This window comes from Actinomycetospora endophytica (assembly GCF_021026375.1).
Lineage (GTDB): Bacteria > Actinomycetota > Actinomycetes > Mycobacteriales > Pseudonocardiaceae > Actinomycetospora > Actinomycetospora endophytica.
In genome coordinates this window covers 171,504-226,448 of sequence record NZ_JAJNDB010000006.1, presented here as the reverse complement: position 1 = coordinate 226,448, position 54,945 = coordinate 171,504, and the positions used below count along the sequence as shown (strand labels likewise).

Genomic DNA, 54,945 nt, shown 5'->3' with positions numbered 1-54,945 from the left:
CGCGTCGTCGGGCTTCGAGGAGCTCGTCGAGAAGGTCACAGCGGAGGTCACCGACGGCGCCGCCGCGATCGAGGGGACGCTCGTCGAGCCCAAGCACGCCTCGGTCGCGCTGCACTACCGCGCGGTGGATCCGGCCCGCCACGGCGAGGTGTCCGACCTCGTCGACGGGATCCTCGCGGCCCACCCGGGCGAGCTGCGGGTCACGCCCGGCAAGTTCGTGCACGAGATCCAACCGAAGATCGACTGGAACAAGGGCCGCGCCGTCGAGCACCTCCTCGGGGTCCTCGACCTGCGCGGGCCCGACGTCCTGCCGGTCTACCTCGGCGACGACGTCACCGACGAGGACGCCTTCGTCGCGCCGAGCATCGCCGACGGCGGCCTCGGGGTGCTCGTCATCGACCCCGCCGACGCCGCCGCCCGCGAGACCGCGGCGTCGGCCGTGCTCGCCGACGTCGACGCGGTCGGCCGGTTCCTCGACGGACTGGCCCGCTAGGACGCCACCCCCACGACCATGCCCACGCCCCGAGCCGGGAGGAGACCGCGGTGAGCAGTGCCGCGACCGACCACGACGTTGCCGTCGGCGCCGAAGACGGCTGGACGCTGACCTGGGAGGGCGTCGACCCGGAGGAGGAGGGCCTGCGCGAGGCGCTGTCCTCCACCGGGAACGGCTACTTCTGCACCCGCGGCGCCGCCGAGTGGGAGGACACCGACCCGCCGGCGCACTACGCGGGCACCTACGCCCACGGCGCCTACAACCGCGAGACGACGATCCTCGGCGGCCGGCCGGTGCTCAACGAGGACCTGGTCAACCTGCCGAACTGGCTCGTCCTGATGCTGCGCATCGAGGGCGAGGAGGCGATCACGCTCGACAACGTCGAGGTGCTCGAGTACCGCCACACCTTCGACATCCGGACCGCGACGCTCTCCCGGGTCTTCCGCTTCCGCGACCGCGCCGGCCGTGAGACCACGCTGCGCAGCAGGCGGTTCGTCTCGATGGCGCACAGCCACCAGGCGGCGATCGAGTGGGTGATCACGCCGGAGAACTGGTCGGGCGACGTCGGGATCGTCTCGGCGATCGACGGCCGCGTCGACAACAACATGGTCGCCCGCTACCGCGACCTCGAGGGCCGCCACCTCGACCCGGTCACCCCGCGCACGTTCGGCCCCGAGGTGATCGCGCTCAAGGTGCGCACCCGGCAGTCGAACCTCTACATCTCCGAGGCCGCCCGCACCCGGCTCGCGCGCAGCCGGGGCCGGTCCTGGCAGGCCGTCGAGCCCCGCCGCACGTTGCACCAGATGAACGACTACATCCAGCAGGTCCTCGAGCTCGAGGCCCACGAGGGTGAGTCGATCAAGGTCGAGAAGCTGGTCTCGTTCTTCACCAGCCACGACAACGCGATCACCGAGACGCTCACGGCGGCCGGGCGCCACGTGGAGCGCTACCCGGACTTCGCCGAGGCGTACGCCGAGCACGAGTCGGCCTGGACCGAGCTCTGGGACGTCTGCGCGATCGACCTGCCGTCGGAACCGCGCGTGCAGCTGCTGCTGCGCTTCCACACCGCGCACATCCTGCAGGTCTGCTCGCGCCACACCGCCCGCCACGACGCCGGCGTGCCGGCCCGGGGTCTCAACGGCGAGGCCTACCGCGGCCACGTGTTCTGGGACGAGCTTTACGTCTATCCGTTCCTGGACTTCCGGCTGCCGGAGGTCACGCGGGGCCTGCTGATGTACCGCTACCGCCGCCTCGCCGAGGCCCGGGCCGCGGCCGCCGAGGCGGGCTACTCCGGCGCGATGTTCCCGTGGCAGTCCGGGTCCGACGGCACCGAGGAGACGCAGGTCGTCCACCTCAACCCGCTCTCGGGCCAGTGGGACCCCGACCACTCGCACAACCAGCGCCACGTCAACGCGGCGATCTTCTACAACGTGTGGCAGTACTACCAGGCCACCGACGACCTGGAGTTCCTGCGCGACTACGGCGCCGAGCTGATGCTCGAGATCGCCCGTTTCTGGGCCTCGATCGCGCACCGGAACCCGCAGACCGGGCGCTACGAGATCCACGGCGTCATGGGGCCGGACGAGTTCCACGAGCGCTACCCCGGGGCCACCGACGGCGGGCTGCGCAACAACGCCTACACCAACGTGATGGTGGCGTGGATCTGCGCGACCGCGCCGCGCGTGCTCGCCATGCTGCCCACCAGCCGCCGTCGGGCGCTGCGCAGCCGCCTCGGGCTCACCGACGCCGAGATCGAACGGTGGGGCGAGATGGCGCGGCTGATGTACGTGCCCACCCATGCGGCGCCCGACGGGAACCGGGTGATCAGCCAGTTCGAGGGCTACGAGAACCTCGAGGAGCTGGACTGGGACGCCTACCGGGCCAAGCACACCAACATCCAGCGCATGGACCGCATCCTCAAGGCCGAGGGCGACGACCCGGACCACTACAAGGTCGCCAAGCAGGCCGACGCGGTGATGCTGTTCTTCCTGTTCTCCGACGACGAGCTGCGCGAGATCCTCGGCGGCCTCGGCTACTCGGACGTCGCGGGCGACCCCGACCTCGCCCGCCGCACCATCGACTACTACGACCACCGCACCTCGCACGGGTCGACGCTGTCCCTGGTCGCGCACGCCGCGGTGCTGGCCGGGATCGACCCGGGCAGCAGCTGGGAGCGGTTCCTGGTGGCGCTCGAGTCCGACGTCGGCGACGTCCAGGGCGGCACCACCAAGGAGGGCATCCACATGGGTGTCATGTCGGGCACGCTCGACCTCCTGCAGCGGGCCTACGTCGGGTGCAGCGTGCGCGACGGGGTGCTGCACTTCGCGCCGCGCCTGACCACCCGCCTCGACGGCCTGCGCTACTCCATGGTCTTCCAGGGCACGACGCTGCAGGTCTCGGTGGCCGACGGTCTGCTCCTGGTCGAGGTCGCCACCGAGGGGTTCTCGCACCCGGTGAAGGTCGGCATGGGTGGCGAGGTGCGCGAGCTGGGCGCCGGCGACCGGGCCTCGGTGCCCCTGGTCTCCGACCCCGCCGAGATACCGGCCGCGGCGTCCGCCGAGGACGGTCAGGTCCTGATCGGGCAGAACGGGAGGAGCGAGCAGTGAGCGAAGGCTTCAGGGGCGCGATCTTCGACGTCGACGGGGTGCTCGTCGACTCCCCGCACGAGCAGGCGTGGCGGCAGTCGCTGCAGGAACTGATGGAGGGCCCCTGGGCCGACATCCGCCCGCAGACGACGTGGAGCCCGGAGGGCTTCACCTCCGAGCTCTACCACCAGCGGATGTCCGGCAAGCCGCGCAAGGCGGGCGCGACGGCGGCGCTGGAGTACTTCGGCGTGCCCGACATCGACAAGCGCGTCGTCGAGTACGGCGAGTACAAGCAGGACATGATCATCAAGCTGATCACGGAGGGGAAGTTCTCCGCGTACGACGACGCGGTGCGCTTCGTCATCGCGGTCAAGAACGCCGGCATCCCGATCGCCGCGGCCTCGTCGTCGAAGAACGCGAAGCTCTTCCTCGAGCGCGTCGACCTGGGGAACTACGGCGGCTCGGGGAACCTGCACGCGGCGTTCGACGTCGACGTCTCCGGCCGGGACTTCGCCCAGGGCAAGCCGCACCCGGAGATCTTCCTGACGGCCGCCAAGGAGCTCGGCGTCGACCCGCACGACGCGTTCGTCGCCGAGGACGCCACCAACGGCATCCAGGCCGCCCGGGCCGGTGAGTTCGGGGCGCTCGGGGTCTCGCGCGCCGACGACGTCGACGCCCTCAAGGCCGAGGGCGCGGACCTGGTCGTCACCGACATGGGCGCCATCGACGTGGGCGCGCTGGCCTCCCACCGGCTCACGACGAAGTAGGTGCGTCATGGCTGAGGGGGAGGTTCCGGCGGACGCCCTCACCGTCGGGGTCGACGTAGGGGGCACGAAGATCGCAGCGGGCGTCGTCGACGGGACGGGCAAGCTGCTCCAGCACACGCGCCGGGAGACCCCGGCGCAGGACACCCGGGGAGTCCTCTCGGGGATCGCGGACGCCGTCCGCGAGCTGGCGGCGACGCACGACATCGCCGCCGTCGGGATCGGCGCCGCGGGCTTCGTGGACGCGGCCCGGTCCACGGTCATGTTCGCGCCGAACCTGGCGTGGCGGGACGAGAACCTACGCGCGTCGCTGACCGCGCAGCTCGACCTGCCCGTCGTCGTCGAGAACGACGCGAACGCCGCCGCGTGGGCCGAGTCGCGCTTCGGCGCCGGCCGCGACCACGACGACCTCGCCGCGATCACGATCGGCACCGGGGTCGGTGGCGGCCTCGTCGTCGGCGGGCGGCTGCTGCGCGGCGGGTTCGGGGTGGCCAGCGAGATCGGCCACATCACGATGGTCCCCTACGGCAGGCGCTGCGGGTGCGGGCTGCAGGGGTGCTGGGAGCAGTACGGGTCCGGGCGCGCGCTGGTCACCGAGGCCCGCGAGATCGCCCGCCACTCACCGGCGTTCGCGGCGGGGCTGCTCGCCGACGCGGGCGGCGATCCCGACGGGATCTCCGGCGAGATGGTCACCGCGGCCGCCCAGCGCGGCGACGTGGGGGCCCTGCACTGCTTCGACGAGATCGGGCGCTGGATCGGGCTGGGCCTCGCCCAGCTGGCCGCGGTGCTCGACCCGTCGTTGTTCGTCATCGGCGGCGGCGTCTCCACGGCGGGGGAGGTGCTGCGCTCCCGCGTCGAGGACACCTTCCGGGGTCACCTCACCGGGCGCGGGCACCGCCCCGTGGCCGAGGTCCGCCTCGCCGAGCTCGGCTGGGAGGCCGGGATGGTCGGCGCCGCCGACCTGGCACGTACACACCGCGACACTGCCGTCTCCGGGAGGGCGTCATGACCACCGATTCACCTGCCGGGTCATCCGACCCGGCGGCCTCGGGCGCTGGGGGAGCCAGACCGACGACGTCGGCCAAGGCGATCCTCATCTCGATCGTCGCCGCGGTCGGCGGGTTCCTGTTCGGGTTCGACTCCAGCGTCATCAACGGCGCCGTCGACGCCCTGAACAGCAACTTCAACCTGACCAACAGCCCGCTGCTGTCCGGCTTCGCCGTGGCCTGTGCGCTGCTCGGCTCGGCCGTCGGCGCGTGGTTCGCCGGTCCGGCGGCCGACCGCTACGGCCGCATCCGGGTCATGCTCATCGCGGCGGCGCTGTTCGCGATCAGCTCGGTCGGCGCGGGCCTCGCCTTCGCCGTCTGGGACCTGATCATCTGGCGCATCCTCGCCGGCGTCGGCATCGGCATCGCCTCGGTGATCGCGCCCGCGTACATCGCCGAGATCGCCCCGGCCCACATCCGAGGTCGGCTCGCCTCGTTGCAGCAGATGGCCATCGTGCTCGGCATCTTCATCGCCCTGCTCTCCGACGCCCTGCTGGCCGGCGTCGCGGGCGGCGCCGCGAACACCTTCTGGCTCGGCCTCGAGGCCTGGCGCTGGATGTTCATCGTCGGGATCATCCCGTCGGTCATCTACGCGGTCCTCGCGCTGCGGATCCCGGAGTCGCCGCGCTACCTGGTGGCCCGCGGCGACCTGAGCCGGGCCGGCGAGGTCCTGCAGTCGGTGGAGCCGGGCCGGACGGCCACGGCGACCAAGACGAAGGTCGACGAGATCGCGGAGACGCTGCGACGCGAGGACAAGCCGTCGTTGCGGGACCTGCGCGGTCCACAGCTCGGCCTGAAACCGATCGTGTGGGTCGGCATCCTGCTGTCGGTCTTCCAGCAGTTCGTCGGCATCAACGTCATCTTCTACTACTCGACGACGCTGTGGCAGGCGGTCGGGTTCTCGGAGTCCGACTCGTTCACCGCCTCGGTGATCAACGGTCTGATCAACGTGCTGTCGACGATCGTGGCGATCCTCATCGTCGACAAGGTCGGCAGACGCCCGATGCTCATCGGCGGCTCGATCGGCATGACGATCACGCTCGGCATCATGGCCGTGGCGTTCTCCCAGTCGATACCGGCGGTGAGCCAGAGCGGCAAGTCGACCGTCGCCCTGCCCGGAATCTGGGGCCCGGTCGCGCTGGTGGCGGCGAACCTCTTCGTGGTGTCGTTCGCGATCACGTGGGGCCCGGTCGTCTGGGTGCTGCTCGGCGAGATGTTCCCGAACTACCTGCGCGCCGCCGCGCTCGCCGTCGCGGCCGCAGCCCAGTGGATCGCGAACTTCCTCATCACCGTGACGTTCCAGGCGCTGGCGAGCGTCGGACTGACACTCGCCTACGGGCTCTACACCTTCTTCGCGCTGCTCTCGCTGATATTCGTCCTGAGAGCCGTGAAGGAAACGAAGGGCAAGGAACTGGAGGAAATGGTCGCCTAGCGGCATGTGAGTGGATTTGGTCGTCAGGACGACCAAATCCGCTCACATGCGCGAAGCGCTCTCAGCGTGGAGCCGGACGAGGCCTGCTTGAACAGGTACTCGGCCCGTTCGTAGGACAACCGGCGCCGCCCGGTGTGCGGGCAGAGATCCCGCGCACCGGGTCGGCGAGCCGGCCCCGGACGCCGCTCGGAGAGGAACAGCGGGCCCGCGGCGCGCGACCCGACCAGGGCCCGGAGCAGACCGCTCGTGGCCGGCGACCACCGGAGGGCCCCGGCCCGGTGTCCGGTGAGGTCGAGGTCGTCCACGTCGAGGCCGAGCGCCTCGGTCACCCTCGCCCCGGACTCCGCGAGCACGGCCCAGAGCGCCCGCTCGCGCAGCGGCCCGTCGGGGACGACGGGTGCGACGACGGCCGGGCGCGCCGGTGCGTCCCGCGTGGCCACCCCGGTGGCGATCCCCGGCCGGTCCAGCCAGGCCGCGAAGGACCGGACGGTCGCCCGGTGCCGGTTCCAGGTGGCGGCCGAGGCGTCGCTCCACGTCGTCGTCAGGACCCCGGCCACGACGTCGGCGTCGAGGGTCGCGAGCGGGCGCGCGTCGCCGAGGGCGCGCACCAGCCGGCGCAGGGTCTGGCCGTAGGAGCGGCGTGAGGCGCCCGAGAGGTCGTCGCGGGCGAGGAACCGTTCCACCGCCGGACCGAGAGTGGGCCCGGTGGCCGCGACCGCGGCGAGGGCGTCGGCGCGGCGCAGGAGCAACGCCCGTTCGGCGGCGTTGGCGGTCAGGGCGGCCGCCCGACGCCACTCCACCCGCGCCTCGGCGTCGCGCCCGAGCCGGCCGAGCAGATCGGCCCGCACCGCCGGGAGCAGGTGGTAGTCGCGCAGCGTGCCCTCGGTGACCAGCTCGTCGACGGCCGCCAGGCCCGCGGTGGGCCCCTGCGCCGCACCGATCGCGACCGCGCGGTTCAGCCGCACCACCGGGGTCGGGAGGACGGTCACGAGCAGGTCGTAGAGCGCCGCGACCTGCGCCCGGTCGGTGTCCTCGGGCCGGGCGGCCTGCGCGTGCTGCACGGCGATCGCGGCCTGCAGCACGTAGGGGCCGGGCCGCCCCGGGGTCCTACGCGTGCGCAGCAGTGACGCCACACCGCGGCGGATCGCGTCGCGGTCCCAGAGCGTGCGGTCCTGCTCGTCGAGGGGCACCGGCGCGCCGGCCGGGTCGGTGCGCGCGGCCGAGCGGGAGGCCTGCAGCTCCATCAGCGCGAGCAGACCGTGGGCCTCCGGGTCGTCCGGTGCGTGCGCGGTGAGCAGGCGACCCAGCCGCAGCGCCTCGCCGACGAGCCGCGGGCGCAGCAGATCCGCGCCCGCGGTGGCCGTGTACCCCTCGTTGAAGACGAGGTAGACGACCTCGAGGACGGCCCCGAGCCGACCGCCGAGGTCACCGCCCGGGGACACCCCGACCTCGGCGAGCGTCCGCTTGGCGCGCGCGATCCGCGCGACGACCTGCTGCTCGTGCAGCAGGAAGGCCCGCGCGATCTCGGCGGTCCCGAGGCCGCCGACGAGGCGCAGCGTCATCGCCGTGCGCTCGTCCCGCGCCAGCGCGGGATGGCAGGTGAGGAGCATGAGGCGCACGACGTCGTCGTCGTCCGCGGGCCCGTCGGCCGGCGCGGGCTCCGGTGGTGGCTCGTCGTCGTAGGACTCCAGCCGGCCGGTGCGGCGCAGGTGGTCGACGGCGCGGCGGCGCGCGACCGTGGTCAGCCACGCGCCGGGCTCGTCGGGAATCCCCGACCCCGGCCACTGCTCGAGCGCCGCGACGAGGGCGTCCTGGGCGAGTTCCTCGGCCAGACCGGCGTCGCCGACCATCCGGACCAGGGTCGCGACGACGGTCGCGGACTCCCGGCGCCAGTGGTCGGCGACGGCGGCCCGGACGTCACTCATCGGGCCCGAACACCTGGTGGATCGTCGACTGCCCGTCACCCACGATCGCCCGGAAGCGCCGCGCGATCTCCAGCGCCTCGTCCCACGAGTCGCAGTCCATGATCGCGAAACCGAGGATCGCCTCCTTGGTCTCGGTGAACGGGCCGTCGGTCACGGTGATCTCGTCGCCCAGCGACTCCATCCGCCGGGGGTCCGGGCCGAGCCCGCCGGTGACGACGAGCCTCCCGGACGCCGCCATCTCCTCGATGAACGCGCCCATCTCCGCGAACAGGGCCTCGTCGGGCTGCCGGCTGTTCTCCCCGGTCGTCATGAGGAATCGCATCGTCGTCTCCTTCGGGTCGTGATCGGTCGTGCCTGGTCACCACGACGTCGACTCGGGCGATGTGACAGGGAATCTAGTCGTTCCCTGTCACATCGGCCCGCACGACGCCCCGACGACCGCTCGACCCACGGAGGACGCCATGACCGCCACGCTCACCACCCCCGCCGCCGGCACCGACGCCGACCGGGCCGTCACCACCGACCGCCTGCTCCTCGCCGGAGCGGTGTCCGCGCCGCTGTGGTCGGTGGTGGCGCTGACCCAGGCCGCCACCCGCTCGGACTTCGACTTCTCGTACGAGCCCCTGAGCCTGCTCGCGACCGGTTCGCTCGGCTGGATCCAGATCGCGAACTTCCTGATCGGCGGCCTGCTGGTCGTCCTCGGCGCCGTCGGTCTGCGCCGGTCCTTCCCCCGCTCCCGGGCCCTGGCGGGCGCCTGGGGCCTCTCCGGGGTGCTGCTGGCCGCCGCGGGGGTGTTCTCCATGGACCCGGTCGGGACGCCCGGCCTGAGCTGGCACGCCGTCGGCCACATGATCACCGGAACGCTCTCGTTCCTCGCGTTGACCGTGACCTGCCTGCTCCTCGCCGGCCGGATGCGTCGCGAGGGCCACGCCGTCGCCGCCGGCGTCTCGGTGCTCGCCGCGGTCGGCGTCGTCGCCGGGAACGCCTGGGCCGTGACCGGCGGGGCGCACGGCTCGATCACCCTCGGCGTCGGGGTCATGGCCGCGATGCTCCGGGTGAGCGGGGTGTGCCTCGCCCGCCGGTGACCCGCCACCGACACACCCCCGCCCCGGCCCGTGCCGCGCGGGGGCCGTCGTCGTGCGTGGGACGCTGGTGGCCATGGCCGGAACGTCCCTGAGGGTCGGGATCGTGTGCCCGTACTCGCTCGACGTCGCGGGCGGCGTGCAGGCCCACGTCCTGGACCTGGCGCGGGCGCTCGTCCGGCTCGGTCACCACGTCGACGTCCTCGCCCCGGCGAGCCCGTCCACCCCGGTCCCGGACTTCGTCACCCGGGCCGGCCGCGCCGTCGGCATCCCCTACAACGGTTCGGTGGCCCGGCTGACGTTCGGCCCGGTCTCGATGCACCGCGTGCGGCGCTGGCTCGCCGCGGGCGCGTTCGACGTGCTGCACCTGCACGAGCCGACCGCGCCGAGCCTGTCGATGCTCGCGCTCGCCGTCGCCGACGGACCCGTCGTCGCGACGTTCCACACCTCGACGCCGCGGTCGCGGACGATGGCCCTGTTCGCGTCCTGGCTGCGGCCGATGCTGGAGCGGGTCACCGCACGGATCGCGGTCTCGCCGCTGGCCCGGCAGGTCTACGTCGAGCACCTCGGCGGTGACGCGGTCGAGATCCCCAACGGCGTTGATGTGGCTGCCGTCGCGTCGTTTGCGGCCGACCCCCTGGCCCGGCCGCCCGGGAGCACCACCGTGGGCTTCCTCGGGCGCTTCGACGAGCCGCGCAAGGGCATGGCCACCCTGCTCGCGGCACTCGCGCCCCTGGCGGCGTCGCGCCCCGGGCTGCGGCTGCTCGTCGTCGGGCGGGGCGACGTCGCCGACCTGCGACGCCACCTCCCCGCCACGCTGGCCGACCGCGTCGACATCCTCGGCGCCGTCGACGACGCCACCAAGGCGCGGGCCCTCGGCGCGATGGACCTGCTCGCGACGCCGAACACGGGCGGCGAGAGCTTCGGCATCGTCGTCGCCGAGGCGATGGCCGCGGGCACCCCGGTCGTCGCCAGCGACATCGAGGCGTTCCGCCGGGTGCTCACCGACCCCGACTCCGGCGCCGTCGCCGGGCAGCTGCTGCCGCCGGACGACCCGGCCGTGTGGGAGGAGGGGATCGCCGCCCTGCTCGCCGACCCCGCACGCCGAGCGGAGCTCGCGCGCGCCGGGCGGTCCCGGGTGGCCGCGTTCGACTGGACCACGGTGGCCTCGGCGGTGCTGCGCGTCTACGAGGTGGCCGTCGCGGCGGATCCGCGGCAGGTCGTCCCCCGGGAGGACGACACGGGGGCGCTCGACGGGCGGCTCGGCTCGCCGCGGCGCCGTGTCGGCGCGGACACCTCCTCGCGTACGGCGGAGGGGATTCCCGGGCGCCTACCGTCGTCGTCGTGAACCTGTTCGGCCCGGGCGGCTGGCTCGCGGTCCTGATCGTCGCCGTCGTCGTGGTGGTGCTCCTCGTGACCGCCGCCGTGATGATCGGCCGGGCCCGCCGGCTCGACCGGCTCCACGTGCGGGTCGACGCGGCCTACCACGGGCTGATCGACGCGCTGGACCGTCGCGCGGCCGTGGTCCGGGCGGTCGCGGCCACCGCGCCGCCGTCGTCGCTCACCCCGACCGACCGGCGCGCGCTGCGGACCGCCGCCCGGGCGGTCGAGGGCGCGCGCGGTGCCGAGGCGCGTGAGGCCGCCGAGAACGACCTCGTGGTGCGCCGCACCGCGCTCGACGACGCGCTGCTGCCGCCGGACCTCTCGGCCGAGCTCGCCGACGCGGACGCCCGCGTGGTGGTCGCCCGGCGGGTGCACAACGACGCGATCCGGGACACGCGCGCGCTGCGGGGGCGGCGGATGGTGCGGGTGCTCCACCTGGCGGGCACCGCGCCCTGGCCGCGCTACTTCGAGATCGCCGAGGCGGGGGAGCGGCCCGGCGACGGCGACGGCGCGGTGGATCTCCCGGTGGCGCGGGACGCGGCGCGCGTCGTGGTGCTCGACCCGGACGGACGGGTGCTGCTCTTCGAGGGCGTGGACCCCGCGCGACCGGGGGAGGCGTTCTGGTTCACGCCGGGTGGCGGGGTGGAGCCGGACGAGGACCCGGCCGACGCGGCCGGGCGGGAGCTGGGGCAGGAGACGGGGATCGTGGCCGGGAAGCCGGGGATCGGCGACCTCGACGGCCCGCTCTGGGTGCGCGACGTCATCTTCGACCACGACGGCGTCACCTACGCGGCTCGCGAGGTGTTCTTCGTGCTCCGCGTGGATCCGGTGCCGACGGTCGACGTCTCCGGGTTCACCGAGCAGGAGCGGCGCACCGTGCGCCGGCACCGCTGGTGGACCCGCACCGAGCTGGCGGCCACGATCGACGTCGTCTACCCGCGCCAGCTCGCCGATCTGCTGGGCGACCCCGGCTCCCTGGCGCCGCCCGATCCGCCGGTGCCGATCCAGTAGGTCGGCCCCGCCCGCCCCTCGGTCAGCAATGGCACATTCCTGACATCTGACGAGCGGACGGCGCCATCCACGCACCCGCGGGTGGCCTGATGCCGGCTCCGTGACGTGGGCCGCGTCGCGGGCGCCTGACGCTGTCGGGGGTCGCGTCTAGCATCGGGGAGTCCGACACCGTCGTTGATGCCGTTCGTTGATGGAGGCCCTGCCGTGACCCGCCCCGACCCGACCACCTCGTCCGATTCGCGGGGGGTCAAGCGCGGCCTCGCCGACATGCTCAAGGGCGGCGTGATCATGGACGTGGTCACCCCGGAGCAGGCGCGCATCGCCGAGGACGCCGGCGCCGTGGCGGTCATGGCGCTCGAGCGCGTGCCGGCCGACATCCGCGCCGACGGCGGGGTCGCCCGGATGTCCGATCCCGACATGATCACCGGGATCGTCGACGCGGTGTCGATCCCGGTGATGGCCAAGGCCCGCATCGGCCACTTCGTCGAGGCCCAGGTCCTGCAGTCGCTGGGCGTGGACTACGTGGACGAGTCCGAGGTGCTCACCCCGGCGGACGAGGCGCACCACATCGACAAGTGGGCGTTCACGGTCCCCTTCGTCTGCGGCGCGACCAACCTCGGCGAGGCCCTGCGCCGCATCGGCGAGGGCGCCGCGATGATCCGCTCGAAGGGCGAGGCGGGCACGGGCAACGTCGTCGAGGCCACCCGTCACATGCGGGCCATCCGCGCGGACATCCGCCGGCTCTCCCGCATGGATGCTCAGGAGCTCTACGCCGCGGCCAAGGACCTGCAGGCCCCGCTGCCGATCGTGCAGGAGATCGCCGAGTCCGGGCGGCTGCCCGTCGTGCTGTTCACCGCCGGCGGCATCGCGACCCCCGCGGACGCGGCCATGATGATGCAGCTCGGCGCCGAAGGGGTCTTCGTCGGTTCCGGGATCTTCAAGTCGGGCGACCCGGCCCGCCGGGCCGAGGCGATCGTCAAGGCCACCACGTTCCACGACGATCCCGACGTGATCGCCAAGGTCTCGGCCGGTCTCGGCGAGGCGATGGTCGGACGGACGACGTCCGACATGCCCGACTCCGAGAAGCTGGCCACGCGGGGCTGGTGACGGGCCGGACGACCGCCTGACGTCCGGGGTGGGAGGATCGCGACGATGACCGGGGAGACGAACGAGGGCGCTCGCCGCGTCCGCGTGGTCCCGCGGCAGGGACCGGGGGCCCCGCCGGCCGGGCCGCCGACCGCCGCGCCGCCGCTCGAGGCGGAGACCGACGTGCTGCCCCGAGTCGCCCCCGCACCGCCCGGCCCCGCACGGACGCCGCCCCCCGGCCCGCCGCCCGGGCCACCCGCCCCGCGCGGCCGACCCGGGCACGCGGCAGGCCCGCCGCCGCCGAGCACGCAGGGCCCCGCGGCCCCGACTCCGCAGGCTCCCACCCCGCCCGCCGTACCCACCCCGGGTGCGGACGAGGAGGCCGCGGCGGTCGCCGATGCCGAGCGCCGTGGCCGCGCCAAGCCCGACGACGCCGGGACCGCCGACGGCACCGAGCGCCGCAACGGCATGGGCATCCCGGCGCTCGTCCTGGGCCTGCTCGCGGCGGGCACGTGCTGGACCGGCTGGGCCGGCGTGGTTCTCGGGCTGTTCGGGGTGGCCGCCGGTTACCTCGGGGCCCGGCGCGCCTGGAACGGCCTCGCGACCGACGGCGGCTCGTCGCTCGGCGGCCTCACCCTCGGCGCGGTCGGGCTCGTCGTGGGCGTGGTCGTCGTCTGGCCGACGCTGTTCGGCACCGGCAACTTCGGGGACGGCCTGACGCTCGACCAATGCCTCCAGCAGGCGAACGGCGCCTTCGAGATGCACATGTGCAAGTCGCAGCACATCACCGAGTTCAACCAGCGCTTCCCGAACGCCGCCACCTGACCGGGCTGGCCGCGCGACGGGCACCGCCATGGCCGTGGCACCATCCACGCCCATGACGACATCCCGCTCCGCCGCTCCCGAGCCCGAAGCCGGTGGCTCCGCGACGGGGAAGGGCCTCGAGGGATGGGGAACCCCTGCCCTGGTGCTGGGCGTCGTCGCCGCCGGGACCGCGTGGTTCCTCGGCTGGGTCGGCATGGTCGCCGGGCTCGCCGCCGTGATCGTGGGCTTCATCGGCGCGCGCAAGGCCTTCCACGACCCGGACCGGTCCGGCGGCGCCGCGCTGGGCGGCCTCGTCCTGGGACTCGTCGGGCTCATCTGGGGCGCGGCGATCGTCGTCCCGGCCATGCTCGGGATCGGTACCTTCGGTGAGGGGCTGACCCTCGACCAGTGCATGCAGCAGGCGAGCGGTCAGCAGGAGCAGCGCATGTGCGCCACCCAGCACCTCGACGAGTACCAGACCCGGTTCCCGGACCGGAACAACAGCTGACGCCGGGCCGACGCGCCCGGGGACGGAGGAACCATGACCGCCGTCGGGCCGCCGGTGGGCGTGCTCGCCCTCCAGGGCAACGTGCCCGAGCACCTCGACGCGCTGCGCGCCTGCGGGGCCGACCCGCGCCCGGTCCGTCGTCCCGCCGAGCTGGCGGAGGTCGCCGGGCTCGTGCTCCCCGGCGGGGAGTCGACGACGCTGTCCAAGCTGCTCGTCGCGTTCGACCTCCTCGAGCCGCTCCGCGGGCGGCTCTCCACCGGGATGCCGGCCTTCGGCTCGTGCGCCGGGATGATCCTGCTCGCGCGCGAGGCGATCGACGCCCGCCCCGACCAGCACCAGCTCGGTGCGCTCGACATCGTGGTCCGGCGCAACGCCTTCGGACGCCAGGTGCAGTCCTTCGAGTCCGACCTGTCCGTCACCGGCATCGGCGGCGGGCCGGTGCGCGCGGTGTTCATCCGGGCGCCGTGGGTCGAGTCGGTCGGGCGCGGGGTCGACGTCATCGCGCGGGTCCCGTCGAGCATCGGCGGGGAGGCGTCCGGGAAGATCGTCGCGGTGCGGCAGGGGCCGGTCATGGCCACGGCCTTCCACCCCGAGCAGACCGGGGACGCCCGCCTGCACGACCTCTTCCTGCGCCGCGTACGCGAGTACGCCGCCTGACGACGGAGCTCGCCGACGAGGCCCGACGACCTGGGTGGCTCTCGACCACCCAGGTATCGTGGGCACCGTGAGCACCGAGACCCCGGCGTGGCGCGACCTCGACTCGAGCACCTGCTCGATCGCGCGCACCATGACCGTGCTCGGCGAACCATGGACGGTGCTGGTCCTCCGCGACCTGCTCAACGGCCTGCGGCGCTTCGACGAGCTGGTGACCCACCTCGGGATCGCGCGCAACATCCTCACCCGCCGGCTGACCACCCTCGTCGACGCCGGCCTCGTCGAGACCCGGGAGTACCGCGAGCCGGGCCGGCGGGCGCGCCGCGAGTACCGGCCCACGACGGCGGGGCTCGACCTGCGTCCGGTGCTGCTCGCCCTGATGGCCTACGGCGACCGGCACCACGCTGGTCCGGACGGACCGCCCGCCGTCGTGCAGCACGATTGCGGGGCGCCGGTCGTGCTGCAGGAGGTCTGCGCCGAGGGCCACGTGCTCGGACCGGCGGACCGGGTCCGGACGGTGCCCGGCCCGGGGTCCCGACGGAAGGTGGACGCCTCCGTCAGGGACGCATGATCAGGCAGCTCGACGTGGCCTCGCCGAGCAGCCGCCCGGCCGCGTCGGTGATCGAGGCCCGGGCGAGTGCGGTGCGCCGTCCGGACGAGACGACGATCCCCTCGCAGCGCACCGGTCCGGTGTCCGCCGACATCGGCCGCAGGAAGCGCACCGACAGGTCGAGGCTCGTGTACCCGACGCCCGCGGGCAGGGTCGACTGGACCGCGCACCCGCACGAGGAGTCGAGCAGCGTCGCGTAGACGCCGCCGTGCACCGACCCGATCGGGTTGTAGTGGTACTCGGCCGGCTCGAGGACGAACACGACGCGGCCCTCCTCGACGGACTCCACGCCCGCGCCGATGGTCGCCATGATCGGGGGCGGCGGCAGCTCGCCGTCCCGGATCGCCTCGAGGAAGGCCAGCCCGCTGCGCTGCGGCGCCTGCGCGGCGAGCGCGCGCGGGTCCTCCCAGCGGTAGGACCGTTCCCGGACGACGACGTAGGTGCTCACCTGGAGACCTCCTGAGTTGCAGATCGGAACTCAGACGCTAGGACGTGCGGCCGAGCAGGGCAACGGCGGCCCCGTCACACCGGGTGCGACACGCCGTCCCACCGGCCGTGTTGGTCGTCGGTAGACTGGAGCGTCGAGGCAGGAGGGCGCGACGACGTCGGGTGATGTGCTCGGGGCCGGGTCGCGACCCGTGCCGTCGTCGGGACGTCCGCCGCACCGAAGCCCCCGGGGTCTGGCGTGCGGTGTGCGCCGACGCTGCACGGCACGCGCGCGAGACGAAGGGCGGGAGAGTCATGAGCGGCCACTCCAAGTGGGCGACGACGAAGCACAAGAAGGCCGCCATCGATGCCAAGCGCGGCAAGATGTTCGCGAAGCTGATCAAGAACATCGAGGTCGCGGCGCGGACCGGCGGCGGGGACCCGGCGGCGAACCCGACGCTGTTCGACGCCATCCAGAAGGCGAAGAAGACCTCGGTCCCCAACGACAACATCGACCGCGCGGTCAAGCGCGGCTCCGGTGCCGAGGCCGGTGGCGCCGAATACCAGAACATCACCTACGAGGGCTACGCCCCGGGCGGCGTCGCGGTGCTCATCGAGTGCCTCACCGACAACAAGAACCGCGCCGCGGGCGAGGTCCGCACCGCCATGAACCGCAACGGCGGTCAGATGGCCGACGCGGGCTCGGTGTCCTACCTGTTCAACCGGCGCGGCGTGATCATCGTCCCGAAGGACCAGTCCTCCGGCGCGCTCACCGAGGACGATCTCCTGCTCGCCGTGCTCGAGGCCGGCGCCGAGGAGGTCAACGACTACGGCGAGAGCTTCGAGGTGCTCACCGAGGCGACCGACCTGGTGGCCGTGCGCACCGCGCTGCAGGAGAACGAGATCGACTACGACTCGGCCGACGTCTCCTTCGTGCCGACGTTGAACGTCGAGGTCGACGCCGACGGTGCCCGCAAGGTGCTGCGGATCATCGACGCCCTCGAGGACTCCGACGACGTCCAGAACGTCTACTCGAACTTCGACGCCTCCGACGAGGTCATGGCCGAGGTCGGGTGACCGCCGCGGCTCCCGACGACGCCCCCGGCGGGTTCGTCGTCGGGCCGCTGCGACCCGAGCACGCCGGTGAGGCGCTGACCGTCCAGTACGCCGCGTACCTCTCCGAGGGACGCCGGTACCGGACGACGGAGATCCCGCCGCTGGTCGAGACCCCCGAGGATCTCGCCGCCGACCTGCGCCGATCCGACGTCGCGGGCTTCGGCGCCTGGCTCGGCCCGCGGCTCGTCGGGTCGGCGCGCCTGCGCGGGGTCGGGGGCGGCGGCCCGGTGGCGTTCGTCCGGTACTCCGTGGCCCCCGACGTCCAGGGGCGGGGGATCGGCGCCGCCCTGATCGACGCCGCGCACGCGGTGCTGCCCCGGGGCGCGACGTCGTGGCTGGTCACCGGTGTGGACAGCGCCGAGAACCTGGCGCTCTACGCCCGCCGGGGATACGTCGAGTCCGGGCGCGAGGTCGATGCCGCAGGAGTCGCCGTGGTCCGGATGGAGCGTCTGGCTCCCTGATCGGGTGATCCTCCGGCGCGCCTGCGTGCTGCGGACCGTCACTCCCGGCCCTTCCGCCCGTTGCTCCTGGGTGAGCGCATCTGAACGGGGCGTGAACGGCGGGTGGGAGGCGCGGATGGCGACGACGGACTCCGGCGGGCGTCCGGACGCCGTCCCCTGGTACGCGGTGCACGAGTCCCCGCGGGCCGCGACCTCGACGATGATCGCGGCCGCGCTGGTCGCCGCGGCCGCGCTGCTCGCCATGATCGGCCTGCTGGTCGTCGGCGACGAGGTGTCGGCGCTCGTGGCCGCGATGGTTCTGATGGTGGCGGGGGCGAACACCTGGTCGGCTCGTCGCAGCCACCGGTGGTTGCGCGAGACCGCGCCGTCGTCCGCCGGCGAGACCGCCCCGGCGCGGCACCGACCGCGCCCCGGGCCGGCATCGGCAGCGCCCGAGCCGGCGTCGGGTGTGGCACCCGGGCCGGCGTCGGCGGTACCCGACCCGGTGCCGGGGGCGGCACCCCGGCCGGCGTCGGGCGTGGCGCCCGAGCCGGCGGTGGCGGCGCGGCCGGCTCTCGCTCCGTTGTCGACGGCCCCGCGCGGGCCCGAGCGCTCGCCACTGCCGGTCCCCGCTCCGGCGCGCGCGGCCGGGCCCCCGACGACGGCCCCGCCGCGCCCCGAGCCCGTTTCCGGGCCGGGGCCTGCGCCCCGACCGGAGCCCGCGCCCCGGCCGTCGCCCGAACCGGCCGTCCCCGCTGGACCGGCGCCCGCCGTCACCTCGGTGCCCTCACCCGGCGCCATGCCCTCACCCGCCGTCGCCCCCGAGGCGGCCGACACGGTGGTCCTCGACCCGGTCCGTCGGCCAGGACCCGGCCCGGCGCGCGACCTGCGCCCCGCGGGTCCTCCGGCCGACGTGGTCACCGACCCGGACGAGCTCGCGGCGCAGGAGACCACCGACGTCCCGATGTCGCCCGAGACGCCGTCGGGTGCGGGGCGCCCCGCCGCCCGGACCCGTCGTCGAACGGCCCCGGTGCGGCCGACGGGCCGCCGCGTGGCGGGCTCGCGGCGACCGTCCTGAGCCTGCTCAGGCCTCGCGGGCGTCCGGCGGCGGCGACGAGACCTGGCGTCCGCCGAGCTCCGGGACGTGCTTGTAGAGGGTGGACCGGCTGACGCCGAGCATTCGCGCGATGGACGCGACCGAGTTCTCCGGCCGGGCGAGCATCGTCCGGGCCTGGTGGACCTGCTCGGGGGTCAGCGCGGGCGGCCGTCCCAGTCGCTGTCCCCGGGCGCGGGCGGCGGCCAGGCCGTCCCGGGTGCCCTCGACGAGCAGCTCGCGCAGGAAGTCGCTCAGCGCGGCGAACACCTCGAACACCATCCGCCCGCCCGGCGTGGTGGTGTCCAGTCCCTCCTGGAGGGCGCGCATGCCCACCCCGCGGGCGCGCAGGTCGTTCACGAGCGTCACGAGCTGCGGCAACGACCGTCCGAGCCGATCGAGGCGGACGACGACCAGCGTGTCCCCCGGCTCGAGGGCGGCCAGACAGGCGTCGAGCTGAGGCCTGGCCGCTCCACCACGACCCGAGGAGGTGTCGAGGTAGACACGGGCACATCCGGCGTCGAGCAGCGCGGCACGTTGGTCCTCGGGTCCGCCGACGTCGGTGGGGGAGGAGACGGAGCCACGCCCGTACCCGATCGCGCGGCCGGACGGTACCTCGGGCTCCGCCGCGAGCATATCGAGGTCCTGGGCGCGGTTCATCCTGCAAATAATAGGAGAATGTCCCGCACGATGTCATTCCCCCCGGAATCATCGCCGCAGGAACGTTTCACGCGGTTGTCGTCGCGTTTTTTCGTCGCCGCTGAACCCAGTGGATCACGGACTTGCGGCCGGGTTCCTCCCGCTCAGTGATCGGAAACGTGGATCACGGTTCTGCCTCCGCGTCGTTCCGGATGAGAACCGAAGAACGCCCGATCGGTCCAACGAAGTGGCTCCTTCCCTCACGGCGACGGTTCGGAAGTCCACGTCACGGCCGATTCGGCCCAGCATCTGTACTGCTCATGGCCGCGTGATGCCCCGGGGAGGGGCAGGCCCGGCCGGGCGCACCGTGGCGGCGGTGGCCCGGCCGGGCCGTGAGGCGCTCCCGGGAGGTGAATCCGGAGCCCCGGGAAGAGAGGGCGTCGCGGGGACGTCCTGACGACGCAGGAGTCGCATTCCCCTGATCCGGGACGCGGACGCAGAATTTCGGACGGGAGTATCGAATATATCGTGTCACCCGGATGGAATGGCGCCACCATCATATCGTGCACCGAAGGGTTGTGCGCTTCCGGCTGGAGTCCGGTCGTCCGGTCCGACATATTGAGCATGGGTCATTGAATGTTCATGATCCGGGGCGGAGGTCTTTCTGCATGATCACGGTGTCGGCCCACTGCCCCCGCTTGTACCCGACCGAGGGCATGCGCCCGACGACCTCGAAGCCGAGCCGGCGGTGCAGCACGATCGACGGGGTGTCGTGCCGGGTGTCGGGCAGCGTGGCGATCACGGCCACGACCTGACGCATCTCGGTCTGGGCGAGCTCCTCGACGAGAGCCGTCAGCAGCCGGCCGCCGAGACCCTGGCCGGTCGCCTCGGGCGCGATGTAGACCGAGTCCTCGACGGTGAACCGGTAGGCGGCGTGCGGACGGAACGACGAGCACGCGGCGAAGCCGGCCACCCGCAGCCCGCCGGGCGGGGCGCTCGCGTGGCCCTCGGGCAGGTCGGCCACGAGGAACGGGAGCTTGCGGTCGCGGGCCGCGGCGATCCGCTCCTCCCACTCCGAGGCCGGCGGCGGCTCCTCGACGAACGTGGCGATCGAGGCCAGCACGTAGCCCGCGAAGACGTCGGCGATCCGCTCGGCGTCCCCGCTCTCGGCCGGGCGGACCGAGATCCCGGAGTCGGTCATGGTCGGCATCATCCCGCGCGGCTCGGCCCGCTCGCCACGGGCGGGCGAGCCGGGCCGGCGGCGGGGGTGCTACTCGATGCGGACGAGCTGGAACTCCCACTCCTCGGCGTCGTTGAGCGAGGTCCGCTCGTAGACGGCGTGGCTCTGTCCGCCGACCATGCGCGACATCGTCTGCTGCACGCCCCGCTCGGTCGCGGGGAGCGGGATCCGCTGCACCAGCGGCGGCTCGCCGGGTGCGTCGTCCGGTACCGAGATCGACCCCTCCCCCTGCAACGGACCGTTCACGTAGCGGACGGCGAACTCCCTCACTGCACCCTCCCGAGTGATCGTTGGCGCACAGCGTACGGCCGCGCTCCGCAGTCGTCACGGACCGGAAGACGACCCGAACAGAGCAACGCCGTCGGCTGAGGCGGCACCTAGCGTGGTGAGGTGCGTTCCCCAGTGCTGCTCCTCGTCGGTTTCGGGATGGTCGCCGCCGGTGCGGCGATCGCCTTCGGGGTGAACGGCGGCACGATGCCGGGGATCGCGCTCGTCGTCATGGGGCTCGTCGTCAAGGGCGCCGGATTCCTGCTGGGCGACTCGTCGTCGTCGACGCGGGCCGGTGGGCCCCAGACGCTCGCCGGACGCAGCGTCGAGCGGCCCCGGGCGGGCATCCCGGTCGGGCGCGCCGCCGTGCGTCGGCGGATTCCGTCCCGGGTGCCGGCCGGGGTGGTGCGGCCGCTGCAGGACACGCGCCGCGCCGTCGCGCCGGCGCCGACGGAGCCGGAGCGCCGCCATCGCCGAGCCTCCTGACGTCCGGTCGCTCCTCGTGACAGGGTCCCCCGCGTGACGTCCTGGGAGTACGCGACCCTGGAGATCTCTGCCGTCCAGCTGTCCACCGGGAGCCTCGACCCGGCCGCGAGCAGCCACGACACCGCGGAGTGGCAGGCCTACGCGGTCGGTCCGAAGGACGAGCTGATCTTCGAGGAGTACCGCCCCTACAGCGTGCCGTGGGCGCGGTTGTTCGCCGAGCACCTCAACCGGCTCGGCCGCGACGGGTGGGAGCTCGTCCAGTTCGGCGGGCCGCACCACGCGCTCTACCCGACCGGCTACGTGCACTCCTCGGGGACCTACACGACGGTCGTCGAGAGCCGGTTCGTGCTGCGCCGACCGGCCTGAGCGGCCAGGGCCGGACACACGACGGAGCCCGCCCCGCCGGGTACGGCGGGACGGGCTCCGGTCCGTGATCGCGGTGGCCGGCCGCGTGCGGTCTAGCCGCGCGCGGTGTGCCCCGAGGCGGCGAGCTCCCGGGCCTCCTCCGGCGTCGAGACCGCCGGGTTGGAGCCGGGCAGCGGCTTGCCGGCCGGGTCGCGCAGCGCGAGGAGCGCTGCGAGGCCCGCGAGGGCACCGAAGATCAGGTAGACGGCGGGCCAGTAGGCCCACCCGGTCCCGATCACCAGCGCCGACATGATCAGCGACGTCGTGCCGGCGAACGCCGAGACGAAGATGTTGAACGAGATCGACAGTCCGCCGTAGCGGATCTCGGTGGGGAACAGGGCCGGCAGTGTCGAGGGCGACGTCGCGCTGAAGAGGATCAGCAGGATCGCCATGACGGCCAGGCTGAGCCCGACGAGGGACACCGACCCGAGGGTGACGAGATAGATCATCGGGAAGGCAAGGATGACCGTGCCGATGGCGGCGGTCAGCATCAGCGGCTTGCGGCCGACCCGGTCGGAGAGCATGCCCAGCGCCGGGATGATGAAGACCGCGGCCCACAGGATGATGATCTGGGTGATCTCGGAGCTCGTCGCGTCGATCCCCTGACCGCCGGTCCGCGTCACGTCCTCCTTGAGGAAGGTCGGCATGTAGCTGGTCAGCATGTAGTTCGGGATGTTCCAGGCCATGACGATGCCGCCCGCGGTGAGCATGGCCGGCCAGTACTTCGTGAACAGCATCTTGATGCCGGCCGAGGCCTGGGTGCCTTCCCGCTCCTCGGACTCCGACAGCAGCGTCTGGAAGGCCGGGGTCTCCTCGAGCCTCACGCGCAGGTAGACCCCGACGATGCCGAGCGGGAGCGCGATGAAGAACGGGATGCGCCAGGCCCAGGTCGAGGCGAACTCGGGCGACGAGATGAGCGGGATGACCGTCGCGACGGTGGCGCCGAGCGCGTAGCCGATGAACGTCCCGCATTCGAGGAAGCTGCCGAAGAAGCCGCGTCGTCGGTCCGGTGAGTACTCGGCGATGAACGTCATCGCTCCCGCGTACTCACCGCCGGTCGAGAAGCCCTGGATCACACGACAGAGCACCAGCAGGATCGGGGCCCAGATGCCGATCGCCGAGTACGGCGGAATGAACCCGAGCAGGAACGTCCCGACCGCCATCATGATGACGGTGATCGACAGGACCTTGGTGCGGCCGATCCGGTCACCGAGCGGGCCGAAGAAGAGCCCGCCCAACGGTCGGACCAGGAACGACACCGCGAAGCCGGCGAACACGCCGATCTGCGCGAGCGGTCCCGGCGGGAAGAAGTTGGACTCGATCGTCGTCGCCAGGTAGGCGTAGACCCCGAAGTCGAACCACTCGGTGATGTTGCCGACCGCGGCCGCGCCCACCGCGCGCTGCATGGTCGCCGTGTCTGTGACGGTGATGTTCGGCGGCGTCCCACTCGATTCGACGTCCGTTGTTCCAGTCACGTCTCTTCCTCCCCGCCCTACGGCCCTCGGAACCGTGCGAGTCTTTATGGGTGAAATGTCCGATTCGCTTCGTTTTCGTGTGCCGAACCGTACTGCTCTCTTACCCGTGGTGCGCGCCGGACACCTGAGGGTGACATGGAACACCGGAATTCACCGGGCGACGGCTGGAACATCCGCCGAGATCGACGCGTCTCTACGGGTGGATGCAGCCAGCATCCACTCGATACGCAAGCGTCGGACTCCGACCGGGTCAGCAGGACCCGCCCACCGGATGCGGCGCGTGCACCTGGTGAGGAGGAGCCACCAAATGGCGGCAGTGTTCGTGGCCATGGTTGTCGTTGGAGGAGCGGGATTCGGGCTGGCGTCCAGCCTCGCCGCGTACGCGCAGCGCAACTGGAAGGGCGGCCGTCCGCAGGTCGAGGCGGGCCTCGTCGAGGCCTGAGGCCTCCAGACAGCTCACGACGGCGGGTCCACCCCAGGGGGTGGGCCCGCCGTCGTCGTTCGTGGGCCGGTGCGTGGCCGGCGTCAGACCGGCCAATTCTCCCGGCGCCAGGCCGCGTCCCAGAACATCCACTCGTAGCGCGAGGTCGTCCGGTAGTGCTCGAGGACCCGGCTCCGCTCGGCCGGGGCCAGGTCCACGGCGATGCGGTCCATGACCCCCAGGGCCGCGTCGACGACCGCCTGGAACTCGTCGCCGCCGTACATCGCGATCCACCGGGCGTAGAGCGGGTCCGGCGACGACTCCCCGAGCAGCGCCTCGCCGACCCGCGCGTAGATCCAGTAGCAGGGCAGCACCGCACCGAGTCCCTCGGCGAACGAGGCGCCGTGGCAGGTCGCGAGCAGATAGCTGGTGTAGGCGAGCGTCGTCGGGGTGGCCGGGGCGTCGGTGTCCAGGGCGAGCGCGTCGGAGAGTGCCGCGTGCATGTCCTGCTCGGCCGCGATCGCGCCCGCGGCGTGCTGGGCGAACAGCGTGGTGTCGTCCTCGGTGGGTGCCCGCGCGGCGAGCACGGCCAGCGCCCGCGCGTAGCCGCGCAGGTAGTGGCTGTCCTGCACCACGAACTGTCCGAACGCGGCGTGCGGCAGCGTCCCGTCGGTCAGTCCGGTGAGGAAGGGATGGGCGCGGATCGCGGTGTAGACGTCGGCCGCGGAGTCCCAGAGCTCGTCGCTGAACGCCACACCCGCAGCGTGTCACGGCGGGCGCCCGGCCGCTGCTGCGATGATCACCTGATGCGAGGACGGGCCACGGGGCTGCTGCTCGGGGTGATCGCGGACGCCGTGCTGGGCGATCCACGCCGCGGTCATCCGGTCGCGCTCTTCGGGGCCGGCGCCGCGCGTCTCGAGCAGGCCTGGTGGGCGGACTCGCGGCGTCGGGGTGCGGCCTACGCCGGAGCCCTCGTGGGCGGGGCCGTGCTCGGCGGCGCTCTGCTGGAACGGACGGCGGCGCGGTCGGCGGTCGGCCGGGTGGTGGTCACGGCGGTCGCGACCTGGGCCGTCCTCGGCGGCCGCTCGCTCGCGGGGGAGGGGTCGTCGTTGGGCGGGGAGCTCGCCGCGGGCGATCTCGACGCCGCCCGACGTCGGCTCCCGTCGCTGTGCGGCCGCGACCCGTCGTCGTTGGACGCCGACGGTCTCGCCCGGGCGGCGCTCGAGTCGGTCGCCGAGAACACCTCCGACGCCGTGGTGGCTCCGCTGGTGTGGGGTGCGGTCGCGGGGGTGCCGGGGCTGCTCGGGTACCGTGCGGTGAACACGCTGGACGCGATGGTCGGGCATCTCTCGACGCGGTACGCCCGGTTCGGCTGGGCGAGCGCCGAGGCCGACGACGTCGCCAACGCGGTGCCCGCCCGTCTCGCGGCCCTGCTCGCGGCCGGGACGGCGCCGGTGGTCGGTGGGCGTCCTCGCGCGGCGCTGGGGGCGTGGCGCCGGGACGCGGCTCGGCATCCCAGCCCGAACGCGGGGCCGGTGGAGGCGGCGTTCGCGGGGGCGCTCGGGCGTCGGCTCGGCGGGCGCACGGTCTACCCGTACGGCGTCCAGGACCGCCCGGTGCTCGGCAGCGGTCCGCCGCCCCGCGTGCCGGACCTGCGTCGGGCGGTGCGGCTCTCCCGGGCGGTGACGGTGGGGGCGGCGCTCGTGGCCGGGGCGGTGGCGGCGGCGGTGGATCGGGGGGAGCTGTCCGGGTGAGACCCGCGTGCCTGGTGGGGTGCCGGGGCTGATCTCGCGATGTGTCGTTCTCGGCCGGGCGAGGGGTGGGTGTGCTCCGCCGACGCTAGGCAATTGATCATGCCGAGTGCGGCACGTGTTGCCGGTCGCTTGCGGGAGTGCGGATTCTTGGCGGGGTGCGTGATCATCGGGCACCTGGTGGGCCGGTCGCCGGAGCGGGACCCCGTCAGGTGCCCGGTGATCACGGCCGGCGGGCCGGCTCGTGCGGTGTTTCGGCCGCTGCGCATGATCAACGGGCCTGGACGGTTGCCGGGCAGCACCGGCAGCAGCCACGTAGGCCCGCTGATCATGAGCCGCCCGACGTCCCCGGAGCGACGCGCGCACGCGGAACAGATCGTCGGCCGAACGGCAGTCGCCCGGCCCCGAGATGTCGGACTCGGCAAGATCAATTGCCTGGCGTGGCGACAGCGGTGCGGTCCCCGGCCTGCCCGAGAACGGCCCGCGCATCGCCAGGCCCCGCGCTCACCCGACCACGCTGATCAGGAGCACACGAGGGCCGGCGCCGCCGAGTAGCGAGGACTCAGCGGCCGTAGCGGTCGGCGAGGACCTCGGAGGTCGTGCGGGTGCGGGGGTCCGGCGGCGGTTCGACGGGTGCGTCCCGACCGGCACGGTCCGGAGCCGGCGCGGGCGGAACGGGAGCCGGTCCACCCTCGCCGTCGGGACCCGTGGACGCCTCCGCCTCGGCCAGGCGGGTGCGGTACTCCAGGCGGACGAAGTAGAACCAGCCGCCGATGGCCATGACGCCGAAGATCAGCCACTGCCAGGCGTAGGAGTACGAGGAGTTCGGGTCCGGCGGGGGGAGCGGCACGGCGGTGACGACGCCGGGCTGGTTCGGGAGGAGCTGGACGTAGCCCGGGGACAGCCGAGCGCCGACGAGCGTGCCGATCTGGGCCGCGTCGACCGCGTAGACCTGCCGGTAGCCGCCCTGGGTGATGGGGGCACGGTCGGTGGCCGGCTCGTCCGGCAGCTGGTAGCCCACCAGCGTCACCGGCCCGGCCGGCGGGGGCGCGATGGGCGGCAGCGTCTCGCCGGTCTGGGGCTTCACGTAGCCGCGGTCGACGAGCAGCGTCTCGCCGTCGGTGGTGCGCAGCGGCGTGAGGATCTCGCTCGCGGCGTTGCCGTCGACCGAGCGGAGGCGGGCGAGGACCTCACCGGTCGGCTCGTAGGTCCCGGTCACGATCACCTGACGCCACTGCGCTGCTGCTCCCGGCTCGGTGCCCGGCGGGACGAGCGTGCCACGGGGCACGGGCGCGGTGGAGACCGCGCGCGCGAGGGCGGCGTTGTTGCCGTCGCGCTCGGTGCTGCGGTGGAACTGCCACGGAGCGAGCAGGTAGTAGCACCCGAACGCGAAGCCCGCGACCGCCAACGTCAGGGCGATCCACCCGGGCCGGAGCAGGAAGCGCACACCGCACAGTATGGCCGGAGGCCATGTGAGTGCTGTGGGTCGCTATGACGACGAAATTCGTTCACATGCGGAGCTTGCGTAGCCTCCGCCGAAGAGCGCCGCGTGGACGAGCAGCGGGAAGAGCTGGTGCAGCCCGACCCGGTCGCGCCACCCGTCGGCGAGCGGGGCGGCCTCGTCGTACGCCGCGAGGACGGTGTCGAGCTGCGGACAGCCGAAGAGGGCGAGCATCGCGAGGTCGGTCTCGCGGTGCCCGCCGTGCGCGGCCGGGTCGATGATCCACGCGCCCGGGACGCCCCACAGCACGTTCCCGGTCCAGAGATCCCCGTGTAGTCGCGCAGGCGGTTCCTCGGGCCCGAGGTCGACGCCGGCCAGCCGCGCACACCCGTCCTCGAGCTGCGATGCCTGCGACGACGTCATCCCGCCGCGGTCGACCGCGAGCCGGACGTAGGGCATGACCCGGGCCTCGACGTACCAGTCGATCCAGCGGGTGCCCTCCGGCGCGGGGTCGTTGCGCATCGGGGCGTCGCCGATCCACGCCTCGGCCGGGCCATGAACCGGAGGCGAACCGAACGCCGGAGCCCCGGCCGCGTGCAGCACCGCGAGCTCGCGCCCGAACGCCTCGGCGGCGCCCCGCCCCGCGGACCCGTCGCCCACCGCCTCGCTGACCAGCCACGACTCGTCGGCCCCGAGCACCGCCGGGACGCCGGGCCCGCCGTCGACCGCCAACCAGCGCAGGCCGGCCGCCTCGGCCGCGACGTCGCCGCGCTTCGCGATCACCTCGGTGCCGTCCTCGAGGGTGCAGCGGGTGACCGGCCCCATCGGGCGGGTCCGGGTCACGGCGAATCCGGTCAGCCGGGCGACGGCCTCGGAGGCGTCGCTCACGCCCGCTCCCGCACCCAGTCCACGACGCCGGGCGTGGCCGCCTCGATCATCGCGAGGACGTCGTCGAACCCGTCCGGGCCGCCGTAGTAGGGGTCGGGGACCTCGGCGGCGTCGGGCGCGCCGGGGTCGAACGAGCGCAGCAGCCGGACGGCCTCGGCGGGCACGCCCGCCCGGCGCAGGTCGCGCACGTGGTCGGTGGTGGCGGCGAGGACGAGGTCGGCGTCGGCGGTCGTCGGGTCGATCTGGCGGGCGACGTGGTCGGTGTCGTGGCCGTGGCGGGCGAGGGTCGCGGCGGCCCGGGAGTCCATGGGTTCGCCGACGTGCCAGGGCCCGACCCCGGCGCTGGTCACGACGACCCGGTCGGTCAGGCCGGCGTCGGCGAGCGCCGCGCGGAGGACCTTCTCGGCCATGGGGGAGCGGCAGATGTTCCCGGAGCAGATGGTCACGACGTGCACGAGGTCCGACACGTCACCCATCGTCCTCGATCCGACCGGCCGCCCTGTCCGGCCCCGGGCGGTCGTGCACCACAATGGCGGCCACCATGGGAGCAACCGTCGCCACCGCCGTAGCCGCGCTCGAGGCGGCCTACCCGCCCGGGCTCGCGCAGGAGTGGGACGCCGTCGGGCTGGTCTGCGGGGACCCGGACGAGCAGATCACCCGGGTGCTGGTCGCCGTCGACCCGACACCCGCCGTCGTCGAGCAGGCCGTGTCGGAGGACGTGGACCTGCTGGTCACCCACCACCCGCTGCTGCTGCGCGGCGTCCACGGGGTGCCGGCCGACGAGCCGAAGGGCGCCGTCGTGCACCGGCTGATCCGGGCGGGCTGCGCGCTGTTCGCGGCGCACACCAACGCCGACGCGGCCTCGCCCGGGGTGTCCGACGCCCTCGCCGACGCGCTCGGCGTCGTCGTCGAACGGCCGCTGGCGCCGCAGGGCGACGACGGGGAAGGCATCGGCCGGATCGGGCACCTCGCCACCCCCGAGCCGTTCGCGGAGTTCGTCGAGCGGGTGTCCGCGGCGCTGCCCGCGACGGCGTGGGGCGTCCGCGGAGCGGGGGACCCGGAGCGCCCGATCTCCCGCGTCGCCGTCTCGGGCGGCGCGGGCGACTCGATGCTCGACCTGGTCCGGGACGCGGGTGTCGACGCCTACGTCACCGCCGACCTGCGCCACCACCCCGCCGACGAGCACCTGCAGCGTCCCGGCGCCCCCGCGCTGGTCGACGTCGCACACTGGGCCTCGGAGCACCCGTGGTGTGCACAGGCCGCCGCCGTCCTGCGCGACGCGCTGCCGCAGGCCACGGTGACGGTGTCGACGCGGCGGACCGACCCGTGGACCCTCGGCGTCGCCGGGAACGGGGCCCGCGCGACGGTCACCCCGACGGCGGCCGCGCCGCCGCCGACCATGTACGACGTCATCGAAGGAGCCGCTCGCCAGTGAAGGCCGACCCGTCCGCCCAACGCCGGCTCCTCGACCTCGCGGCCGTCGACGCCGAGCTCGCCCGCGCCGAGCACCGCCGCCGGACCATGCCCGAGCAGACCGCGGTGGAGGAGGCCGAGCAGGCGCTGCGTGCGGCGTCCGACGCCGTCGTCGTCGCGCAGACCAATCTCTCCGACCTCGACCGGGACGTCGCGAAGCTCGACCGCGAGGTCGAGCAGGTCCGCAGCCGGGAGACCCGCGACCAGGGCATGCTCGACTCCGGGTCGGTGTCGGCCAAGCAGATGACCGAGCTGCAGCACGAGCTGGACTCGCTGGCCCGCCGTCGGTCGGTGCTCGAGGAGGACCAGCTCGAGGTCATGGAGCGTCAGGAGGCCGCGGGCACCGACCTCGAGCACGAGAACCAGGCGCACGAGGCCGCGAAGACCGCTCTGGAGGACGCCGTCGAGCGCCGCGACGGGGTGCTCGGCGACATCGGGACCACCGAGGTCCGGCGCGGCGAGGAGCGCACCACCCTGCTGGCCGAGCTGCCGGCCGACCTCGTCGAGCTCTACGACCGCATCCGCGCCAAGGGCAGCGTGGGCGCCGGGGAGCTGACCGGGAACCGCTGCGGCGCCTGCCGGCTCGAGATGGACCGCAGCGAGCTGCGGGACGTGCAGAGCGCGGCGGACGACGACGTGGTGCGCTGCGAGAACTGCGGCGCGATCGTCGTGCGGGGCAAGGCGGCGTGAGCACCTCCTCCGACGCCGCCGGCGCCTGGACCGGGCGCGGCGCGGCGATCCCCACCCGGGTGCTGCTCCTGCGCCACGGGCAGTCCCCGCTCTCGGTGGACCGGCGCTACTCCGGGCGCGGGAACCCGCAGCTCACCGACGTCGGGATCGCCCAGGCGGACGCGGCGGCCGCCTCGATCGCGGCGCGCTACCCGGGCGCGACGGCGGTGGTCAGCTCGCCGCTGGACCGGGCCCGTTCGACGGCCGGTCCGGTGGCGTCGCGGCTCGGCGTCGACGTCGAGGTGGACGAGGGCTTCACCGAGACCGACTTCGGTGGCTGGGAGGGCCTGACCTTCCGGGAGGCGGCCGACCGCGACCCCGAGGTGCACCGGGCCTGGCTCGGCGACACCGCGGTGGCCCCGCCGGAGGGGGAGAGCTTCGACGCGGTGGGCGTGCGGGTCCGGTCCGCGCTGGACGGGCTGCTGAGCCGGCACGCGGGCACGACGGTGGTCCTGGTCAGCCACGTGACGCCGATCAAGACCATCCTGCGGATCGCGCTCGACGCCGGCGCGCCGCTGCTGTTCCGGCTGCACCTCGACCTGGCGTGCCTGTCGGTCGTGGACTTCTGGCCCGACGGCGGCGCCAGCGTGCGGCTCGTCAACGACACCTGCTACCTGGGCTGATCCGCTACAGCCACTCCAGCCAGGCCGCGCCCGGGTGGGCGAGGCCGAGGACCTTCCCGGAGATCGAGCCGTCGCGCACCGAGAGCCGTCCGACGACGCCGGTGACCCCGGCCCGGCACGCCTCGACCGCGCGCGCCGGCACCGGCAGGCCCTGCACGCTGTCGCGGCACTCCGGGCCGAGCGGCACCAGCGGGTCCACCGAGATCCACTCGAGGTCCCGCCCGAGCGAGGGGAGCAGCGCGCGGAAGCGGTCCCGCTCGTCGTCGGGCAGGAAGACGTGCACGTAGGTGTCGACGAGGACGAGCAGCGCGTCCGCGGGCATCTCGGTGCAGACCGCGGCGACGGTGTCGACGAGGTCGCCGCGCACCAGGCGGGCCGGGTTGCCGCGGGCGATCTCCGACGCGGCCGCGAACCGGTCGACGGCGCCGGTCTCGGGCGGGATGCACGCGGCGAGCCAGTCGCGGACGGCGGTGTCGTCGAGGTCGAGCGGCTCGACGTCGACCCCGGCGCGCGCGGCGACGTCGGGCACCGTCGTGGGGATCGGCGGGTGGCCGGCGCGGACGGTGCAGGTGAGCTCGACGGGGGAGTCCGGGTCGCCGACGACGGTGTCTCCGGTGGTCGTGGCGAACCGGTAGCGGTAGCGGTCGAGCTGCAGGCCGAGGCCCGCGCCGGTGCCGAGGTCGACCAGGGCGAGCGGACGGTCGGGCGCGATGTCGGCGAGGACGGCGAGCACGTCGGCGCTGCGCCCGACCTCGTTCATCTGGTAGCGGTGCACGGCGCACAACCGTCCCAGCTCGGCGGCGTGATCCCGGGCGAACGCGGCGAGCGCGGGCCGGAACCCGGCGTCCAACGGCGGCTGCCCGGACCCCGGCGTCGGGAAGAACCCGACGAGCCCGGCGGGCCGCTCCCGGGCGATCAGGGAGCGCAGCGCGGCGCTGAGCAGCAGCGGCGGCAGCCGGTCGGCGGGGATCGCGGCCGCAAGGTCGAGCAGCGCGTCCTCGCCGGCGATCGCCCGGAAGAGCTCGGCCGTCAGCGCCCACGACGCCGGCGCGTCCGGCGGCGACCAGCCGGCGGCGATGCCGAGGGCCTGGTCACGGACGGCGTCGCGGGCCTCGTCGTCGGGCATGTCCGGCAGCGTAGGGACCGGCGGGTCAGGTCACGAGCCACAGCGCGACCGTGCCCACGAGGAGAGCCGCCGGTGTGGTCACGAGGCCCGCGACGGTGAAGCGGCGCAGCGACGGCGCCGTGCCCTCGTCCAGCATCACCCGCCGCCAGAGCAGCGTGGCGAGCGACCCGACGTAGGTCAGGTTCGGGCCGACGCCGACCCCGATGAGCATCGCCAGCACGGTCGGCGTCGAGGGGGTGGGTCCGAAGGCGGCGAGCAACAGCAGCGTCGCGGGGAGGTTGTTGACGACGTTCGCCAGCACGGCGGCGAGGACGGCGACGGCGAGCAGCCCGGCGAGGCCCGTACCCAGCGGCGCGACGATCCCGCTCAGCACCCCGCCGAGCCCGTGCTTCCCGACCGCGGCCACCACGATCCCGAGTGCGAGCACGAACAGGCAGAACAGCGGCGCGGCGGCGCTGACCAGCTGGGTCGGGGTCGTGCGGCGGGCGAGGAGCGATCGCGCGCCGAGCACGACAGCCCCGGCCACGGCCACCCACACCGGCTCCACGCCCAGCGGCGCCGCGACCGCGAACCCGACGAGGGTCAGGGCCAGGACGACGAGGGCGAAGGCGGGGGCGCCGTCGTCGTCCGGGGTGTCGTCGTCGGTGGTCCCGGCCGGGTCGTCCGGTGCCGGACGGGTGAGCTCGCTGCGGAACACCCACCGCAGGCCCACGTACTCGACCGCGAGCACGACCAGCCAGGGCAGCGTCATGAGCCCCGCGAAGTGCAGGAACGACAGGCCGGCCGCGGCGACGGCGAGCAGGTTGGTGAGGTTGGAGACGGGCAGCAGCAGGCTGGCCGAGTTGGCGAGGTGCGCGCAGGCGTAGGCGGCGGGTTCGGTCGCCACCCGCAGGCGCCGCGCGGTGCGCACGACGACGGGGGTGAGCAGGACGACCGTCGCGTCGAGGCTGAGTACGGCCGTGGTCGCGGCGGCGACGGCGAAGACACGCCGGTAGAGGCTGCGCCCGACGTCGGCGCGGTCCCCGTCGACGTCCGGATCCCGGCTCTCACGACGATGCCCACGGCTCAGCAGCGACCCCGCCCAGGTGAACACGCCCTCGGCGTCGGCGAGATGGGCCAGCACGAGCACGGCGGCGAGGAACCCGACCGTCGGGCCGAGACGGACGATCTCGGCGAGCGCGTCGTCCCAGGTCAGCAGCCCGGTGACGACGGCGATCGCGGCGGCCGGGATCGCCGCGGCCGCTTCCGGGAGCCCGCGGGGCCGGGCGACGGCGACGACGAGCACCGCCGCGAGGAGCGCGACGGCGAGGGCGGTCGCGGCGGGCCCGGTCACCCCTTGACGAAGAGGTAGATCGCGACCGCGATGCCGAGCACGACCACCGAGAAGCGCAGCACGTTGTCCGGCATCTTCTGGGCGACGGCCATGCCGAGGTAACCACCGATCAGCGTCGACGGGGCGAGCAGCAGGACCGCGAACCAGTCGACGGGCGCGAAGATCCCGAACAGCACGACGGTCACCGAGGCGACCACGAGCGAGAGCAGCACCTTCACCGCGTTGAGGCGGCGCATCGAGTCCGCGCAGAGCAGCGAGAGCACCGCGATCAGCACGACGCCGAGCGCCCCGCCGAAGTACCCGCCGTACACCGCCGCGACGAACGTGACGACCCCGAGCGCGACGGGGCGCTCGCGGCCGGCCTCGGACTCGCCGTCGCGGGAGGTCCAGCGCTTGATCCACGGCTGCAGGCCGAGCGTGAGGCTGGCGAGCAGGACGAGCACCGGCACGATCGCGTCGAACACCGACTGCGGCAGGACGAGCAGCAGCGCGCACCCGAGCGCCGCGCCGAAGACCGCGGGGATCGTCGTGATCGCGATACGGCGTCGTTGGCCGCCGAGGTCGGTGCGGGCGCTGAGCGTGGAGCCGGCGTACCCGGGCCACTGCGCGACCGAGTTGGTGACGTTGGCCGGGAGCGGAGGGAGACCCGTTGCGAGCAGCACCGGGAACACGATGAGCGAGCCGCCGCCCGCGATCGCGTTCACTGCGCCCGCGAGCAGGCCGAGCACGACGAGCAGCACGATCTGGAGCGCGCCCGGGTCCGTCACGGCACGGGACGCTAGTCGGGGCGGTGGCGCGGTGCCTGGTCACCGGGCGGTTGCTGTGGCCGCCTCGTCGCGGTCTCCGACGTCGACCCGGGCGCCTTGTCGTTCTGAATCACTGCGACAAGGCAGGGCGGTCGGTGCGGGAGCCCGCGACAAGCAACGCGGTGGGACGGGTGACCCGGGCGGGCCCGCTATGATCGGCGAGGCGGAGTAGTCGGCCGGGCGACCGCGTCGGGCCCCACGAGGGCCCGTCGAGGAAAGTCCGGACTCCACAGGGCAGGGTGGTTGCCAACAGCAACCCGGGGTGACCCGCGGGACAGTGCCACAGAGAACAGACCGCCATCGGTGCGCCGATGGTCAGGGTGAAACGGTGGTGTAAGAGACCACCAGCGTCCTGGGTGACCAGGACGGCTCGGTAAACCCCACCCGGAGCAAGGTCAAGAAGGCGTCACCGGAGACGGTGGCGCCGCGCAGGTCGTCCGAGGGCTGCCCGTCCGAGACCTGCGGGTAGACCGCTGGAGCCCGTCGGCGACGACGGGCCGAGATGGATGGTCGCCGCCCGAGGACCCGCGAGGGTCCACGGGTACAGGATCCGGCTTACAGGCCGGCTCCTCCGCCTCCCGACCTGCACGGACGATCGCGGTCAGCCGTCGTCGTCGCCGTCGTTGTCCTTCTGCTGTTGCGGCGCCTGGGTCTGGGGTGGCGCGATCTGACCGGGCGCGACCGGCGCCTGGACCTGGCCGGGCGCGGGCTGCACCTGGCTGGTCGGCGGCGTGCTCGGCGCGTTGTCGTTGTCGTCCGCGTCGGCCTTGTGGCCGGCCCCGGTGAGGACGAGCACGAGGCCGGCGATCGCCGCCAACGTCGCGATGACCGGGCCGATCCGTTCCTTCGTCAGCACCGCGACGTCGCCCCTTCGGCATCGAGTGAGGTGGATCTCAAGCCTGCGGGTGACCATGGTCGATCGTCAAGAGATCTGCCGTAGCGGCCGGGAGGCGACGGCGCGGCCTCCCGGCTCGCGATCACGCCGGCCGGATGTTCGCGTTCCGGTGGAACACGTTGTCCGGGTCGTACTTCGACTTGATGGCCGCGAGGCGCGCGTACTTCACGGGCCCGTACGCCGCCCGGACGCGCTCCTCGTCGCCGTAGTCGGTCATGAAGTTGACGTAGCTCCCCGTGCCGCTGGCGTAGGGCCGCAGGGCGTTCCAGAACGCGCGGGCCCACGCCCGGTCCGCGGCGAACGCCTCGGGATCGGCGGCCACGGCGGCGATGTTGATCATCCAGCCCGCGGATCGACTTCCGCCGTAGGCGGAGTCCTCATCGGCCACGTCGCGGAACGCCCCACTCATCGCGAAGATCGGCAAGAACGACATCGGCGAGGTCTTCCGGGGGAACTGGTCGACGACGACGTCGATGGCGGCATCGCTGAACTCGTCCAGAGAGAGCGCCTTCTCGTAGCCGAGGGCGCCCCATGGAGCGCTGTCGTCGAGCATCTGCTGCAGCGCCGTATAGGGGATCGGCGTCACGAAGTCGACCGTGGGCGGAAGAGCGGCGCGGATCGGCGCCACGGCGGCCGCGTGGTCCTCGGCGGAGTCGAAGCCGGCGACCATCAGCGCGACGCCTGGGCTGAAGTGGTATTGCTCGGGCACGAACGGCGCAGGCGGGGCGTTCAGGCACCCACGAGACTGCCGACGCCCCGTGGCAACGCCTCGACAGCACCGCGGACCGCGCGCAGCGCGTCGCGCGCCGACGCCAGCGGCCAGAAGAAGAACCCCAGGTGCACCTCGGGACCGACCGGATGGAGCCTGAACTCGAAGGTCGTCACGACGCCGAAGTTGCCGCCACCACCGCGCAGGGCCCAGAAGAGATCCGCGTTCTCGATGTCGGACGCCCGCACACAGCGCCCGTCCGCGGTGACGACGTCGGCGGATGCCAGGTTGTCGCACGACAGCCCGTGACGGCTGGTCAGCCAGCCGAACCCGCCGCCCAGGGTCAGGCCGCCGACGCCCGTGTTGCTGATCGTGCCTCCGGTGACGGCGAGACCGTGCTCCTGTGTGGCGGCGTCGAGATCGGCCAGCGTCGCCCCGCCGCCGCACCGGGCACGGCGAGTCTCGGGCTCGACGACCACCTGGTTCATGGCGCTGAGGTCGATCATCAGACCGTCGGCGCCCACCGCCGCTCCACCGAAGTTGTGCCCACCGCCGCGCACCGAGATCTCGAGTCCTTTCTCGCGTCCGAAGGTGATCGCCGCGCCGACGTCCCCCGGGGAGAGGCAACGGGCGATGATCGCCGGTCGGCGGTCGATCTCCCCATTCCACACGGACCGGGCCGAGTCGTAGTCGGCGTCACCCGGACTGAACACCGGGCCGGACATCCGGGCCCGCAGTCCCTCGACGCCACCACTCACCGTTGCAGTCATCGTCTACTGTCCTCTCCGTGGGGAAGTGCGGCGCCTTGTGCGCGCGCACGCTGCGGCAGACTCGCCGGACCTGGACGGAATCGGCACCAGAAAGAATCGGCCGACGAACGCACATGGCCGATCATGCGTAATTTCCGGGGATGAATCGGACCGCCTCGGTCGAGGCTACTACGCTGAGTGACGGCGAGACAGAATAACTTCGGGCTCGGATCCTCTTACCGCGGGTGAGCTGTTCGTTGTCACCAACAATGGGATTCCGCAGTCACACGCTCGGAGGTGGCGCACCGAGGAGTCGCCCCACGAGTTCCCGGCGGCTGCGCACCCCCACCTTGTCGAAGATCGATTTCAGGTGGTCCTGGAGGGTGTGGCGGGAGATGTGCAGGGTGTTCGCGATCGTCGTCCTGGCGGTCCCGCGGATCACGAGCCGCGCGACGTCGACCTCGCGCGGCGTGAGGCCGTGGGCGGCGAGGAGGAGCTGGGCGATCGTGTGCCCGCCGGCCCGCTCGAGCACCACCGCGATCCGCCCCTCGCCCGGTGGTCCCTGCAGGCGCGAGGCGTGGACGTCGAGCCAGTGCCCGTCGGCGGCGCGGGCCCGCGTGCTGGGGACCGGCGGAGCAGCGGTGTCGCCGCGCTCCAGGCTGATCAGCGCGGTCGCCACGGTGCGGACGGACACGGGGAGGGGCCCGACCCCCTCGTCGACCAGCGACATCAGGACCTCGGCCTCAGGGTTCATCCCGACCACGGCCAGGTCCTCGTCGGCGAGCACCAGGACGGCGGGTCGGGGGCCGACCCCCGCACCGGCCGGACCGTGCACGAGGACCGCCTGTCGCAGTCCGTGGGCGATGTGCGGGCCGAGCCGGGCGAGCAGGTCCGCGTCGCCCGGCGCGAACCCCAGTTCGTGGTCCTCGCGGTGCAGGCACAGGTAGCCCCAGCACCGCGAGTCGACGACGAGGGCCGCGCGCAGCTCGTCGCCCAGGCCCAACGGCCCCATGATGTCGCGGTACCGCCCACTGGACGCACGCTCGTGGCGGGTCGCGCCGTCCAGCGACGCCACGTGCCGGGACGACGTGGCCAGCGTGGCGAACTTGTTGACGTCGGCGGCGCCGAATTCGTTCTCGACGAACAACGCCTGGGATTTCGGCAACGGTTCCTCGGCGTGGGCGCCCGTGAACAGGAGGGTGTCCGGATCGGCGGTGGCGAAGAATGCCGCGTCGATCGACATCACCCGCCGCAAGGTCGCGAGCACTTCGCGTTGCAGGCCGGGAACGTCGAGCCCTCGATGGCAGGCCCGCACGATCTCGTGCTCGATCTGGGCTGCGCTCGCTCGCGACATGGAGCGAGTGTCCGGCGCGGATCGCGGCCGGGGAAACCCCAAAGTTGTGGGATGGCCGCCGGCTCGGTCGGCGCCCACGATTCCCGGCATGACGAATGATCAGATCGACCACAACAAGAAGATCGTCGACTCCTTCATTCAGGAACTGTTCACGGCGGGGGATCTCGGCGCCGTCGACCGCTATCTCGCCCCGGGGTTCGTCGACCACGACCCGCCGATTCCCGGGGCACCGGACGGAGCCGAGGGGCTGCGGCGCGTGGCAGCGATGTTCCGCGCCGCGCTGCCGGACTGGCACAGCGTCCCGGACCAGATGGTCGGCGAGGGAGACATCGTCGTCGAACGGTTCGTCGCCCGCGGCGCCCACCGTGGCGAGCTGATGGGAGTCGCGCCGACGGGCAAGGCGATCGTCCTCGCCGGGATCAACGTGTTCCGGCTGGAAGGGGACATGATCGTCGAGCGGTGGGGACGCCTGGACGAGCTGGGTCTGCTGCGTCAGCTCGGCCTGGCGCCGCCCGCCTGACCTGGCTGCTCCTTGTCCGGGTCGACCGCGGAGGCGACGATGAGGTCCTCCCGGAATCCGCAGAGGCCGCCATGCCCGAGAACCCGTCCGTCGCCCGTACCCGGGCGACGGAGCTCCTCGGGACGGCCGCGGTGGCCTTCTCGGTCCTGTACTTCGCCTCCGACGTCTGGGAGGCCGTCCAGGGCGGTTTCTCCGCGCCGCAGCTCTGGCTCACCCTCGTCGCCGAAGCGGCGATCCCCGTCGTCGTGATCGGCCTGTACCTCGCGCAGCGTCCCCGGATCGCCCGGCACGCTGCGGTGGCCGCCGGGGCGTACGCGTACGCGTACGTCTTCTTCACGGCGACCGTCGTCGTCGCGCTGGTCCAGGGAACACCCGACTACGCGACGCTCTCCGAGCAGCTCGGGGTGTGGATGACGGTCCACGGCGCGATCATGCTGGTGGCGGGGGTCTGGTTCGGGTACGCGGTCGTGCGGGCCGACGTGCTGCCGCGCTGGGCCGGGGTCGCGCTGGCCCTCGGCGTCGTCGCGGTCGCGGCCACTCAGGGCGCTCCGGAGGGGGTGCAGCTGGTGGCCGCCGGACTCCGGGATCTCGGATTCGCCGGGATGGGGGCCGGGCTGCTGGTCAGGCTCCCGCGAGCAGCGATGAGACCTTCCTCATGAGACGGCGGGCGTCGATTCCGGTAGGCCACGCGGTCAGTCGAAGATGAGCACGCCTCGAATGTTCTTTCCGGCGTGCATGTCCTCGTAGCCCTGCGCGACCTCGTCGATGGAGTAGGTCGCGGTCACCAATTCGTCGAGCTTGAGCTTCCCGTGGTTGTAGAGGTCGAGCATCTTGGGGATGTCGGCGCGCGGGTTCGACGACCCGAACAGCGAGCCTTTGATCTTCTTCTCGAACAGCGTCAGCTCGCCGATCGGGATCGGGACTCCCACCGAGGTGATGTCGCCGAGGCCGGTGACGATGACGGTGCCCTGCTTGCGGATCGAGGCGAAGGCGTCGCCGACGTGCTCGGGCCTCGTCACTCCGATCGTGACGATCGAGACGTCGGCGCCCTGGCCGTTGGTGAAGCCCTTGGCGAGCTCGGTGGCCTCCTCGATCGACTCCACCGCGTGGGTGGCGCCGAGCTCCTGGGCCTTCTCGCGCTTGAACGCGACCGGGTCGACCGCGATGACGTTCGCGGCGCCGGCGTGCGCGGCGCCCTGGACGGCGTTGGCGCCGATGCCGCCGATGCCCTGGATGATCACGGTGTCGCCGGGCATGACGTCGCCGGTGTTCACCGCGGACCCCCAGCCGGTGCCGACGCCACAGCCGAGCAGGCATGCGACCTCGAGCTTGGTGTCCTCCGGGACCTTGATGGCCGAGTCGACCGCCACCGTCGTGTACTCGGAGAAGGTCGATATGCCGGCCGTCTGGCCGACGTCGGTGCCGTCAGTGAGGTGCAGGCGGGTCGAGGTGTCGTTCCATCGAGTGCCCGCGAGCAGGCCGGCCCCGAGGTCACAGAGGTTGGAGTGGCCGGTGGCGCACCAGCGGCATTGACCGCAGGCGGGGACGAACGAGAAGACGACCTTGTCGCCGACCTCGAAGCCCTTGGTGTTCGGGCCGACCGACTCGACGATCCCGCCGCCCTCGTGGCCGCCCGCGTGCGGGTAGACGCCGACCGGGAGGTCGCCGGTGGCGATGTGGTCGTCGGAGTGACAGAGCCCCGACGCGACCATCTTGACCCGGATCTCGTCCTGCCGGGGATCGTCGACCTCGACGGTCGCCGTCTCGTACTTCCCCGGCGCCTGACGGACCAGACTGGTTCGGCACTGCATGAGAACTCCTCGTCCCCGCTCGGACGATTTTCGCCCAGGGGATCACTTCGCGTGACAAAGAGGTTCTCACTGCCGCAAGAGCGACTCCATGATGGCGTCGTAACGGACCAGTACCGCTCCTCTCAGTAGGCGGTTGTACGGCGAGTGTGAATTCCTAGGCGTCCGGCCCTCACCGCTCGATGAGCTTCATCTGCTCCTCGGAGTGGTGCCCGCCGAGCGCCGGGGTGAGGTCGTCCAGCCGCTTCAGCTGATCCGTCGAGAGCAGCACCGCGTCCGCTCCGACGTTCTCCTCCAACCGCGACACCCGCTTCGTCCCCGGGATCGGGGCGAGGTCCGAGCCCTTCGTGAGCACCCAGGCCAGCGCGACCTGCGCCGGCGTCACCCCGGCCTCGTCGGCGATGGTGCGCACCTCGTCGGCCGCGGCGAGGTTGCGGCGGAAGTTGTCCTCGGCGAAGCGGGGGTTGGTGCGGCGCATGTCGCTCTCGTCGAGGTCGTCGATCGAGCGCACCTGGCCGGTCAGGAAGCCGCGCCCCAGCGGCGAGTACGGGACCAGCCCGATCCCGAGCTCCCGCAGGAGCGGCAGGATCTCGTCCTGCTCCCGGGTCCACAGCGAGTACTCCGACTGCAGCGCGGTGATCGGGTGGGTCGCGTGCGCCCGGCGGATGGTGTCCGCCCACGCCTCGGAGAGCCCGATGTGCCGGACCTTGCCCGCCGCCACCAGCTCCGCGACCGCCCCGACGGTCTCCTCGATCGGGGTCTGCGGGTCGACGCGGTGCTGGTAGTAGAGGTCGATGTGGTCGACGCCGAGGCGACGCAACGAGCCGTCGACGGCGGCCCGGACGCTCTCCGGGCTGGAGTCGGCGCCTTCGCGGCCGGTGTGCGAGATCAGCCCGAACTTCGTGGCGAGCACGACCTCGTCCCGCCGGCCCGCGATGGCCTTCCCGACGAGCTCCTCGTTCTTGTACGGCCCGTACACCTCGGCGGTGTCGACGAGGGTGACGCCGAGGTCGAGCGCACGACGGATGGTGCGGATCGACTCGTCGTCGTCCGTGCCGGCGCCGGTGTACGCGCCGGACATCCCCATCGCACCCAGCCCGATGCGGCCCACCTCGAGCGTGCCGAGCGTCGCGGTCTTCACGTGGTCGTTCCCTCCGACGGTTCCGGTGGTGTCACGACCAGGTTGCCCGCTGCGGCGACGATCAGCCCGCCTGCGCCCGGAACATCGGCATCGAGGTCGTCGCACCGCTGCGCCAGCACCGCACGCGGATGCCGTGCTCGGCGAGCACCCGCTGGGCGACGGCCTGCGCATCGGCCTCCGGGGTGCGGGCGTCGGCGCCGTGGGCGAGCAGCCCGGTCGACCAGCACCGGTCGTTGCCGGTCCACGCGATCAGGCTCCAGCCGGTGCCGTACCCGGTCACCGGGCGGGCGGGGTCGTTGAAGACGAGGAGGTAGAGGGCATCGGGCCCGGACGGCACGAGGCCGCCGAGGCGGCCCGGGTGGGCGGTCGAGGTGGCGACGACGATGTCGGCGAACGCAGTCATGGCGGGACCTTCCGGTCGCAAGGACGGTATGGCCCCGGTCTCGAGCCGCTGCGTCTCCCGGCTTGCCGACGACGGGACGCGCGGAAACGTCAGTCCGCGACGTCGTGCCCGGCGAGCCGCACGACGTGCCGGTACAGCGCCTCGGCGGCCGGGCTCGGCGAACGGTCCGCGGGGCGCAGGATGCCGAACGGCGGGTGCGACGTCGGCGGGCTCACCTCGTGCGCGTCCACCGGCGGTCCGGGGGTCCCGGCGGCCGAGGCGGCGAGCAGCGCGACGCCGAGCCCGGCCGCCACGAGCGCGCGGACGCCCGCCGGGGTGGCCGCCTCGAAGCGCACCGGCGAGGCGAGCCCGGCGTCGGCGGCCATCCGGTCGAGCAGGTCCCGCAGCCCGCTGCCCTCCGGCAGGCAGACGAACGGCTCGTCGGCCACGTCGGCGATACCGACCGGGTTCCCGCGCGGCAGGCGACCGGGCGCGGTGAGCAGGACGAGACGGTCGCTCACCAGCGGCCGGGCGACGACGCCGGCCGGCAGGTCGGCGTGGACGGGGCCGAGGACCAGGTCGACGGTGCCGTCGGCCAGCTCGTCGAGCAACGGCCCGACGAGGCCCGAGCGCAGCGACAGCGTCACCCCCGGAAAGCGCTGGGCGAACCCGGCGAGCGCGGCGGGGAGGTCGAACCCGCCGAGCACCCCGGTGGCCCCGAGGACGACCCGGCCGCGCTGCACCGCCCCGACGTCGTCGATCTCCTCCCGTGCGGCGGTGATCTCGCCCTGGATGCGCCGGACCCGAGCGAGGAACAGCTCGCCGGCCTCGGTGAGTGCCACCCGCCGTGAGGTCCGCGCGAGCAGCGGGACCCCGAGCTCGGTCTCGAGCCGGCGGATCTGCGCGGAGATCGCCGGCTGCGCGATGTGGAGATCCTCCGCGGCGCGGGTGAACCCGCCGCAGCGCACGACGGCCTCGAAGTACGTGAGTTGGCGCAGCTCCACGGTCGACGATCGTGCGCCGCGATCGATGCGGCGACAACAGCAGCAACCGGTGATCGATCGACTTAGGGTTCCCTCACCCGCCGGTCGCGCCTAGGGTCGAGTCGCACGACGCGGTGCTCAGGGTCCGCCTGCCCACCAGGAGGTTGCCGGTGTCCGAGACGACGTCCTCGGCCGCGATCCCGTTCCACCAGTCCGTCCGACGCTCGACGCTGGAGGCGCACCAGCGCGCCAACCACTCACCGTTCATGGACGCGCTGTTCGACGGGCGTCTGGCGGTGGCCGACTACGCGCGGCTCGTCGAGCAGTACTCGTTCGTCTACGGCGCGCTCGAGTCGGTGAGCGACACGCTCGCCGCGCACCCGGTGGCCGGGCCGTTCGTCATCGACACCCTCCGGCGCCGGGACCGGATCGCCGCGGACCTGGACTTCTTTCGTGTCACCGACCCGGAACCGCTGCCGTCCACCGAGCGCTACGCCGCCCGCATCCGCGAGGTCGCGGACTGGCCCGCCGGGTTCGTGGCGCACCACTACACCCGCTACCTCGGCGACGTCGCGGGCGGCCAGGCCGTCGCCGCGCTGCTGCCGCGACGCTACGGCGTGACCGGGGGCGGCACCGCCTTCTACGACTTCTCCGACCTCGGGCCGGTGCCGCGCTTCCGCGAGCACTACCGCGCGCTGCTCGACGCGGCCCCGTGGGACGAGGCCGAGCGCGCCCGCGTCGTCGACGAGGTGAAGACCGCCTACGAGCTCAACATCGCGATGTTCCACGACCTGTGGGACCGGGCGGAGCCTGCTGCGGCGTGAGCGGTTCGAGCGCCCGGCTCGCGGCTTCGTGACCGACCCTCAGGGCCTCGGCGAGCAGGCCGAGGTCGGTCGAGGTGCGTGACACCGCGGGCGCGTCGTCCGGCGGGCGCACGTGCAGCACGCGCCCGTCCGCCTCGAGCTCGGCGAGCAGCGCCTCGGTGGCCCGCGCCCGCTCGACCCGGTGGAACCAGGCGTCCACCACCCCCGGCGCGTGACGGCGCAGCCAGCGCCGCACGATCACGTCGACGACGCCGGGTGGCTCGGCCGGCGCGTGGGCGCCGGGGTGGGTGCGCAGGACGACGAGGTGCGTGGCGCCGTTCGCGAGCGCGGTGTGCACGGCGACCGGTTCGGAGAGCCCGCCGTCGACCCAGCGCCGGCCCGCGAAGGGCACCGGGGGACCGGCGAGCACCGGCAGCGTGGAGCTCGCCTGGAGCGCGCGTCGTAGCGCCGGGGGTCCGTCGAGCAGGGGCGCGAGGTCGGTCGAGTCGCCGGTCGCGGCGTCGGTGGCCATCGGGTGGTAGGTCACCGGGCTCGCGAGGATCGTCGCGAAGGGCATCGGTGCCTCGTGGACGTAGACGTGCTCGACGAGGTGCTCCAGGTCGACCACCCGCCCGCCGCGCAGCACCCGGCGCGGGTCGATCGTCCCGCGCATCACCGACCGGGAGGTCCACGGCGCCATGGCCTCGCGCGCCTTGCCGGCGACCAGCCAGGCCGCGTTGAGCGAGCCGGCCGAGACCCCGTAGACGTCGTCGAGCAGCGGGGTCAGGCCGAGGTCCTCGACGGCGGCCGCCATGCCGGCCGAGAAGGTCGCGCGGCTGCCGCCGCCCTCGAGGACGAGGGCGACGCGCGCCCCGCCGTCGTCGGGACCCTGTTCCTGCCGGCGGGCGAGGACCTCGAGAACGGTCACCGCGGCTCCCGGTGCCCGACGACGACGGTGGCGTCGGCCTCGTCGTCGTGCTCGGCCGTGGCGGACAGACCCGCGTCGGCGACCGCCGCTCGGGCCGCGTCCGCCTGGTGCCCGGCGCACTCGAGGAGCACGGCGCCGGCCGGGGCGAGCCAGTCGGGCGCGAGCGCGGCGATCCGGCGCAGCACCCCGAGTCCGTCGTCGCCGCCGTCGAGGGCGACGCGGGGCTCGTGCTCGCGCGCCTCGGGCGGCATCGTCGCGAGGCCGGCGGTGGGTACGTAGGGCGGGCTCGCGAGCAGCACGTCGACGCGGCCGCGCAGGTCGGCGGGCAGGGCCGCGTCGAGGTCACCGTGATGGACCCGGGCGCCCGGCGGGACGGTGTGACGGGCGCACGCGACCGCTGCGGGGTCGAGGTCGGCGGCGTGCAGCTCGACGTCAGGCACCTCGGCGGCCACCGCGGCGCCCAGCGCGCCCGAGCCGCAACAGAGGTCGACGACGACGGCGCCGGGCTTCGCGAGTGCGACCGCCCGGTCGACCAGCAGGCCGCTGCGCTGCCGCGGGACGAACACCCCGGCGGTCACGGCGACCCGCCGTCCCCGGAACGCCGCCCAGCCCAGGACGTGCTCGAGCGGCTCGCCCGCGACCCGGCGGGCGGTCATCGCCTCGAGCGCGTCGGGGTCGTCTGCTTCGGCGAGCAGGAGCGCGGCCTCGTCCTCCGCGAACACGCAGCCGGCCCGGCGCAACCGGGCCACGAGGGCGGTGTCCACGCCCGCCAGGTTAGCGATCACGCGCAGCGGGTCGGGGGAGCGGCGGGTGGGGCGCTCGCTGCCGCCGCCCGAGATCACCGGGCACCTGGCGGGGTCCCGCTCCCACGATCACCCCGCCTGGTGCCCGATGATCACCCGCCGGGGAAGGTGTCGACGCTCCAGGGAGCCCCCGACACCTGCTTCAGCCGACCGGCGGCGGGTTCGGTCCTGCCGACGATGCCCCGGGTGTGTTTCGGTGCTCCACGAGGACGCAGCGCTCGAGGAGGGCCGACGATGCAGTACGGCGACTACCAACTGGAGATCTACGGGGCGGGCCTGAAGGGCGTGCTGCCTCGTTGGCCGGTGGACTTCGCCGGGCTCGAGAGCGCGGCCGCCGCGGCCCTGCCCGACTGGATCCTGAACTACGTCGCGGGCGGCGCGGGCGACGAGCGCACCCAGCGCGGCAACGCCGAGGCCTTCGGCTGGTGGGGGATCGTGCCGCGGATGATGGCCGGCGCGTACGAGCGCGACCTCACGACGTCGATCTGCGGCATCGACCTCCCGACCCCGCTGTTCTGCTGCCCCATCGGCGTCATCGGCCTCTGCTCGCAGGACTTCCACGGCGACCTCGCCGTCGCGCGGGCCTGCGCCCGGACCGGGGTGCCGATGGTGATGTCCACGCTCTCGCAGGACCCGCTCGAGGACGTCGCGGCGGCGCTCGGCGACACCCCGGGGTTCTTCCAGCTCTACACGCCGCGCGACCGGGACGTGGCGGTGTCGCTCATCCAGCGGGCCGAGAAGGCGGGGTTCCGGGGCCTCGTCGTCACCCTCGACACCTGGGTGACCGGCTGGCGCCCCCGCGACCTCAACACCGCGAACTTCCCGCAGCTGCGCGGGCACTGCCTCGCGAACTACTTCTCCGACCCGGCGTTCCGGTCGCTGCTCGACGCGCCGCCCGAGGAGGACCTGCGCGGCGCCGTCGGGATGTGGGCGGGCCAGTTCGGCAACAGCGTCGGGTGGGACGACCTGGCGTGGATGCGCGAGGCGACAGACATGCCGATCCTGCTCAAGGGGATCAGCCACCCCGACGACGCCCGGCGCGCGATCGATCTCGGGGTGGACGGGCTGTACTGCTCCAACCACGGCGGACGGCAGGCCAACGGTGGGCTGCCGGCGCTGGAGACGCTGCCCGACGTCGTCGCGGCGGCCGGGGACGTGCCGGTGCTGTTCGACTCCGGGGTGCGCTCGGGGGCCGACGTCGCGAAGGCGCTGGCGCTGGGGGCGTCGGCGGTGGGGCTGGGCCGGCCGTACGCCTACGCGCTGGCGCTCGGCGGGGAGGACGGCGTGGTGCACCACCTGCGCTCGGTGCTCGCCGAGACCGACCTGATCATGGCGGTGGACGGGTACCCGACGCTCGCCGACCTGCGGGCCGAGGGCACCATCCGCCGGCTGCCCCACCAGGTGCAGTAGGTGCGCTGACGCGCCTGTGAGCACTAATTGACGCCATAGCGTCAATTAGTGCTCACGAGCCCGGAGGGCACCTAGTCGAAGGCCACCAGCATCGTCACGCCACCGGTGGCGAAGTTCGGGACGTCGCCCGCGGCCGCCTGGCCCTCGGGGCCGCCCATGCTGGCCTGCAGCGACTCGAGGGAGTCGAAGGCGAGCTCGGCGATGAGGTGGTACGGCGGCTTCGAGCCGTCCAGCGTGGCGACGTGCCGGTAGGTGAAGCTCCGGCAGTCGGGGATCTTGTTCGCGAGCGGGACGTGCGTCTGCTCGTAGTACTTGTCGAACGCCGCGGGGTCGTCGGGCTGCCCGTACAGGACCGTGAGGATGTGCATCCGGTCACCCTCTCGGAGATCGCCGGGTTCGGCCACCTGTCCGTCCGGAGGGGGTCGGATGGCCCCCGGTCGTGTGCACCAATCCGTGCCGGAACGAATTGGTGCACACGAGCGCGAAGCGGGCGGTTACTGCTGCGCGTGCTTCTCGACGACGGCGCCGAGCCGGGGCAGCGCCGCGATGACGTTCTCCTGGCCCTTCGGGCGGAGCTTCGAGTAGACCGACGTGATGGCCTGGCGGTTGGACTTCTCCGCCCGCCGGTCGGTGACGCCGAGCAGGGCCTCGGAGACCGGCTGCGCGTGGGCGGCCAGGTAGGCGCCGAAGTCGCCGGTGGGCGAGGCGTTGTAGGCGGTCCAGTGCGGCTCGAGGGCCTCGACGAACTCGTCGAGCAGCGTGTTGATCGCGCCCCAGATGATGCCGGGCTTGATCTTCTTGACGGCGGCGTACCCGGTCTTGATCATTCCGCCGGACAGTCCGCTCTTGTCGGCGACCTCCTCGTCGACCAGCTTGGCCAGGTCGTCGACGACGTATCCGCGCTTGTCGGAGTCGAGCAGAGCTGCCTTGAGGGTGACGGCCACGCGGCTGTCCTTCCGCTGGGGAGCAGGGCGAGCCGACCGTACGACACCCGTTCGTGATCACCACGCGCGCCCCTGACGGCGAATCACAGGCGTGTGGTTCTCACCGGTCGTCGTCGAGCGCCTCGTCGTCGTGGGTGCTGACGAAGTCCAGGAACGTCGCCCAGGAGTGGTCCCGGGCCCGCCGCCCGGCGAGCACCCCGAGGTGACCGCCCGGTTCCACCGAGAACCGCAGGTCGGACGACGACGTCAGCAGTTCGGTCCCGCGGCGCACCCCGGCGACGGGCGCGATCCCGTCGTCGGAACCCGCGATGAGCAGCACCGGGGCGGTGACGTCGGCCAGGCGCACCGGCCGGCCGTCGATCCGCACGGAGTCGGTGGCGACCTCGTTGCCCCGGATGACGTGGTGGTAGACCTGCCCGAACGCCCGGCCCGGGTAGGCGACCATGTTGTTCATCAGGTCGTCGACCGCCTCCATCTGCTCGAGCAGTTCGCGGTCGTCGAGGTGGGTCAGGATCGTCACCGGCTTCGTGATGTACCGGTCGACGCTCGCGAGCTGGAACGCCGCCCGGACGGCGGGCGCCGGGAAGCCGCCGAGCAGCCGGTACGCCGTGGTGAAGATCTGCCCGCCGGTGTACTCGGCGATCGACCGGAAGGGCGCCACGATCGGCACCGCGTCGACGTCGACGGGCGAGGCGAACGCGGTCACCGAGGCGATCGGCAGTTCCAGGTGGCCGGCCGCGGTGAGCAGCACGAACAGCCCGCCCAGGCTCCAGCCGGCGAGGTGCACCGGGCGCGGCGCGTCGCCGCCCTCGTCGGCGGCGACGCGTTCGACGGCCGTCGGGACGACGTCGTCGACCCAGGTCTCCAGCCCCCGACGACGGCCGCGCCAGAACGCCGCGTCGTAGGTCACGACGTAGACCGTGCGGCCCTGCTCGAGCAGGAACTCGACGAGGCTGTTGCCGCGGCGCAGGTCGAAGGCGAGGTCCGGCGCGCCGAGCGGGGGCACGAGCAGGATCGGGTCGCCCACCCCGGTCGGCCCCTGGGGGAGCGGTGCGTAGCGGTAGAGGCTCCAGCCGCGGTCGCCCGTCACCGCGGTGCGGGGCATCCGCCGGGTGTCGGCGAGGTGCCCGGAGACGAGCCGGTCGCGCACGTTCACGGCCGCGGCGCCGACGCGGTGCAGCGCGGTTCCGGCCTCGTGCAGCGCGGACCCGACGACGGCGGGCAGCAGGCCGGCGCCGTCCGACGACGTCGTGCTGTCGTCGTCCGGGTCGGATGCGGACGAGGACGCGGCTGAGGGCACGGCCCGGATCGTAGGGCTGTTCGGGGGATGACGAATGGTCCGGCCCGACCGTTCGTCGCCGGACGACTCCCGGGCGTGACGCGACGAGCGGGCGCTGCCCCGCGACCGGCAGGCATTCCCGCTGGTCCACGCAGCCCCCGAGGCGACTCCGGCGGGTGAGTCCTGCGCCCACTCGGACGCAGGTCATGCCGCCTGATCGTCAGAGGGACGACTACACCGTTCGTCAGTTTGACTGTGAACACGACGCCCGGACCAGGGCAGGAGTCCGGGTGTCGTGGCCCGGGCGGCGATCCCGCCCGGGCGGAGGAACAGGAGGAGCTCACGGTGGAACCGAGGTCGATGCCGGCCCCCGCGGGGGTCGACGGCGGGACGTTCGACCCCGGCGCCGCGTGGGTGTGCCTCACCGCCGACGACGGGCGCGGGGCGCGGCGTCGTCGGGTCGCGGTGGCCGGGGTGTCGCTCATGGGTGCGGCCGCGGTCAGCACGGCGGTCTTCCAGACGGTCACGGGCACCTCGACCTCGCTGGCGATGACGCCGGGGCTCGGCGCGCTGTTCGCGGGGGTCCAGACCCCGACCCCACAGGGTCCGGCGATCGCGCCGACCGCGGTCGCGGCTCCGGCCATCACCGACCTCGGGCCGGCGCCCGGCAGCGTCGTCGCGCCGCCGCCCAGCACCCAGGTCGGCCTGCGCGCGCTGAACGGACCGCTCCCCGGACCGGGCGGTTCGGCGGGCCCGGCCCGGGCCCTGCCCGCCGCCCCGGCACCGCTCGCGGGCGGGACGGCGGGCGGGTTCGGCGGCTCCGGCGCCGGTGGCGGCGCGGGGCCGGGGGCGCCCGCGGCGGGGTCGCCGGCCGGCTCGACGGGGGCGCCGTCCTCGCGGCCGACCTCGACCACCCCGAGTGCCACCACAGACCCGACGTCCACCCGGCCGACGTCCAGCGCCCCGTCGTCGACGGCGCCGAAGCCGACCACGCCGAAGCCGACCACGCCGAAGCCGCCGTCGACGACGACGCCGAGCCCGACGTCCTCGGCCTCGCCCTCGACGTCGCCCTCCTCGAGCTCGTCGGCTCCGTCGGCGTCCTCGGCCCCGTCGTCGGCATCCTCGAAGCCGTCGGGCTCGCCGTCGTCGGGAGGCTCGAAGTCCTCCGGGCACTCGTCGTCCTGAGGTTCTGCCGCGCCCGATCCCGTCGCGACCGATTCGCGTCGTTGGGGGGTCGGTGTCGGTGATGCGTGCGAGGATTCCGCCTCACACGGGTGGACCTGAGGTGTCCGCCCACCAGGAGTTCCGGACGCCGCCGGCGGGCCGGGTCGGGGGTGGGTCAGATGAGCGAGCCGGACGGCGAGCCCCGGGACGGCGACCCGTTCGCGAGGCCGCAGGGGGAGCAGGCGGGGTCGGAGTCGACGGGGTCGAGCCCGGGGTCCTCGTCGGAGTCGGGCTCGGGCGGCGGCTATCCGCCGCCGACCGCGTACCCCGGCAGCGGGTCCGGCTCGGCGTCGTCCGAGTCCTCCGGGAGCTCGCCGTACGACTCGGGGTCCTACGGCCAGTCCGGGTCCTTCGGCCAGTCCGGCTCGTCCGGCCAGCCCGGGTACTCGCAGCCGGGCTACCCGCAGGCTGGGGAGCCCCAGCCGGGGTATGGCCAGCCCGGGTACGGCCAGCCGGGATACCCCCAGCCCGCCTACGGTCAGCCGGGGTACGGCCAGCCCGGCTACCCGCAGCCCGGGTACGGCGCGCAGCCCTACGGAGCCGGCCAGCCGGGGCCCTACGGCTACTCCGCTCCGGTGGCGGCCCCGACCAACGGGCTGGCGATCGTCTCGCTGGTGCTGTCGCTGCTGGGCTTCTTCTTCGGCGTCACCGCGATCGCCGGCGTGATCTGTGGCCACATCGCCCGACGTCAGATCCGGGAGGGGCCCGAGTCGGGTGACGGGATCGCGCTCGCCGGGCTGATCATCGGCTACATCATCATCGCGCTCGGCGTGCTCTTCATCGTCTTCTTCATCGTCGTGATCATCGGCGCCGCGGCGTCGTCCGGGGTCAATTCCTTCTGACCGACGGGCCCCTCGAACGACGACCGCCCCCGGCTCCGCGTGGGAGCCGGGGGCGGTGCCGGGCGGGACCCGGGTCAGCGGCGCCCGAGACGCAGGGTGCGGCGCTGCTCGGCGCGCAGCTGGTAGATGACCACCGGCAGCACGACCACGGCCACGAACAGCAGACCCACCACCGGCAGGGCGAACAGTCCGAGCAGCCCGAGGGCCATGACGACGAGCGCGGTCACCGGCGAGGTCGCGATGTGCCGGGCACGGACCAGGACCTCGGGGGTCGGCCGGGCCGTGGTCCCGGTGGCGGAGAGGCGATCGGCGCGCAGGTCCGCCAGAGCGATGCGGGGCAGGGTCGGGGCGTTGTAGGGGAGTGCCATCGGAGGCGCTGGATCCTTCGTTCTCGGGGGCGGACCGTGCGACGGGGGGAGGTGCACCGGGCTCGTTCGTGATCGATCGAGCCCGGCATGGAGTCAGACGTGTCGTCCCCGGCGCGGTTGCCCTCGGCTCAGGTGTCGATTCGGCAACGACCGGCGGGACTGGGCGGCAGTGACGAGTCTGCTCCGCTGTCCCCCACACGGACCAGGACACGGTGGGGTGGTTGTCCTCGTAGGCTCACCGCTCGTGGCTTCCGCGAATCACGGCGATGCCGGTCTGGAACCGGACCTCGACACGTTCCTGACCCGCCGTCGGGAGCACGGTGAGCCGACGATGTTCGCCGGCACCGACACCGTCGAGGGCATCGCCACGGCCCGGGCCCGGTACGCGGCGGTGATGGCGGAGACGGCGCTCCCGGTCGAGCGCGCCCCGGAACTCGTCACGGAGGGCCCGGTGCCGCTGCGGGTGCACCGTCCGGCGTCGGAGCACTCCGGTGCGATCGTCGTGCACGTCCACGGCGGCGGCTGGGTCCTCGGCGGCGGCGACGTGTACGACCCCGTCGCCCAGCGGCTCGCCGACGACACCCGCGCCGTCGTCGTCGCCGTCGACTACCGGCTCGCCCCGGAGGACCCCTTCCCGGCGCCGTACGACGACGCCCTCGCCGCGGTCGAGTGGGTGGTCGAGCACGCCGACCGCTGGCACGCCGACCCCGCCCGGCTCGGGCTCGCGGGCGACAGCGCCGGAGCCAACCTCGCGGCCGGGGCCGCGCTGGCCCGCCGCGACGCGGGCACCCCCGCCGTCGGGACCCTGCTGGTCTACCCGCCGCCGGACTTCGAGGGCCGCTACCCGTCGATCCGCGGGAACGGCGAGGGTTACTTCCTCGGCGCCGCCGACGTCGTCGCGTGCAGCAAGCTGTACCTGGCCGGGACGTCACCGACGGGCGACACGCGGCTCTCGCCGATGCGAGCGGACCTGGCCGGGCTCGGCCCGACGATCGTCGCCACCGCTGGCTACGACCCGCTGCGCGACGCCGGGCACGCCTTCGCGGACGCGCTGACCGAGGCGGGCGTGGACGTCCGGCGTCGCGAGCACCCGTCGCTGGTGCACGGGTTCCTCGGCTTCACCGGGATCTCCGCGACGTGCGACGCCGCCGTGGCGGCGCTGAACACGGAGCTCGCCGGGTGCCTGGGTGCCTGACGGCCCGTGAGCAGTCATTGACGCCAGAGCGTCACTTACTGCTCACGGGCGCGCAGCGCACCTACTCGAACGAGTGCTCCGCCGTCGGGTAGACGCCCTCGCGGACCTCGTCGGCGAACTGCTCGGCCGCGCCACCCAGCGCGCCCGCGAGGTCGGCGTAGCGCTTCACGAAGCGCGGCGCCTTGCCGGTGTTCAGGCCGGCCATGTCGGGCCAGACGAGGACCTGCGCATCGGTGTCCGGACCCGCGCCGATCCCGACGGTCGGGACCCGAAGCTCGGCGGTGACCCGCTTCGCGACGTCGGCCGGGACCATCTCGAGCACGACGGCGAACGCGCCCGCCGCCTGCACGGCCAGCGCGTCCTCGATGAGCTTCTCGGCGCCGGCGCCGCGGCCCTGCACGCGGAACCCGCCGAGGGCGTGCTCACTCTGCGGGGTGAAGCCGAGGTGGGCCATCACCGGGATGCCGGCGTCGGTGAGCGCGCGGATCTGCCCGGCGTACTGCGCGCCGCCCTCGAGCTTCACCGCCGAGGCGCCGCCCTCCTTGAAGAACCGCACCGCGGTCTCCAGGGCCTGGGCGGGCGACGACTGGTAGGAGCCGAAGGGCAGATCGGCGACGACGAGGGAGCGGGAGACCCCCCGCACGACGGCCTTGGTGAGCATGAGCAGCTCGTCGACCGACACCGGCACCGTCGAGTCGTAGCCGAGCACGTTGTTCGCGGCCGAGTCGCCGACGAGCAGCACCGGGATCCCGGCGCCGTCGAAGATCCGCGCGGTGGGGAAGTCGTACGCGGTGAGCATCGGCCAGCGCTCGCCGGCGTCCTTCCACTGCTGCAGGTGGTGGATGCGGACGCGCTTCGGGAGACGGGGCGCCTCGACCGTGGTGCGGGCAGCGTCCTGTTGGGGTGACGTCATCGTCAGGTCCTCCTGCCTCGAGGCCCGCGGTGCGGGTCCCCGGGCGTGCCGAGGTTCGTGGTCGGACTGCCGGAGCGTTGCACCACGGAGGGCTCCGGCGAAGCGAGGAGGGGCACGGTGGGACGAGCTTCACAACCACGCCCCCCTCCCGGCCCTGCGAAGGGGGCGGACGGAGACCTGACCGGGCGGTTGCGAGGATGGCCCGCGTGACGCGACGGGGCGCGGGAACCGAGAACCGGTACGACGGCGCCTCGACGCGCCCGAGAAGGCGCCGACGAGGGCACCGGGGGGTGCTGCGCCTCGTCGCGGTGGCCGCGGTGCTCGTCAGCGCCGCCGGGTGCGCGGACGTCGCGAGCACCCCGACGGCCGCGTCGTCGGTGCCGCCGATCAGCACCTCCCCGGCGCCCGGCTCGGTGCCGCCGGACCTCACCCGGTTCTACTCGCAGCGCCCGACCTGGGGCTCCTGCCTGCCGTTCGCCACCACGGACGACCAGAAGGAGTACTACGGCCAGCCCGGGATGGAGTGCGCGAAGGTCGACGTGCCCGCGGACTACACCAACCCGCAGGGTCGTACCGCGCAGATCGCGATCTCCCGGCTCAAGGCGACCGACCCGACCCAGCGGATCGGGTCGCTGCTGGTCAACCCGGGCGGACCGGGCGCCTCCGGCATCGAGATCGCCTCGCAGCTCTCGCTGCTGATGAAGAACACCGAGGTCGCCCGCAAGTTCGACCTGGTCGGCTTCGACCCCCGCGGCACCGGGGCGAGCACCCCGACGATCCACTGCCTGACCGCGCAGCAGCAGGACGCCCAGCGCGACACCGACATCCTCGACCCGTCCCCGGCCGGCGTCGCCAAGGCCGAGGCGGCCGCGAAGCAGACCGCCGACGGCTGTGCGCAGAAGACCGGGGTGGACCTGCTCGCGAACGTCGGCACCCGCGACGTCGCCCGCGACATGGACGTCCTGCGTTCGGTGCTCGGGGACAAGCAGCTGAACTACATCGGCTACTCCTACGGCACCCGGATCGGCTCCACCTACGCCGAGCAGTTCCCCAAGAACGTCCGCGCGATGGTCCTCGACGGGGCCGTCGACCCGGACCAGGACCCGACCGAGCAGCTGATCGACCAGGGCCGTGGCTTCCAGGGCGCGTTCGAGGCGTTCGCGAAGGACTGCTCGTCGAAGCCCGGCTGCCCGCTGGGCACCGACCCGGCCCAGGCGACCGCGCGCTACCAGCAGCTGACCCGCCCGCTGATCGCGAACCCGATCAAGCTGCCCGACGGCCGCGTGCTGTCCTACAACGACGCCCAGCAGGGCACCATCCAGGCGCTCTACGCCACCTCGATGTGGCCGCAGCTGCGCCAGGGGATCACCGAGCTGACCCAGGGCCAGGGGCAGTCGCTGATGAACCTGGCCGACCAGTACTACGACCGCGCCCCGGACGGGACGTACTCGCCGCAGCAGGACGCGTTCAACGCGATCCGCTGCGTGGACGACCCGCAGGTCAGGGACCACGCCCAGGCACTCGACCGCGCCAACCGGTACAACGAGGCCGCCCCGTTCCTCGACTCCGGCCGCGGGGCGAGCTCCGCGCTGGACACCTGCGGGTTCTGGCCGACCCCGGCCACCGGCGGCCCGCACCTGCCGAAGGCGCCCGGTCTGGCCCCGCCGCTCGTCGTCTCCACGACCGGGGACCCGGCCACGCCGTACCAGGCGGGCGTCGACCTCGCGAAGTCGCTGAACGGCTCGCTGCTGACCAAGGTCGGCACCCAGCACACGGCGTCGTTCCAGGGCTTCCCCTGCGTCGACGCGATCGTGACCCGCTACCTCGTCGACGGCACCCCGGCGCCGCCGAACGCCAAGTGCCCGGAGAACGGGTGACGAACGACCCGAACGGGCGGGCAGCGCAGGACCCCCCTGTGACGTCCCTGTAACACCGTCTCCTTAGGGTCCGGGACATGGATCGCCAGCAGGAGTTCGTCCTGCGGACGCTCGACGAGCGCGACATCCGCTTCGTGCGGCTCTGGTTCACCGACGTGCTCGGGTACCTCAAGTCGGTGGCCATCGCGCCCGCCGAGCTCGAGGGGGCGTTCGCCGAGGGCATCGGCTTCGACGGGTCGTCGATCGAGGGCTTCAGC

60 protein-coding genes and 1 other RNA gene (2 of these 61 running past the window's edge) are annotated in these 54,945 nt (G+C 73.5%); 32 read left to right on the top strand and 29 right to left on the bottom strand.

All coding sequences use genetic code 11. The features are described 5' to 3' along the window. The 5 genes in view from otsB to LQ327_RS24765 are tightly spaced (at most 50 nt apart) and all read left to right on the top strand, a layout consistent with a single transcriptional unit that may run on beyond the window. Positions 1–493: the 3' portion of a trehalose-phosphatase gene (otsB, locus tag LQ327_RS24785; RefSeq protein ID WP_230738469.1), read on the top strand. Its footprint begins 311 nt before the window's first position; only the last 493 of its 804 coding nucleotides appear in the window; the start codon falls outside the window, past its left edge; its stop codon occupies positions 491–493. Between the two features lie 50 nt (positions 494–543). Then, positions 544–3,099: a glycoside hydrolase family 65 protein gene (locus tag LQ327_RS24780; protein ID WP_230738468.1), complete on the top strand. Its 2,556-nt coding sequence runs from the start codon at positions 544–546 to the stop codon at positions 3,097–3,099. Next, positions 3,096–3,845 carry an HAD family hydrolase gene (locus LQ327_RS24775; protein WP_230738466.1) on the top strand — a complete coding sequence of 250 codons (750 nt, stop codon included), beginning with the start codon at positions 3,096–3,098 and terminating at the stop codon, positions 3,843–3,845. The genes LQ327_RS24780 and LQ327_RS24775 overlap by 4 nt, the downstream gene beginning before the upstream one ends. Positions 3,846–3,852: 7 nt before the next feature. Beyond that, a complete protein-coding gene (locus tag LQ327_RS24770; protein WP_230738465.1) occupies positions 3,853–4,851 on the top strand; it encodes an ROK family glucokinase in 999 nt (332 codons plus the stop codon). Further along, positions 4,848–6,320, top strand: coding sequence for a sugar porter family MFS transporter (locus LQ327_RS24765; RefSeq protein WP_230738464.1), 1,473 nt, complete (start codon positions 4,848–4,850; stop codon positions 6,318–6,320). The genes LQ327_RS24770 and LQ327_RS24765 overlap by 4 nt, the downstream gene beginning before the upstream one ends. 23 nt (positions 6,321–6,343) lie before the next feature. Here LQ327_RS24765 and LQ327_RS24760 read toward each other — a convergent pair whose 3' ends face one another. Next, positions 6,344–8,245, bottom strand: a complete 1,902-nt coding sequence (locus tag LQ327_RS24760) for a DUF6596 domain-containing protein (RefSeq protein WP_230738463.1) — start codon at positions 8,243–8,245, stop codon at positions 6,344–6,346. Continuing rightward, entirely contained in the window at positions 8,238–8,567 is a 330-nt protein-coding gene (locus LQ327_RS24755) for a YciI family protein (protein WP_230738462.1), read from the bottom strand. Before LQ327_RS24755 ends, LQ327_RS24760 begins: the two co-directional genes overlap by 8 nt. A 139-nt stretch (positions 8,568–8,706) precedes the next feature. Between LQ327_RS24755 and LQ327_RS24750 the strand changes: the two genes are divergently transcribed. The 8 genes from LQ327_RS24750 (at position 8,707) to LQ327_RS24715 (ending at position 15,344) form a co-directional block, all read left to right on the top strand. After that, positions 8,707–9,330, top strand: coding sequence for a DUF998 domain-containing protein (locus tag LQ327_RS24750; protein WP_230738460.1), 624 nt, complete (start codon positions 8,707–8,709; stop codon positions 9,328–9,330). Positions 9,331–9,418: 88 nt separating this feature from the next. After that, positions 9,419–10,675 (top strand): glycosyltransferase family 4 protein, encoded by a 1,257-nt coding sequence (locus LQ327_RS24745; protein ID WP_308286381.1) that lies wholly within the window; start codon positions 9,419–9,421, stop codon positions 10,673–10,675. Beyond that, entirely contained in the window at positions 10,672–11,721 is a 1,050-nt protein-coding gene (locus LQ327_RS24740; RefSeq protein WP_230738459.1) for an NUDIX hydrolase, read from the top strand. The genes LQ327_RS24745 and LQ327_RS24740 overlap by 4 nt, the downstream gene beginning before the upstream one ends. Positions 11,722–11,898: 177 nt before the next feature. Further along, on the top strand, positions 11,899–12,828 hold the full coding sequence (gene pdxS / locus LQ327_RS24735; protein WP_372460741.1) for a pyridoxal 5'-phosphate synthase lyase subunit PdxS: 930 nt from the start codon (positions 11,899–11,901) through the stop codon (positions 12,826–12,828). A gap of 45 nt (positions 12,829–12,873) precedes the next feature. Further along, positions 12,874–13,632, top strand: coding sequence for a hypothetical protein (locus LQ327_RS24730; protein ID WP_230738778.1), 759 nt, complete (start codon positions 12,874–12,876; stop codon positions 13,630–13,632). 52 nt (positions 13,633–13,684) lie between these two features. Beyond that, positions 13,685–14,119, top strand: a complete 435-nt coding sequence (locus tag LQ327_RS24725; protein ID WP_230738458.1) for a hypothetical protein — start codon at positions 13,685–13,687, stop codon at positions 14,117–14,119. 33 nt (positions 14,120–14,152) lie between these two features. After that, positions 14,153–14,776 (top strand): pyridoxal 5'-phosphate synthase glutaminase subunit PdxT, encoded by a 624-nt coding sequence (pdxT, locus tag LQ327_RS24720; RefSeq protein WP_230738457.1) that lies wholly within the window; start codon positions 14,153–14,155, stop codon positions 14,774–14,776. Between the two features lie 67 nt (positions 14,777–14,843). After that, positions 14,844–15,344: a winged helix-turn-helix transcriptional regulator gene (locus LQ327_RS24715; protein WP_230738455.1), complete on the top strand. Its 501-nt coding sequence runs from the start codon at positions 14,844–14,846 to the stop codon at positions 15,342–15,344. Here the strand turns inward: LQ327_RS24715 and LQ327_RS24710 are convergent. Beyond that, positions 15,331–15,831 carry a PaaI family thioesterase gene (locus LQ327_RS24710; protein ID WP_230738453.1) on the bottom strand — a complete coding sequence of 167 codons (501 nt, stop codon included), beginning with the start codon at positions 15,829–15,831 and terminating at the stop codon, positions 15,331–15,333. The genes LQ327_RS24715 and LQ327_RS24710 overlap by 14 nt on opposite strands. Before the next feature lie 293 nt (positions 15,832–16,124). Between LQ327_RS24710 and LQ327_RS24705 the strand changes: the two genes are divergently transcribed. From LQ327_RS24705 to LQ327_RS24695, 3 genes are all read left to right on the top strand, one after another. Further along, the gene (locus tag LQ327_RS24705) at positions 16,125–16,886 is read left to right on the top strand and encodes a YebC/PmpR family DNA-binding transcriptional regulator (RefSeq protein ID WP_230738452.1); all 762 of its coding nucleotides are present in this window, start codon (positions 16,125–16,127) and stop codon (positions 16,884–16,886) included. Beyond that, the gene (locus LQ327_RS24700) at positions 16,883–17,386 is read left to right on the top strand and encodes a GNAT family N-acetyltransferase (protein WP_230738450.1); all 504 of its coding nucleotides are present in this window, start codon (positions 16,883–16,885) and stop codon (positions 17,384–17,386) included. The genes LQ327_RS24705 and LQ327_RS24700 overlap by 4 nt, the downstream gene beginning before the upstream one ends. 115 nt (positions 17,387–17,501) lie before the next feature. Next, entirely contained in the window at positions 17,502–18,443 is a 942-nt protein-coding gene (locus LQ327_RS24695; RefSeq protein WP_230738449.1) for a hypothetical protein, read from the top strand. A 6-nt stretch (positions 18,444–18,449) separates the two neighbouring features. On the opposite strand, the gene LQ327_RS24690 is transcribed toward LQ327_RS24695, so the two are convergent. From LQ327_RS24690 to LQ327_RS24680, 3 genes are all read right to left on the bottom strand, one after another. Next, positions 18,450–19,118 carry a recombinase family protein gene (locus LQ327_RS24690; RefSeq protein ID WP_230738448.1) on the bottom strand — a complete coding sequence of 223 codons (669 nt, stop codon included), beginning with the start codon at positions 19,116–19,118 and terminating at the stop codon, positions 18,450–18,452. A 619-nt stretch (positions 19,119–19,737) separates the two neighbouring features. Beyond that, positions 19,738–20,298, bottom strand: coding sequence for a GNAT family N-acetyltransferase (locus tag LQ327_RS24685; RefSeq protein ID WP_230738446.1), 561 nt, complete (start codon positions 20,296–20,298; stop codon positions 19,738–19,740). A gap of 69 nt (positions 20,299–20,367) precedes the next feature. After that, on the bottom strand, positions 20,368–20,607 hold the full coding sequence (locus tag LQ327_RS24680) for a DUF8847 domain-containing protein (protein ID WP_230738444.1): 240 nt from the start codon (positions 20,605–20,607) through the stop codon (positions 20,368–20,370). Between the two features lie 120 nt (positions 20,608–20,727). On the opposite strand from LQ327_RS24680, the gene LQ327_RS24675 reads away from it, so the two are divergent. Both LQ327_RS24675 and LQ327_RS24670 read left to right on the top strand, forming a co-directional pair. Continuing rightward, a complete protein-coding gene (locus LQ327_RS24675; RefSeq protein ID WP_230738443.1) occupies positions 20,728–21,090 on the top strand; it encodes a hypothetical protein in 363 nt (120 codons plus the stop codon). A 33-nt stretch (positions 21,091–21,123) separates the two neighbouring features. Next, a complete protein-coding gene (locus LQ327_RS24670) occupies positions 21,124–21,456 on the top strand; it encodes a hypothetical protein (RefSeq protein ID WP_230738441.1) in 333 nt (110 codons plus the stop codon). Positions 21,457–21,548: 92 nt separating this feature from the next. Here the strand turns inward: LQ327_RS24670 and LQ327_RS24665 are convergent, their stop codons facing one another. Continuing rightward, positions 21,549–22,901 carry an MFS transporter gene (locus LQ327_RS24665; protein ID WP_230738440.1) on the bottom strand — a complete coding sequence of 451 codons (1,353 nt, stop codon included), beginning with the start codon at positions 22,899–22,901 and terminating at the stop codon, positions 21,549–21,551. 594 nt (positions 22,902–23,495) lie between these two features. Further along, a complete protein-coding gene (gene tenA / locus LQ327_RS24660) occupies positions 23,496–24,146 on the bottom strand; it encodes a thiaminase II (protein WP_230738439.1) in 651 nt (216 codons plus the stop codon). Positions 24,147–24,197: 51 nt separating this feature from the next. Between tenA and LQ327_RS24655 the strand changes: the two genes are divergently transcribed. Then, positions 24,198–25,145 (top strand): cobalamin biosynthesis protein, encoded by a 948-nt coding sequence (locus tag LQ327_RS24655; RefSeq protein WP_230738437.1) that lies wholly within the window; start codon positions 24,198–24,200, stop codon positions 25,143–25,145. Between the two features lie 559 nt (positions 25,146–25,704). Here the strand turns inward: LQ327_RS24655 and LQ327_RS24650 are convergent. Genes LQ327_RS24650 through LQ327_RS24640 form a run of 3 tightly spaced genes read right to left on the bottom strand, consistent with a single transcriptional unit; the run spans position 25,705 to position 27,947 of the window. Then, complete coding sequence (locus LQ327_RS24650; RefSeq protein ID WP_230738436.1) at positions 25,705–26,589, bottom strand: SURF1 family cytochrome oxidase biogenesis protein; 885 nt, start codon at positions 26,587–26,589, stop codon at positions 25,705–25,707. 42 nt (positions 26,590–26,631) lie between these two features. Continuing rightward, the gene (locus LQ327_RS24645) at positions 26,632–27,408 is read right to left on the bottom strand and encodes a fructosamine kinase family protein (protein WP_269070895.1); all 777 of its coding nucleotides are present in this window, start codon (positions 27,406–27,408) and stop codon (positions 26,632–26,634) included. Between the two features lie 59 nt (positions 27,409–27,467). Further along, entirely contained in the window at positions 27,468–27,947 is a 480-nt protein-coding gene (locus LQ327_RS24640; RefSeq protein WP_269070808.1) for a low molecular weight protein-tyrosine-phosphatase, read from the bottom strand. 65 nt (positions 27,948–28,012) lie between these two features. Here LQ327_RS24640 and LQ327_RS24635 point away from each other — a divergent pair, with 65 nt between their 5' ends. Genes LQ327_RS24635 through LQ327_RS24625 form a run of 3 tightly spaced genes read left to right on the top strand, consistent with a single transcriptional unit; the run spans position 28,013 to position 30,296 of the window. After that, positions 28,013–28,906 (top strand): Nif3-like dinuclear metal center hexameric protein, encoded by an 894-nt coding sequence (locus LQ327_RS24635; RefSeq protein WP_230738433.1) that lies wholly within the window; start codon positions 28,013–28,015, stop codon positions 28,904–28,906. After that, positions 28,903–29,634, top strand: coding sequence for a zinc ribbon domain-containing protein (locus tag LQ327_RS24630; RefSeq protein ID WP_230738431.1), 732 nt, complete (start codon positions 28,903–28,905; stop codon positions 29,632–29,634). The genes LQ327_RS24635 and LQ327_RS24630 overlap by 4 nt, the downstream gene beginning before the upstream one ends. Then, positions 29,631–30,296, top strand: a complete 666-nt coding sequence (locus LQ327_RS24625; protein WP_372460740.1) for a histidine phosphatase family protein — start codon at positions 29,631–29,633, stop codon at positions 30,294–30,296. Before LQ327_RS24630 ends, LQ327_RS24625 begins: the two co-directional genes overlap by 4 nt. A 4-nt stretch (positions 30,297–30,300) precedes the next feature. On the opposite strand, the gene LQ327_RS24620 is transcribed toward LQ327_RS24625, so the two are convergent. The 3 genes from LQ327_RS24620 to LQ327_RS24610 are packed head-to-tail and all read right to left on the bottom strand — an operon-like array spanning position 30,301 to position 33,522. Further along, entirely contained in the window at positions 30,301–31,422 is a 1,122-nt protein-coding gene (locus LQ327_RS24620) for a DUF2332 domain-containing protein (RefSeq protein WP_230738430.1), read from the bottom strand. Positions 31,423–31,447: 25 nt separating this feature from the next. Next, positions 31,448–32,755: an SLC13 family permease gene (locus tag LQ327_RS24615; protein ID WP_230738429.1), complete on the bottom strand. Its 1,308-nt coding sequence runs from the start codon at positions 32,753–32,755 to the stop codon at positions 31,448–31,450. Continuing rightward, positions 32,752–33,522 carry a sulfite exporter TauE/SafE family protein gene (locus LQ327_RS24610; RefSeq protein ID WP_230738427.1) on the bottom strand — a complete coding sequence of 257 codons (771 nt, stop codon included), beginning with the start codon at positions 33,520–33,522 and terminating at the stop codon, positions 32,752–32,754. The genes LQ327_RS24615 and LQ327_RS24610 overlap by 4 nt, the downstream gene beginning before the upstream one ends. A 207-nt stretch (positions 33,523–33,729) precedes the next feature. Here LQ327_RS24610 and rnpB point away from each other — a divergent pair. Then, positions 33,730–34,135: RNase P RNA component class A (gene rnpB / locus LQ327_RS24605), an RNA gene on the top strand. Between the two features lie 27 nt (positions 34,136–34,162). Here rnpB and LQ327_RS24600 read toward each other — a convergent pair. The 4 genes from LQ327_RS24600 to LQ327_RS24590 form a co-directional block, all read right to left on the bottom strand. Next, a complete protein-coding gene (locus tag LQ327_RS24600; RefSeq protein WP_230738425.1) occupies positions 34,163–34,417 on the bottom strand; it encodes a hypothetical protein in 255 nt (84 codons plus the stop codon). A gap of 121 nt (positions 34,418–34,538) precedes the next feature. Continuing rightward, positions 34,539–35,165, bottom strand: coding sequence for a BBE domain-containing protein (locus LQ327_RS34990; RefSeq protein ID WP_308286370.1), 627 nt, complete (start codon positions 35,163–35,165; stop codon positions 34,539–34,541). A gap of 20 nt (positions 35,166–35,185) precedes the next feature. Further along, a complete protein-coding gene (locus LQ327_RS34985) occupies positions 35,186–35,935 on the bottom strand; it encodes an FAD-binding oxidoreductase (RefSeq protein WP_308286369.1) in 750 nt (249 codons plus the stop codon). A 262-nt stretch (positions 35,936–36,197) separates the two neighbouring features. After that, positions 36,198–37,268 (bottom strand): helix-turn-helix transcriptional regulator, encoded by a 1,071-nt coding sequence (locus tag LQ327_RS24590; RefSeq protein ID WP_230738423.1) that lies wholly within the window; start codon positions 37,266–37,268, stop codon positions 36,198–36,200. An 88-nt stretch (positions 37,269–37,356) separates the two neighbouring features. Between LQ327_RS24590 and LQ327_RS24585 the strand changes: the two genes are divergently transcribed. Continuing rightward, on the top strand, positions 37,357–37,788 hold the full coding sequence (locus LQ327_RS24585; protein WP_230738421.1) for an ester cyclase: 432 nt from the start codon (positions 37,357–37,359) through the stop codon (positions 37,786–37,788). Positions 37,789–37,859: 71 nt separating this feature from the next. After that, a complete protein-coding gene (locus tag LQ327_RS24580) occupies positions 37,860–38,447 on the top strand; it encodes a hypothetical protein (protein WP_230738420.1) in 588 nt (195 codons plus the stop codon). A gap of 33 nt (positions 38,448–38,480) precedes the next feature. Here the strand turns inward: LQ327_RS24580 and LQ327_RS24575 are convergent, their stop codons facing one another. The 4 genes from LQ327_RS24575 to LQ327_RS24560 all read right to left on the bottom strand — a co-directional run bounded on the left by LQ327_RS24575 (position 38,481) and on the right by LQ327_RS24560 (position 42,123). Continuing rightward, a complete protein-coding gene (locus LQ327_RS24575; RefSeq protein WP_230738419.1) occupies positions 38,481–39,599 on the bottom strand; it encodes an NDMA-dependent alcohol dehydrogenase in 1,119 nt (372 codons plus the stop codon). Positions 39,600–39,768: 169 nt separating this feature from the next. Next, a complete protein-coding gene (locus tag LQ327_RS24570; RefSeq protein ID WP_230738417.1) occupies positions 39,769–40,737 on the bottom strand; it encodes an aldo/keto reductase in 969 nt (322 codons plus the stop codon). Between the two features lie 61 nt (positions 40,738–40,798). Continuing rightward, positions 40,799–41,140 (bottom strand): hypothetical protein, encoded by a 342-nt coding sequence (locus LQ327_RS24565; protein ID WP_230738415.1) that lies wholly within the window; start codon positions 41,138–41,140, stop codon positions 40,799–40,801. An 89-nt stretch (positions 41,141–41,229) separates the two neighbouring features. Continuing rightward, complete coding sequence (locus tag LQ327_RS24560; protein ID WP_230738414.1) at positions 41,230–42,123, bottom strand: LysR family transcriptional regulator; 894 nt, start codon at positions 42,121–42,123, stop codon at positions 41,230–41,232. A gap of 149 nt (positions 42,124–42,272) precedes the next feature. Here LQ327_RS24560 and LQ327_RS24555 point away from each other — a divergent pair, with 149 nt between their 5' ends. Then, a complete protein-coding gene (locus LQ327_RS24555; RefSeq protein WP_308286368.1) occupies positions 42,273–42,926 on the top strand; it encodes a biliverdin-producing heme oxygenase in 654 nt (217 codons plus the stop codon). Here LQ327_RS24555 and LQ327_RS24550 read toward each other — a convergent pair. After that, complete coding sequence (locus LQ327_RS24550) at positions 42,871–43,833, bottom strand: patatin-like phospholipase family protein (RefSeq protein WP_230738411.1); 963 nt, start codon at positions 43,831–43,833, stop codon at positions 42,871–42,873. The two genes, LQ327_RS24555 and LQ327_RS24550, sit on opposite strands and share 56 nt — an antisense overlap. Continuing rightward, a complete protein-coding gene (locus LQ327_RS24545) occupies positions 43,830–44,606 on the bottom strand; it encodes a putative protein N(5)-glutamine methyltransferase (RefSeq protein WP_230738763.1) in 777 nt (258 codons plus the stop codon). Before LQ327_RS24545 ends, LQ327_RS24550 begins: the two co-directional genes overlap by 4 nt. A 264-nt stretch (positions 44,607–44,870) precedes the next feature. Here LQ327_RS24545 and LQ327_RS24540 point away from each other — a divergent pair, with 264 nt between their 5' ends. Further along, a complete protein-coding gene (locus LQ327_RS24540) occupies positions 44,871–46,046 on the top strand; it encodes an alpha-hydroxy-acid oxidizing protein (protein ID WP_230738409.1) in 1,176 nt (391 codons plus the stop codon). A 71-nt stretch (positions 46,047–46,117) separates the two neighbouring features. On the opposite strand, the gene LQ327_RS24535 is transcribed toward LQ327_RS24540, so the two are convergent. The 3 genes from LQ327_RS24535 to LQ327_RS24525 all read right to left on the bottom strand — a co-directional run bounded on the left by LQ327_RS24535 (position 46,118) and on the right by LQ327_RS24525 (position 48,290). Next, a complete protein-coding gene (locus tag LQ327_RS24535) occupies positions 46,118–46,414 on the bottom strand; it encodes an EthD family reductase (RefSeq protein ID WP_230738408.1) in 297 nt (98 codons plus the stop codon). 126 nt (positions 46,415–46,540) lie between these two features. Then, positions 46,541–46,990, bottom strand: coding sequence for a DUF6918 family protein (locus tag LQ327_RS24530; RefSeq protein WP_230738407.1), 450 nt, complete (start codon positions 46,988–46,990; stop codon positions 46,541–46,543). Positions 46,991–47,090: 100 nt separating this feature from the next. Next, complete coding sequence (locus LQ327_RS24525; RefSeq protein WP_230738405.1) at positions 47,091–48,290, bottom strand: polyhydroxyalkanoate synthase family protein; 1,200 nt, start codon at positions 48,288–48,290, stop codon at positions 47,091–47,093. A gap of 324 nt (positions 48,291–48,614) precedes the next feature. On the opposite strand from LQ327_RS24525, the gene LQ327_RS24520 reads away from it, so the two are divergent. Continuing rightward, positions 48,615–49,454 carry a hypothetical protein gene (locus LQ327_RS24520; protein WP_230738403.1) on the top strand — a complete coding sequence of 280 codons (840 nt, stop codon included), beginning with the start codon at positions 48,615–48,617 and terminating at the stop codon, positions 49,452–49,454. A 158-nt stretch (positions 49,455–49,612) separates the two neighbouring features. Continuing rightward, the gene (locus LQ327_RS24515) at positions 49,613–50,335 is read left to right on the top strand and encodes a DUF4190 domain-containing protein (protein ID WP_230738401.1); all 723 of its coding nucleotides are present in this window, start codon (positions 49,613–49,615) and stop codon (positions 50,333–50,335) included. 74 nt (positions 50,336–50,409) lie between these two features. On the opposite strand, the gene LQ327_RS24510 is transcribed toward LQ327_RS24515, so the two are convergent. Continuing rightward, complete coding sequence (locus LQ327_RS24510; protein ID WP_230738399.1) at positions 50,410–50,703, bottom strand: hypothetical protein; 294 nt, start codon at positions 50,701–50,703, stop codon at positions 50,410–50,412. Between the two features lie 244 nt (positions 50,704–50,947). Here LQ327_RS24510 and LQ327_RS24505 point away from each other — a divergent pair, with 244 nt between their 5' ends. Next, positions 50,948–51,898: an alpha/beta hydrolase gene (locus tag LQ327_RS24505; protein WP_230738398.1), complete on the top strand. Its 951-nt coding sequence runs from the start codon at positions 50,948–50,950 to the stop codon at positions 51,896–51,898. A 61-nt stretch (positions 51,899–51,959) separates the two neighbouring features. Here the strand turns inward: LQ327_RS24505 and panB are convergent, their stop codons facing one another. Continuing rightward, the gene (gene panB, locus LQ327_RS24500; RefSeq protein WP_230738396.1) at positions 51,960–52,811 is read right to left on the bottom strand and encodes a 3-methyl-2-oxobutanoate hydroxymethyltransferase; all 852 of its coding nucleotides are present in this window, start codon (positions 52,809–52,811) and stop codon (positions 51,960–51,962) included. A gap of 206 nt (positions 52,812–53,017) precedes the next feature. Between panB and LQ327_RS24495 the strand changes: the two genes are divergently transcribed. Further along, positions 53,018–54,688, top strand: a complete 1,671-nt coding sequence (locus tag LQ327_RS24495) for an alpha/beta hydrolase (protein ID WP_230738394.1) — start codon at positions 53,018–53,020, stop codon at positions 54,686–54,688. 77 nt (positions 54,689–54,765) lie between these two features. Beyond that, positions 54,766–54,945 carry the 5' end (the start) of a glutamine synthetase family protein gene (locus tag LQ327_RS24490; RefSeq protein WP_230738393.1) on the top strand. Its footprint extends 1,164 nt past the window's final position, so 180 of the gene's 1,344 nt are visible here — the first part of the coding sequence; the start codon lies at positions 54,766–54,768; its stop codon lies beyond the right edge, outside the window.

Bases quoted from the DNA above. Each gene is read 5' to 3' on its own strand.
- LQ327_RS24770 (WP_230738465.1), top strand. From the start codon at position 3,853: ATGGCTGAGGGGGAGGTTCCGGCGGACGCCCTCACCGTCGGGGTCGAC.
- LQ327_RS24765 (WP_230738464.1), top strand. From the start codon at position 4,848: ATGACCACCGATTCACCTGCCGGGTCATCCGACCCGGCGGCCTCGGGC.
- LQ327_RS24760 (WP_230738463.1), bottom strand. From the start codon at position 8,245: ATGAGTGACGTCCGGGCCGCCGTCGCCGACCACTGGCGCCGGGAGTCC.
- LQ327_RS24755 (WP_230738462.1), bottom strand. From the start codon at position 8,567: ATGCGATTCCTCATGACGACCGGGGAGAACAGCCGGCAGCCCGACGAG.
- LQ327_RS24750 (WP_230738460.1), top strand. From the start codon at position 8,707: ATGACCGCCACGCTCACCACCCCCGCCGCCGGCACCGACGCCGACCGG.
- pdxS (WP_372460741.1), top strand. From the start codon at position 11,899: ATGCCGTTCGTTGATGGAGGCCCTGCCGTGACCCGCCCCGACCCGACC.
- LQ327_RS24730 (WP_230738778.1), top strand. From the start codon at position 12,874: ATGACCGGGGAGACGAACGAGGGCGCTCGCCGCGTCCGCGTGGTCCCG.
- LQ327_RS24725 (WP_230738458.1), top strand. From the start codon at position 13,685: ATGACGACATCCCGCTCCGCCGCTCCCGAGCCCGAAGCCGGTGGCTCC.
- pdxT (WP_230738457.1), top strand. From the start codon at position 14,153: ATGACCGCCGTCGGGCCGCCGGTGGGCGTGCTCGCCCTCCAGGGCAAC.
- LQ327_RS24705 (WP_230738452.1), top strand. From the start codon at position 16,125: ATGAGCGGCCACTCCAAGTGGGCGACGACGAAGCACAAGAAGGCCGCC.
- LQ327_RS24695 (WP_230738449.1), top strand. From the start codon at position 17,502: ATGGCGACGACGGACTCCGGCGGGCGTCCGGACGCCGTCCCCTGGTAC.
- LQ327_RS24690 (WP_230738448.1), bottom strand. From the start codon at position 19,118: ATGAACCGCGCCCAGGACCTCGATATGCTCGCGGCGGAGCCCGAGGTA.
- LQ327_RS24685 (WP_230738446.1), bottom strand. From the start codon at position 20,298: ATGACCGACTCCGGGATCTCGGTCCGCCCGGCCGAGAGCGGGGACGCC.
- LQ327_RS24665 (WP_230738440.1), bottom strand. From the start codon at position 22,901: ATGCAGCGCGCGGTGGGCGCGGCCGCGGTCGGCAACATCACCGAGTGG.
- LQ327_RS24655 (WP_230738437.1), top strand. From the start codon at position 24,198: ATGCGAGGACGGGCCACGGGGCTGCTGCTCGGGGTGATCGCGGACGCC.
- LQ327_RS24645 (WP_269070895.1), bottom strand. From the start codon at position 27,408: ATGGGGCCGGTCACCCGCTGCACCCTCGAGGACGGCACCGAGGTGATC.
- LQ327_RS24640 (WP_269070808.1), bottom strand. From the start codon at position 27,947: ATGGGTGACGTGTCGGACCTCGTGCACGTCGTGACCATCTGCTCCGGG.
- LQ327_RS24635 (WP_230738433.1), top strand. From the start codon at position 28,013: ATGGGAGCAACCGTCGCCACCGCCGTAGCCGCGCTCGAGGCGGCCTAC.
- LQ327_RS24620 (WP_230738430.1), bottom strand. From the start codon at position 31,422: ATGCCCGACGACGAGGCCCGCGACGCCGTCCGTGACCAGGCCCTCGGC.
- LQ327_RS34985 (WP_308286369.1), bottom strand. From the start codon at position 35,935: ATGACTGCAACGGTGAGTGGTGGCGTCGAGGGACTGCGGGCCCGGATG.
- LQ327_RS24590 (WP_230738423.1), bottom strand. From the start codon at position 37,268: ATGTCGCGAGCGAGCGCAGCCCAGATCGAGCACGAGATCGTGCGGGCC.
- LQ327_RS24585 (WP_230738421.1), top strand. From the start codon at position 37,357: ATGACGAATGATCAGATCGACCACAACAAGAAGATCGTCGACTCCTTC.
- LQ327_RS24580 (WP_230738420.1), top strand. From the start codon at position 37,860: ATGCCCGAGAACCCGTCCGTCGCCCGTACCCGGGCGACGGAGCTCCTC.
- LQ327_RS24575 (WP_230738419.1), bottom strand. From the start codon at position 39,599: ATGCAGTGCCGAACCAGTCTGGTCCGTCAGGCGCCGGGGAAGTACGAG.
- LQ327_RS24565 (WP_230738415.1), bottom strand. From the start codon at position 41,140: ATGACTGCGTTCGCCGACATCGTCGTCGCCACCTCGACCGCCCACCCG.
- LQ327_RS24540 (WP_230738409.1), top strand. From the start codon at position 44,871: ATGCAGTACGGCGACTACCAACTGGAGATCTACGGGGCGGGCCTGAAG.
- LQ327_RS24535 (WP_230738408.1), bottom strand. From the start codon at position 46,414: ATGCACATCCTCACGGTCCTGTACGGGCAGCCCGACGACCCCGCGGCG.
- LQ327_RS24515 (WP_230738401.1), top strand. From the start codon at position 49,613: ATGAGCGAGCCGGACGGCGAGCCCCGGGACGGCGACCCGTTCGCGAGG.
- LQ327_RS24510 (WP_230738399.1), bottom strand. From the start codon at position 50,703: ATGGCACTCCCCTACAACGCCCCGACCCTGCCCCGCATCGCTCTGGCG.
- panB (WP_230738396.1), bottom strand. From the start codon at position 52,811: ATGACGTCACCCCAACAGGACGCTGCCCGCACCACGGTCGAGGCGCCC.